Source organism: Streptomyces sp. NPDC052107, from assembly GCF_040680215.1.
Taxonomy (GTDB): domain Bacteria; phylum Actinomycetota; class Actinomycetes; order Streptomycetales; family Streptomycetaceae; genus Streptomyces.
In genome coordinates this window covers 173,015-219,963 of the sequence record NZ_JBFAWG010000013.1, presented here as the reverse complement: position 1 = coordinate 219,963, position 46,949 = coordinate 173,015, and the positions used below count along the sequence as shown (strand labels likewise).

The window sequence follows — 46,949 nt, the reverse complement described above, 5'->3', positions numbered from 1 at the left end:
CCGGTGCTGAAGGTCACGTACAAGGTCGAGGCCACGCGTGTCGAGCAGCGCACCGACTTCGACAAGCTGATCGTCGACGTCGAGACCAAGCAGGCCATGCGTCCGCGTGACGCCATGGCGTCGGCCGGCAAGACCCTGGTCGAGCTGTTCGGTCTGGCTCGTGAGCTCAACATCGACGCCGAGGGCATCGACATGGGCCCGTCCCCCACGGACGCCGCCCTGGCCGCCGACCTCGCGCTGCCGATCGAGGAGCTGGAGCTCACGGTCCGCTCCTACAACTGCCTCAAGCGTGAGGGCATCCACTCCGTGGGTGAGCTCGTCGCCCGCTCCGAGGCCGACCTGCTGGACATCCGCAACTTCGGTGCGAAGTCCATCGACGAGGTCAAGGCGAAGCTGGCCGGCATGGGCCTGGCCCTGAAGGACAGCCCGCCCGGATTCGACCCCACGGCCGCTGCCGACGCCTTCGGCGCCGACGACGACGCGGACGCGGGTTTCGTGGAGACCGAGCAGTACTGATCTCCACCACCTCCGGGGTTCGCGCAAGCGGACCCCGGATCTCCGACAGGTAAACCCGCCTGCTCGGATACTGACTCCGGTACCTGACACGGCCGGGGCAGACACACAGGAGAAGAACAATGCCGAAGCCCACCAAGGGTGCCCGTCTGGGCGGCAGCGCCGCGCACGAGAAGCTGCTCCTCGCGAACCTCGCGAAGTCGCTGTTCGAGCACGGCCGTATCACCACCACCGAAGCGAAGGCACGCCGCCTGCGGCCGTACGCCGAGCGTCTGATCACCAAGGCGAAGAAGGGCGACCTTCACAACCGCCGTCAGGTGCTTCAGGTCATCACGGACAAGAGCATCGTCCACACGCTCTTCACCGAGATCGGCCCGCGTTACGAGAACCGTCCGGGTGGCTACACCCGCATCACCAAGATCGGTAACCGCCGTGGCGACAACGCGCCCATGGCTGTCATCGAGCTGGTCGAGGCGCTGACGGTCGCGCAGCAGGCCACCGGCGAGGCCGAGGCCGCCACCAAGCGTGCGGTCAAGGAGGCCGAGGAGGCCAAGGTCGAGGAGACCAAGGCCGAGGACGCCACCGAGGCTCCCGCCGAGGAGTCGACGGAGGCCTGAGGCTCTGCCTTGAGCTGAGCGGGTCCGCCCTTCACCGGGCGGGCCCGTTTTTGCGTACCTGAGAGGATCTAAGGGTGAGTGAAGTACAGCCCGGTTACGTCCGTGTCCGTCTCGACCTCTCCTACGACGGCACCGGCTTCCACGGCTGGGCCAAGCAGGCCGGCGGCAGGCGGACCGTGCAGGGGGAGATCGAGGACGCGCTGCGGACCGTCACCCGGTCCCGGGAGACGTACGAGCTGACCGTCGCCGGACGCACCGACGCCGGGGTGCACGCGCGGGGGCAGGTGGCGCACGTCGATCTGCCCGAGGGGGTCTGGCGGGAGCACCACGAGAAGCTGCTCAAGCGGCTCGCCGGACGGCTGCCCAAGGATGTGCGGGTGTGGGCGCTCAGGGAGGCGCCGAGCGGCTTCAACGCCCGCTTCGCCGCGATCTGGCGGCGCTACGTGTATCGCGTCACCGACAACCCCGGGGGAGTCGACCCCCTGCTCCGCAACCACGTCCTCTGGCACGACTGGCCCCTGGACGTCGAGGCCATGGACGCCGCCGCCAAGTCCCTCGTCGGGGAGCACGACTTCGCGGCGTACGCGAAGAAACGCGAGGGGGCGACGACGATCCGCGAGGTCCTCGACTTCGGGGCGCGCCGGTGTGCGGACGGCATCGTGGAGATCGAGGTCCGCGCCGACGCCTTCTGCCACAACCAGGTGCGTTCCATGGTCGGCGCGCTGCTGTTCGTGGGCGACGGCCACCGCGATGTGGAGTGGCCGCGGCGGGTCCTCGACGCAGGCGTCAGGGACAGCGCCGTGCACGTCGTCCGCCCGAACGGGCTGACGCTGGAAGAGGTCGCCTATCCGGCGGACGACCGGCTTCTGGAGCGTCAGCGGCAGGCGCGCCGGCTGAGGGTCCGGGCCGACTGACGGATCAGCCGGCCAGGGCCTTCTTCAGGGTTGGCTGCAGATAGGGGGCCAAGGACCGCGCGTAGCTGCCCGTCATGTGGCTGTAGTCGAAGTACACCACCTTCCCGCCGATGACTGCGGGGCAGTATCCGTCCGAGCAGAAGGCGGGGATCGTGTCGATGACCTTGGCCCCGTTCTCCTCGGCCACATCGCGCTCCAGGGCACGGTTTTCCGGGTGGTCGACGACCTTGTCGGCTCTGGTGGTGCAGGAAGCGGGGTCCTTGCCGTTCTCGGCCAGGCAGTCCGGGACGCTGAAGCCCGGGTACGGGGTGTCGGTCATGTAGACGAGCCGGGCGCCCGTGGCCTTGAGCGCGTCGAACGTCTTCTCGGCACCCGAGCGGGTGGCGGTCGGCTGGACGCGGTTCGTGACGACGATGACGTCCGGCTTGAGCCCGCTGATGTACGCCAGGGCCGACTGCCGCCAGCTGGTGCACTCGGTGTACTCGCGCCCGAGGTCCTCCCGGGTGATCTCGTAGTCCTCGGGGCTGCAGCCGCCCTTCGCCACGGTCACCATCTTCGCGTGCAGCTTCTCGCCGAGTTCCTGGAAGGCGTTGCCCCACTGCCAGGAGTGCGAGTCGCCGAAGACGACGACCGTGCGCTTGCCCTCCCGGTCTCCGATGACGCAGTCGTCGCGCATGACGAACTTCGTGACGTCGATGTTGTCGATGCAGCCGTGCGCGGTCTGGTCTTTCGGTGATTTCAGCAGGTCGTTCTGGGTGATCTCGGGCTTGGCCCGCTTGGCGACGGCGGCCCTCACCGAGGCGGTGCCCTGGTAGCCCAGGGCCGCGGCACTGCCCTGTGCGGAGCCGACGGCCAGGTTGAGCGGGATCACGTGCAGGGCGACCACCATGGCGGCGACCGTGGAGGCGGTCAGCGCGCCACCGGTGACCACACCCCGCCAGGGGGTGGCGACGAGCTTCACGTTCTCCCTGAACCGCTTCTCGACCATGTAGTGCATGACGATGGCCAGCAGGAAGGACAGGACTGCCACCCGGAGACGGTCGGAGTAGCCGAACTCCCGGTCGATGATGCTGGGGAAGAGGATCAGCAGCGGCCAGTGCAGGAGATACCAGCCGTAGCTGACGTTCCCGACGAAGTTGAAGACGGGGTTGTCGAGGATCTTCTCCGCGCCGAAGCTCGGAGCGGCACAGCCGCCGGCGATGACCATGCCGGCGCCCAGCAGGGGACCGGCCACCGCGTAGCCCGGCAACGGGGTCTCCTTGGTGATGAGGAGGCCGGTGACGATGAGCGTGCCGAGACCCAACCAGGTGAGGACGCCCGCCACCCCGGTGTTCATGCGCGACAAGAGCTGTGCGCTCAGGGCGAGCAGGACACCGAAGGCCAGCTCCCAGATGCGGCTGGTGGTGCTGAAGTAGGCCATGGGCTGGTTCTTGGTCGTCAGCGTGTAGCCCAGGTAGAACGAGCCGCCCACCACGGCCATCAGGAACAGCGCCACCAGGACCCGGTTGCGGAAGATCAGCCGGCTGAGCCAGACCATGACGACGAGCGCGATGGGGGCGACCAGGTAGAACTGCTCCTCGATGCCCAGCGACCAGAAGTGCTGGTACGGGGACTGGCTGCCGTCGTTGGCGAAGTAGTCCGTGCCGTTCTCGGCGAGGCGCCAGTTGATCAGGCTCACCGAGGCGCTGAGTCCGTCGGTCATGTAGTCACGGAAGCGGAACGGACTGACGTAGATCCACGACACGATGGCCGTGGCGGTGATGGTGATCGCCATGCCCGGCGCGAGCCGTCTGAACCGGCGGGCCCAGAACTTGCTCAGGGACACCTTGCCGGTCTTGTCGATCTCGGCCAGGAGCTGGCTGCCGATGAGGAAGCCGCTGAGCACGAAGCTGACGTCCACGCCGCCGTGGATGTCGAGGATGCCGCAGTGCATGCTGACGACCATCATGATGGCCACGGCGCGCAGGCCCTGAATGTCCGGCCGGTACTTGCGAAGACGCTCTGTCTGCGCGGCCGTTGAGCGATGGCGGGTCACGGTTCTCCAGTAACTGTCCGGGCTGGCCGGCGACTTCAGTGGACCGTCGGGCAGGCGACAGCCGTACCGCTGACGCGCACCCCTTGGGCGGGAATGCGGATGCCGCACGACAGCCGCAGCTGGGCGGGCAGCTCGTTCTGCGCGCCGACGTGCGAGTGGCAGCCCACCACGACCTCGCGGAGGAACGATTCGCTGCCGATCGAGGAGTCGTGGTCGACCACCGACTCGTGGATCTGCGCGCCCTCGGCCACGGTGACGCGCGCGCCGATGATGGAACGGTCGACGACCACGTCCGGGCCGATGACGGCGTGCGGGCCGACCGTCGAGCCGCCCGTGACGCGGGCGGTGGGGTCGACCGTGGCCGTGGGGTGGATCAGGGCCTCGGCGGGCGCCGCCACCAGGGGCGAGGCCGCCGCGCCCGTGACCAGGTCGGCGGAGCCGTGGACGAAGGCCAGCGGCGTGCCGAGATCGCGCCAGTAGTCCTCCGTGGTGTGGCCGAACACGCGCCGCCCCGCGGCGACGAGCTGCGGGAAGGTCTCCTGCTCGACCGAGACCTCCCGGTCGGCCGGGATGGCGTCCAGGACGGACCGGCGGAAGACGTAGCAGCCGGCGTTGATCTGGTCGGTGACGCACTCCTCGGGCGTCTTCGGCTTCTCCAGGAAGGACAGCACCCGGCCGGTCTCGTCGGTGGGGACGAGACCGAAGGCGCGCGGGTCGGGGACCCGGGTGAGGTGCAAGGTCACGTCCGCGTCGCGTGCCTCGTGCCGCTCCAGGACGGCGCGCAGGTCCACACCGGACAGGATGTCGCCGTTGAGGATCAGGACGGGCGCGTCGGCCGTGGTGCCGCGCAGCAGACGTCCGGCGTTGCGGATCGCCCCGCCCGTGCCGAGCGGGACCTCCTCGACGGCGTAGGAGATCTCCAGGTTCTGGGAGAAGTCCTTGAACTCCTCCTCGAAGAGGCTGGCGAGGTACGAGGTGGCGAACACCACGTGCTCGACGCCCGCGTCCATCAGCTTGGCGATCTGGTGCCGGATGAAGGAGGAGCCCGCCACGTCGAGCAGCGGCTTGGGGGTGTGGTTGGTCAGCGGGCGCAGGCGCGTTCCCTTGCCGCCCACCAGGATGATGGCTTCTTGCATGACTGCCTCCGCTCGGTCAGCTTGTAGGGGCGGTGCCGGGTCCTGCGTAGTCAGAGGTGAAGCAGGACTTGATGGCCGCCTCGGAGAGGGGCCGTCCGGCGAAGTCGAGCCGGGAGGCAACCTTGTCGTCTGGCTTGGTGTTCGGGTCGTCGTCGAACCAGAGCGACCACCAGTAGATGCCCTGCATCTTGCGCTCCTGGACGACCTGGCAGACGGCCTTGTACCAGTTGGCCTGCACCTTGGGGTTGACGGCCCGCCTGGCGTAGAAGTCGCCGGGGGCGTGGTAGGCACCGTTCATGGCGCCGATGCCGGTCTCCGAGACCAGGATCTTGGACAGCGGGCCGGTGGCCTTCCTGTCCAGCCAGTTGTCCCAGCCCTTGACCAGGTCCGAGACGGGGGCGGTGTCCGGCACCTTCACGGGGAAGTAGGCGTCGACGCCCAGGTGGTTGACCGGCATGTTGATCCGGCCGGAGACGTAGTTGTCCCAGTTGGCGTCGTAGGAGACCTCACCGGAGAAGCTCTTCTCGGCGTAGGAGACCAGGGGCTCCCAGCCCGGGTCGCCCTCCAGGGAGTTCAGCTCCGTGCCGATCACGAAGGTGTTCGCCTTCGCGCCCTCGGCCGCCTGGAGGTACGGGGTGAGGAACTTCTTGTACGAGGCGAACCAGGCGGAGCGGGAGGCGGGCTCGATGTCGCCGCGCCAGCCGTTGGCCTGCTTCAAAGTGCCCTCGTCCAGGACCGGGCGGACCGTGGTGCGGAAACCGGCGTCCCGGAACACCTTCAACACCCGCTGGAGCCGCTCCGGCGAGGGCGTCTTGGCGCCGGCCGAGAGCGTGTTGGAGGTGGAGTTCTGGATGAAGAAGGGGAAGGAGACGGACACCGAGTTGGCGCCCAGGCCGATGAGGTACTTGGCGTGCTTGCGGGCCTGGTTCTCGATGAACGTGTCGGACCGTTGCTTCTTCTCCTCCTCCCAATACAGCTGTACGCCCCACTGCGCCATGCCCGCCTTCCAGGGCTTGGCGACCTTGAGGGCATCGGTGGCGGAGGAGGGGGAGCCGGACGAGGAGGACGCCGACGCCGTACCGCCGGAGTGGCCGGGGGATGTGGAGGAGTCCTTGTCGTCGCCGATCACGATCTTGGGCAGGGCCGAGCCCGAGTCCCAGCGCACCGGGTGGTTGCCGAGGACGAAGGGGGTGCCCAGCACGATGGTGAGGACCGTCACCGGGAAGATGGCGAGCAGGGGCAGTCGCGAACGCATGTCAGTGGTGTCTTCCGGAGGGTCAGGCGGGCTTGGCGATCACGACGAACTTGTTCTCCTCGCGCCGGACGAACCGGAGGAAGCCCTTGAAGCCGCCGAGCCCTTCCAGCACGGAGAAGACCGGGATGAGAGCGACCACGACGATCGGCTCCCACCACTTGCGCCGGCCGCTGACCGAGGAGAGGGCGTTCAGCCGCAGCCCCTCCCAGTACGTCCAGATGACATAGGCGAAGTTCAGGGCCCACAGGATGACCACGGACTGGGTCACGGGCGAGGTGTTCATGTCGTTGATGAGCCAGCCGAAGAGCAGCACGGCCGCGATGTGCTGGAGCGGGCCGAGTATCCATGTGGCCACGCAGATCGAGAGGAACCAGCGGTAGCGCCAGGGCACGGCCTTGTTGCAGCACAGCGCCACCAGGCCCCAGGCCCACCGGTCGCGCTGCTTGACGAAGTCCTCCGCAGTGGCGGGGGAGGCGCCGTAGCAGCGGCCGTTGAACCAGTCGCTGCGGCCCGGGTACATCCGGCAGAAGGTCAGCGCGAGACGGGCGTCCTCGACGATCTCCTTGGGGCCGAAGTCCCAGCCGATGGTGGCCTCGACGGAGGCGCGCAGCACCAGCAGCTCGCCGTGCACGCCGGCGGCCGGGGTGCCCATGCCGGTCAGTGCGCGGAAGCGGGCGATGTCGTCGGCGGGGCGCACCGCGTCCGCGAGCCAGGTGAACATGTTGACCGCGTTCTCGCGGGGGTAGGTGAGGATGCCCTGGGCCATGTGCTTGGCCTCGTCGGGGTGGGCACGGCGCTGCCGGTTGATGAACTGGGCGAGCGAGGAGGCGGTGTCGGGCCCCACACCTGTGTCGTCGTCCATGTGCAGCACCCATACGTGGTCGTGGGCCTCGCCCTCCTCGATGCGCAGCTCGTGGGCGTAGTGGTTGGCCCGGGCCTTGAAGCGGGTGCCGTTGGCGGGGACGTAGTCCTTGGGGACGGTGATCACCCGGATCAGCGGGTGGGAGTCGGCGAGCCGGTCGATGTCCGCGGCCGCCTCGCAGCCCTCCTCGGTGAGGATGTCGACGCGCATGTACGGGAACCACTCCGGCAGGTGCTCGACGTAGGACAGGATCGAGCGTTCGAGGGCCGGGTAGGTGTCGTGCCGTCCGATGGTGGGGCACAGCACGATCAGGAAGTCCTGTTCGGCCGGTACCGGGGGGACCATCCGGTCACTCTGCCGGATCCGGCGGCGGATCAGCAGGGCACCCTGGATGCCCACCATGACACCGACCACCGGCAGGGACCAGACGATGGTCAGGATCCAGCTCAGCGGCGATGAGCTGGGCTGGTAGGTCCACAGCCCGAAGGCGACCAACAGGATGAAAGGCAGCAGGAACGGGACGATGCCCGGCTTCCACGCCGCGGTGCGCTGGGCCAGCTTCTGATTGTGCCGCGAATGCGGCACGCCCCCCTCGACCAGTGTCGATGCCATGACGACTAGGGAACTCCCGTGAGATCGGTCGGCGCGTCGAGGCGGCAGCGATCTCGGTCGTGGCGCAACGGTGCGCACCACGACATGAACTTCGGGTTTTCTGCCCCCCGACGCCTTCTTCGGCGTCTCGGCCACGCGCCGCTCAGATGCCCCCCCAGGCGCCCAAACCACTGGCCGAACAGTTGACTGATCCTTACATGTATGTGCGAGGCAAGAAAACACTGTGAGGAAGGTGTGTTCAAAAATTAACCAAGTGACGCCTTGGGGTCATGTGCCGTCATGGGCAGTGACCGCCACTCTTCGGCCGTGATCACCTGGGAAGACGCGTACGTCCGTTTCACGTCGGCCGAGGTGTTTCTGTGCCGCGGCTCGGAGACGTTCTCATACGTCAGTGCCTGGCCCCACACCGTCCACAGCGCCCACGGCGTGCGGGACAGGGTGTGCGGCTGGTGCGTGTTGAGCGGGACATGGAAGGACTCGGCGATGATCCGGGGCCTGGCGTACTCCTCCAGGCCCCGGTACCAGACCTCGGTCCAGGCGCCGGGCCCGTACGGCCGGGCCGGGCTCCCGCTGTAGTCGTCGACGCCCACGATGTCCACGTACGCGCCGCCCGGGTAGTACGGCCGGGGTCCGGTGCCGTAGGAGCCGTCCCAGGAGTTCGGGGCCCAGACGAAGATCAGGTTGTGCAGGCCCCGGTGGTGCACCAGGTAGTCGTGCGTCAGCCGCCACAGCCTCCGGTACGCGGCCGGATCCTGCCCCGCCCACCAGAAGCCGTGGCCGGGCTTCGTGTTCATCTCGTGGTACGGCCGCAGCAGCACCGGTACGCCCCGGGCGGCCAGGTAGCCCAGGTGGTCCGCGAGGTAGTCCAGGTCGTGCAGCAGGGCCCCGTGCTCGGCGGTGCCCTCGGTGATCACCCGGCCGAACCAGCCGGGATCCTGCGCGGCGGGCGAGTTGCGGCACAGAGTCTGAGGGAAGCCCTTGACCGGACTGCCCGGATAGGGCTGGTGGAAGGAGAACCCGACGATGCCCGCCGGGGCTCCGCCGTTGTCGGGCAGGGCGACCTCCGTGCCGGAGGCGCATTCCGTGTGTGTGCCGGAGGGGCGGTACGAGCCGTCCGCCGGGCGGGGCAGCCCTGCCCACACGCCCACGGCGAGGTCGACGGCGTCCTCCGCGTAGCCCCACATGCGGCGGCAGCTCGGCCAGGCGCGCGAGTAGGACCGTGCCTCACCCACCGCCCAGCCCGGCTGCCCGTACCCCGGCCCCAGGTCGAGTTCCACGAAGGCGGGCAGCCGGCCGGTGATGTCCCGGGCCTTGCGGTAGTAGTAGCCCGGCTGCTTCGTCCCCCGGTAGTCGCCGTACTCCGCGTTGTACCGCTCGTTGTGCAGCTCCACGTGCTGCCCGATCACCGTCCGGCTCGGGCGTCCCCGGCGCGCGTCGTTCTCCAGCCCGGCCAGCAGCGCGTACACCCGGCGCGCGGCGGGGGTGGCACGCGGATCGCGATGCCGCAGATCACCGGGCACGAGCACCGGCGCCCGTCCGTCGCCCCCGGCCCACTCGGACCAGGCCCACACCGCCGCCGGACCACCCAACGCGGCTCCCGCTGCGGCCCCCAACAGCCCGACACGCCCTCGCATGCGCACGGGGTCACGCGGCTTTCAGGAGGAGCGGGACGGCGACGGCCGGGTTGCCTCGGGTGACGCCTTCGACGCCGAGGACGAGGCGACCGCCCGCCCGGTCGTCGCGGAGGGCGGCGACGGGGGCCGGGGTGCCGCCGGGGCTCAGGCCTGCGCCGACGACGGCCCCCGGAGCGGTGGCGGACCGGGCGAGCGTGCTGGTCCCGGTGCTCCGGCGGATGCCGAGACGGCCGTCGGCCGCGGTGTCGTCGTCGCCGTGGCGCGTCAGGGAAACGGCCGGGGCGCCCCTGGCGACGCCCTCGACGCCGAGGGCGCAGCAGGCGTCGGCCCGGTCGTCGCGGAAGGTGCCACGGGTGACGGGGACTGCGGCCTTGGCGTCCGGCCGGGCTGCGCCGGTGTCCCGGGCGGTGTGCGTGCGTATGGGCATGGGCCGGTTCCCCCGGGCGTTCGTGGTGGTGGCCGATGTGGGACGGCCGGTGTGCGGGGGGAGCGGCTGACCCGCCTGGGTCATCCGGTGGCGGCTGCCGACGCCTGGGCCTGGCCGCGGCGGTAGATCTGGTTGAAGGTGAACTGCTGCAGGTCGGTGCCGGCGCGGAAGACCTTCGTGTCCTTGTTGGTGACGTTCTTGCCGTCGAGGAAGCCGCCGGTGGTGAAGTAGGCGTAGCGGCCGACCGCGTTCGTGGTCGTCAGGCAGACCGCGGCGTTGCAGAAGTTCTTGACGCCCTTGCCGGGCAGGGAGCGCACCACGGCCTTCTTGGCGGCCTGCTTCCTGACCTTCGTGGCCTGCGCCTGGTCGTCGAAGACGGCGACGCCGACGGTGATCGCGATGCCGCCGTTGGTGTAGGTCGCGCGGATCAGGCGGGTGCAGCCGCCCGCGGTGAGGATCTTCGGCAGATTGCCGCTGGCGGCGGAGCCGCAGTTCGTGGTGTCGGCCGTGGCCCCCTTCTTGTACACGGTGTCGCCCATGGTGAGCTGGGTGCCCGGGAAGAGGGTGTCGGCGCTGAGCGGGGCGGTGTCCTTCTTGGCGCTGGCTATGAAGTCCCTCGGATCCAGCGGCGGCGGGGCGCTGGTGGGCGCGAAGGACGGCGTGGCCGAGCCGCTGGGCACGGAGGCGCTGGCGGGCAGGTTGGTGGGGCCGCCCGAGGCGTTGGTGTCGTTGTTCGCGGAGACGACGGCCATGGCCACGGCGGTGCCGACGGCTATCGTGGCGACGGCGCCGGCGCCTACGAACAGCAGTTTGCGGCGCTTGTGGCGGGTCTCCGATGCCTCGGCGAGCGCCGCCCAGTCCGGGGTCCCGTCGTCACCGCCACTGTTCCAGGTCTGCTGGGAATGCGGTTTCCAGGGATCCCACTGAGACTGGGGTCCCCCCTGCCCGTAACTCATGGGGCGCATCTTAGACGGGGGGCGGGGGTGAGCACGCCGATCGCTCGTTTTGACCCTCACCGACGACCCCGGTATTCTGCTTGTTCGTTGTGTATTGGCTTGCTCATTCTCACGGGACGGGCCCTTACACCGGTCCACCGGGCCGATGACCAGCGACCCCACGTACGCGGTATGCGTCGCCGCAGTGCGGTCCAGGCTGTCGTGATCGTTTCGGTGACCTGTTCAGGACCATTCACTCGAAGCGAAGGCTACGAACCGTGCGTACGTACAGCCCCAAGCCCGGCGATGTGACGCGCCAGTGGCACGTCATCGACGCTCAGGACGTTGTCCTGGGCCGTCTCGCCACCACCGCAGCGACCCTTCTGAGGGGCAAGCACAAGCCGATCTACGCGCCGCACGTCGATGCTGGTGACTTCGTCATCATCATCAACGCCGACAAGGTGCACCTGTCCGGCAACAAGCGGACCCAGAAGATGGCGTACCGCCACTCCGGCTACCCGGGTGGTCTGCGCTCCGTCCGTTACGACGAGCTGCTCGCGAAGAACCCTGAGAAGGCCATCGAGAAGGCCGTCAAGGGCATGCTCCCCAAGAACACCCTGGGCCGTCAGATGCTCACGAAGCTGAAGGTCTACTCGGGCGACCAGCACCCGCACGCTGCCCAGCAGCCGGTGCCGTTCGAGATCACCCAGGTCGCGCAGTAAGTCCGGCCACCCCCTAAGACTGAAGAGAATCTGAGGAGAATCGTGGCCGAGACCACTGCCGAGCAGCCGATCGAAGAGATCGACATCGAGAGCTACACCACCGAGTCCGAGGTCCCCGTCGAGGGCGAGTACACCTCGGAGTCCCTGGCCTCCCGCTTCGGCGAGCCCCAGCCGGCCGCCGGCCTGGGCCGCCGCAAGAACGCCATCGCCCGCGTCCGGATCGTCCCGGGCACCGGCAAGTGGAAGATCAACGGTCGCACCCTCGAGGACTACTTCCCGAACAAGGTGCACCAGCAGGAAGTCAACGAGCCCTTCAAGGTGCTCGAGCTCGAGGGCCGTTACGACGTCATCGCCCGCATCGCGGGTGGCGGTGTCTCCGGTCAGGCCGGTGCCCTCCGCCTCGGTGTCGCCCGTGCCCTGAACGAGGCCGACGTCGACAACAACCGCGGCCCGCTGAAGAAGGCCGGCTTCCTCAAGCGCGACGACCGTGCGGTCGAGCGCAAGAAGGCCGGTCTGAAGAAGGCCCGCAAGGCTCCGCAGTACAGCAAGCGCTAAGCGCCGCCTGCTCGTACTCCGAACGCCCCGGCGGCACGCCACATGTGCCGTCGGGGCGTTCGTTTATCCCAGGCAAGGGCGTATAACGACACGAGACGCTCAGCCGCTCAACGGCTTGTGTGATCGCAGTTTCCTCAGGAGGACAAGTGGGACGACTCTTCGGCACGGACGGCGTGCGCGGTATCGCCAACGCGGACCTGACGGCCGAGATGGCGCTCGGCCTGTCCGTTGCGGCGGCCCACGTGCTGGCCGAGGCGGGCACCTTCGAGGGTCACAAGCCGACGGCGGTGGTCGGTCGGGATCCGCGGGCGTCCGGGGAGTTCCTGGAGGCGGCCGTGGTCGCGGGCCTGGCCAGCGCAGGCGTGGACGTGCTGCGCGTCGGTGTGCTGCCGACGCCCGCGGTGGCGCATCTGACCGGTGCGCTCGGCGCCGACCTGGGCGTGATGCTCTCCGCCAGCCACAACGCCATGCCGGACAACGGCATCAAGTTCTTCGCCCGCGGCGGCCACAAACTCGCCGACGAGCTGGAGGACAGGATCGAGGCGGTGTACGACTCCCACCGGCACGGCGAGCCGTGGGAGCGGCCGACGGGTGCGGGCGTGGGCCGCGTGCGGTCGTACGACGAGGGCTTCGAGCAGTACGTCGGCCACCTGCTCTCCGTCCTCCCGAACCGGCTCGACGGACTGAAGATCGTCCTGGACGAAGCGCACGGCGCGGCCTCGGGGGTCTCGCCGGAGGCGTTCGCACGGGCCGGCGCTCAGGTGATCACGATCGGCGCCGAGCCGGACGGTCTGAACATCAACGACGGCTGCGGCTCGACCCACTTGGACCAGCTCAAGGCCGCGGTGGTCGAGCACGGCGCCGACCTCGGCATCGCGCACGACGGCGACGCCGACCGGTGCCTGGCCGTGGACCACACCGGCGAGGAGGTCGACGGCGACCAGATCCTCTCCGTGCTGGCCCTGTCCATGCGGGAGCGCTCCGCGCTGCGGGCCGACACGGTCGTCGCCACCGTGATGTCCAACCTGGGCTTCAAGCTGGCGATGGAACAGGCCGGGATCCGGCTGATCCAGACGGCCGTCGGCGACCGGTACGTCCTGGAGGAGATGAAGGAGCACGGGTACGCGCTCGGCGGCGAGCAGTCCGGGCACGTCATCATCCTCGACCACGCGACCACCGGTGACGGCACGCTGACCGGGCTGCTGCTGGCGGCGCGGGTCGCCGAGACCGGCCGTACGCTGCGGGAGCTGGCGTCCGTGATGGAGCGGCTGCCGCAGGTGCTGATCAATGTGCCGGACGTGGACAAGTCGCGGGTGAGGACGTCGGCGGAGCTCGCCGCCGCCGTGACCGAGGCCGAGCGTGAACTCGGGGAGACCGGGCGGGTGTTGCTGCGGCCTTCCGGGACCGAGCCGCTGGTGAGGGTGATGGTCGAGGCCGCGGACATCGATCAGGCGCGGTCCGTCGCCGGGCGGCTGGCCGATGCCGTGAAGTCGGCGCTGGGCTGACCCGGGGCTGCACGGAGTAACAAGGAGTGCATGCCTGGTCACTGATTGTTTGACTTGCCGTCGAGAGGCCGCAGCGCGCGGCTCTCGTCCCGACGGGAGAGGAAACAGTCATGAAGATCCTGAGCAGCACTGTGCGGCGGGTGGCCGGTCCGGCCCTGGCCGCGGGGCTGGCCGTCACCGCGTTCGCCACGCCGGCCTCCGCCGCCCCGGCACCCGGCTCCACGGTGACCCGCTTCGGGGGGAGCGTCGTGCTCAGCGCGGCTGCCGGAGTGAAGAATCAGGTCACGGCCAGTGTGTCCGGCGGTCTGCTGATCATGGAGGACCTGTCGGGCGTCACGGCCGGACCGGGCTGCACGCAGCTCACCGCCACCACCGCCCGGTGCGGGTCCGCCGGTTCTGTCGGTCAGCTGACCATATCGGTGGGGGACCAGGACGACACGGTCACGAACAGCACCGGGATCCGGTCCGTCATCGACGCGGGTCCGGGCAACGACATCGTCAACGGCGGCACCGGCAACGACACGATCAACGCCGGCACGGGCACGGACACCGTCAACGGCGGGGGCGGGAACGACACGATCAACGTGCACGACGGTACGGGCGGCGACACGGTGACCTGTGGCGACGGTTTCGACGTGGTGTCCGCCGACCCGGGTGACATCTTCCCCACCGGCAACGGCTGCGAGGTGGGGAGCGGCATCTTCTAGCCGCCCCGGCTCGGCAGGCCGCCCCGCTCGGCCGTACCCTCACACCGCCTGGCCCACAGCCACTCCTGGGCCGGCAGCGTGAGCGTGCCGGCGGTGCCGGCCGGGACCGCCACGCCTCCGTCAGCCGTACTACAGCTTGCGCAGCCTCAGCCGCTGCACCTTGTGGTCCGGGCCCTTGCGGAGCACGAGGGTGGCCCGGCCGCGGGTGGGGGCGATGTTCTCGACCAGGTTGGGCTTGTTGATGGTCCGCCAGAGGGTGCGGGCGTAGTCGAGGGCCTCCTCCTCCGAGACCTGGGTGTACTTGCGGAAGTACGAGTCGGGGTTCTGGAAGGCGGTCTGACGCAGCTTCCTGAAGCGGTTGAGGTACCAGCGTTCGATGTCCTCGGCGCTCGCGTCGACGTACACGCTGAAGTCGAAGTAGTCGGCGAGGCCCACCCGGGTGCGGCCGTCCTTGCCGGGCAGGGCGGGCTGCAGGACGTTCAGGCCCTCGACGATCAGGATGTCGGGGCGGCGGACCGTGAGCTTCCGGTCCGGGACGATGTCGTAGATGAGGTGGGAGTAGACGGGGGCCGTGACCTCGCCCTTGCCCGCCTTGATGTCGGCGACGAAACGGGTCAGGGCCCGGCGGTCGTAGGACTCGGGGAAACCTTTCCGCGACATCAGGCCGCGTGCCTCCAGCTCCCGGGTGGGCAGCAGGAAGCCGTCCGTCGTCACCAGCTCCACGCGCGGGTGTTCCGGCCAGCGGGAGAGCAGGGCCTGGAGGAGTCGGGCGACGGTGGACTTGCCCACGGCGACCGAGCCGGCGACGCCTATGACGAACGGGGTGCCGGACTGGGAGCCCTGCTCGCCGAGGAAGGTGTTCAGCGCGCCTCTGAGGCCGTCCGTGGCGCCGACGTAGAGGTTGAGGAGCCGGGAGAGCGGGAGGTAGACGTCCCGCACCTCGTCCAGGTCGATCACATCGCCCAGACCGCGCAGCTTCTCCACCTCCTCGGCGGTGAGCGGCAGCGGCGTCTTGTCGCGCAGCGCGCTCCACTCGGCGCGGGTGAGGTCGACGTAGGGAGTCGCCTCCGGCCTGTGCCGGTGGGCGCTCCGGGGCATCGAGGAGACCGGTGAGATCACAGTCCATTGTTAACGGAGTTTGAACAAGGCGGCGGGTGGGGTCCGTCACGCCCGCGCGACCAGTTGCCCCGCCCGGTCGGTGACGTACTCCGGGTGGTAGCCGAGGCGGGCGCAGAGATGCCGGTGGCGGGCGTACTGAGCCCGCGTCACCGGTATGTCGTACGCGGCCAGGATCTGGAGGAGGAAGCGCAGCCCCAGGTCGGGGTCGACGGACGTCACGGTCTCCCGGAGCACGCCCACGACGCCGGCGGCCTTCCCGGTGACGTCCCCGACGGCGAGCAGCACCTGGTCCCTGAGGTCGGTCCGGGGCGGCGACACGGCCGGGGTGTGGTCGGGGGCGACCTCCGCCAGGCGTTCGGTGCACGCCCCGGCGATCTCCCGCAGCCACGTCCGGCCGTCGGCGTCGAAGGTCTCGGTGGCGTACCGGCGTGCCGAGGCCGTGCGCCACAGGGCGGTGACCGCCGCGTCGGACAGCGGCGAATCCAGCAGGCGCCGGACGTCCTGGAGAAGGACGGCGGCCTGGGTACCGGGGGCGATACCGGCGTCCGCGCGGACCAGCCGGACGATGTGTTCCCGGGGCGTGCCCGTCCCGTACCAGCGCCAGTCGTCGTACTCCCCGTGGAACATCGCGGCGAGGAACGGCAGCCCGAAGCGGGACGCGAAGTCCCGCTTGCCCGCGTCGAGCGGCGGGCAGTGCACCGTCAGGCCCTCGAACACGGCGGCGCCGGGGTAGGCCAGCCGGTCGCCGAGGCCCACCAGCCGGTCGTACTGTTCCTTCCCCACCGGCACGGCGTACGCCTTGAGGACGCGCAGCAGCAGCCGAAGGCCGAGGCCGGCGTCGACGTCGTCGACGATCCGGCGGAGCGTGCGGACGATGTCCGGTGGCACGGGGGCGGAGGCGGCCGACGGCAGCTCGGCGCGTACGGCCGCGCGCAGTTCCTCCTCCGTGATCACCGGGCGGCTCTCGTTAAGGACCTTCAGCGTCACCGGGGACCGGACCGGCGTGCAGGCCGGGCACGTCTCGGCCAGCCGGCGCAACCAGGCGCGCGGGGCGATGCCGTGGCCGGAGGGGTCGAAGCCGCCAGCGGTGAGCGCGGCCCAGAGGGCGCCGAGCGCGTCGTCCGGCAGCGGGGAGTCGAGCAGGAGGCGTACGTCGGTGCCGAGGCGGTAGTCCTCGTCCTCCGCGGCGGCCCGCCCCGCGTGCGCCAGTACGGACCGCGGGTCGGCGCCGGAACGCACGGTCCCCGTAAGCCCGCTGAGCCCGAAGTCCTCCTCGAAGTCGTAGTAGTACACCTCGCGGTACGGCTCGCTCACCGAGGCTCCCCTGTCGGTCGTCACTGACGGCCATTCGATCACAGTCCGGCCTTCGTACGACGGTGGGAATTTCCGATTTCGGGCAGGCGGAGGCCAGTTCGGGCCGTTCCCGGGTCGTAGGCTGCGGCCCATGTGCGGAATCGTTGGATATGTAGGGTCGCAGTCGGCGCTCGATGTCGTGATGGCCGGGCTGAAGCGGCTGGAGTACCGGGGTTACGACTCGGCGGGTGTCGCCGTGCTGGCCGACGGCGGGCTTGCCGCGGCGAAGAGGGCCGGGAAACTGGTCAACCTGGAGAAGGAACTGGTCGAACGGCCGCTGCCGACGGGCTCGACGGGCATCGGCCACACCCGCTGGGCCACACACGGCGGGCCGACCGACGCCAATGCCCATCCGCATCTCGACAACGCGGGGCGTGTCGCCGTCGTCCACAACGGCATCATCGAGAACTTCGCGGTCCTGCGGGCCGAACTCGCCGAGCGTGGCCATGAACTGACGTCCGAGACGGACACCGAGGTCGTCGCCCACCTGCTGGCCGAGGAGTTCTCCTCCTGTGGGAACCTCGCGGAGGCCATGCGGCTGGTGTGCCGGCGGCTGGAGGGCGCGTTCACGCTGGTCGCGGTGCACGCCGACGAGCCGGACGTGGTCGTCGGGGCGCGGCGGAACTCGCCGCTGGTGGTGGGCGTTGGAGAGGGTGAGGCGTTCCTGGCCTCGGACGTCGCCGCGTTCATCGCCCACACGCGCTCCGCGATCGAGCTGGGCCAGGACCAGGTGGTGGAGCTGCGCCGCGACGGCGTGACGGTGACGGGCTTCGACGGCCGCCCGGCCGAGGTCCGCAGCTATCACGTGGACTGGGACGCCTCCGCCGCGGAAAAGGGGGGTTATGACTACTTCATGCTCAAGGAGATCGCCGAGCAGCCCAAGGCGGTCGCCGATACGCTGCTGGGCCGTATCGACCCGTCGGGTTCGCTGACGCTGGACGAGGTCCGTATCTCGCCCTCCGAGCTGCGGGAGATCGACAAGGTCGTCATCGTCGCGTGCGGTACGGCCTTCCACGCCGGCCTGATCGCCAAGTACGCCATCGAGCACTGGACGCGTATCCCGTGCGAGGTGGAGCTGGCCAGCGAGTTCCGGTACCGGGACCCGATCCTGGACGGCCGCTCCCTGGTCATCGCCATCTCCCAGTCCGGCGAGACCATGGACACCCTGATGGCGCTGCGGCACGCCCGCGAGCAGGGCTCCAAGGTACTGGCGATCTGCAACACCAACGGCTCGACGATCCCGCGCGAGTCGGACGCGGTGCTGTACACGCACGCCGGGCCGGAGGTCGCCGTCGCCTCCACGAAGGCGTTCCTGACCCAGCTGGTGGCCTGCTACCTGGTGGCGCTGTATCTGGGGCAGGTGCGGGGCACCAAGTGGGGCGACGAGATCCAGGTGGTGATCAAGGACCTGTCCCGGATCTCGGTGGAGGTCGAGCGGGTCCTGGAGACGATGAAGCCGGTGCGCGAGCTGGCCCGGAGCCTGGCGTCGAAGAACACGGTCCTCTTCCTCGGCCGGCACGTGGGCTACCCGGTCGCGCTGGAAGGCGCGCTGAAGCTCAAGGAGCTCGCCTACATGCACGCCGAGGGCTTCGCGGCGGGCGAGCTGAAGCACGGTCCGATCGCGCTGATCGAGGAGGACGTGCCGGTCGTGGTCGTCGTCCCCTCGCCGCGCGGTCGCTCGGTGCTGCACGACAAGATCGTCTCCAACATCCAGGAGATCCGGGCCCGCGGGGCGCGCACGATCGTGATCGCGGAGGAGGGCGACGAGGCGGTGGTCCCGTACGCCGACCACCTGATCCGCATCCCGGCCACCCCCACCCTGCTCCAGCCGCTGGTGGCCACCGTGCCCCTCCAGGTCTTCGCCTGCGAGCTGGCCACCGCCCGCGGCAACGAGGTCGACCAGCCGCGCAACCTGGCGAAGTCGGTCACGGTGGAGTAGCACCGCCCGCAGGGCAGGAGCGGTGCGGGCCGCAGGTCAGGAGAGGTGTCGGCCGCCCCAACCGGTGGCGGCCAGCACCTCTTCGGCGATGTCCGCGACGGTCCTGCCGTCCGTCGGCACCCGCACGACGTGCGCAGGCGCGTCCCGGTCCAGCAGCCGGGCCTTGCGCGCACTGCCGGCCAGCTCCTCCTCCAGTTCCGAGCCGATCTCGCGCCGGACGAGACGCTCCCGGGCGGTGGCGTCGGTGGCCGTGAGCAGTACCCGTACGATCCGCACGCGGTCGCCCATCGCCCGCTCGAACATCCCGGTCGCCGCGGGCAGCACGCTGACGGTGTTCGTGTAGACCAGACGCCGGTAGCCGCGGGCGACGAAGTTCGCCCACACCGCGGTCAGATTGGCCTCGGTGATCCCGCTCCGGAGCGGGTCGTCCTCCGGGGCGGGGTGCACCTGGCCCAGGAAGTCCCCGTCCACCACGGCATGCGCGACGGCCGAGCGGCGCAGCACCGCGGAGACCTCCCAGGCGACGGTCGTCTTGCCGACCCCCGCACGGCCGCCGATGAGCAGTGCCTCGGGGCGGTCCGCGGGCATCGGGTGGCGGCTCAATGGACCGACAGGCCGCCGTCGATGAAGATCGACTGGCCTGTGACGTAGGCGGAGGCAGGGCTTGCGAGGAAGACGGCCGCGCCCTCGAAGTCCTCGGCGAGGCCGTTGCGTCCGGTCATCGTGCGGGCGGCCAGGGCGGCCACCTTCTCCGGGTCGGACGACAGCCGCTGGTTGAGCGGCGTCATCACGAACCCCGGCACCAGCGTGTTGACCGTGACGCCGTACGGCGACCAGGCCTCGGCCTGCGAGCGGGCCAGCGACTCCAGCGCGCCCTTCGACACGCCGTACGCGCCGCTCTGCACGAAGGCGCGGTGGGCCTGCTGGGAGGTGATGTGGATGATGCGGCCGAAGCCGCGCTCCGCCATGCCGGGCCCGAACCGCTGCCCCAGCAGGAACGGCGCCTCCAGGTTCACGGCCATGGTGGTGTTCCACACGTCCTCACCCAGCTCGCCCATCGGCGGCCGCAGGTTGATCCCGGCGGAGTTGACGAGGATGTCCGGCTCACCGAAGACACCGGCCGCCTCCTCGGCCGCCGCGCGCACGCCGTGACGGGTGCTCAGGTCTGCCGCGATCCAGGCGGCCCGGCAACCGTCCGCCGTCAACTCGCCGACGGTTTCCTCCAGTTGCTCCTTGGTGCGGGCGACCACGACCACGCTCGCGCCCGCTCGCGCGAGCGCCCCGGCGATGGCCCGGCCGATGCCGGAACTGCCTCCGGTCACCACGGCGACACGGCCGTGAAGCGAGAAGAGCGCGGAGAGATAGGCCTGCGACGACGTCATGGACGGAGCGTAGAGGGCACGCGTCCGGCGCGGCAGTTGGATTTCGGCAGGTGGGCGGTCCGCCGGGCGCGCGATCGTAGGCTGCCCGGCATGAGCATCATCGGAGTGGGGATCGACGTCGCCGAGATCGACCGGTTCCGTGCGTCGCTGGAGCGGACGCCCGGGTTGGCCGATCGGCTGTTCGTGGAGCGGGAGCTGCTGCTGCCCAGCGGGGAGCGGCGCGGGATCGCCTCGCTCGCGGCCCGGTTCGCCGCCAAGGAGGCCCTGGCGAAGGCGCTGGGGGCGCCGCCCGGGCTGCACTGGACCGACGTCGAGGTGTACGTCGAGGACAGCGGGCAGCCCCGGCTGCGGGTGGCGGGCAGCGTGGCCGCGCGGGCCGCGGAGCTGGGCGTGCGGTCCTGGCATGTGTCGCTCAGCCATGACGCGGGCGTCGCCTCGGCCGTGGTGGTCGCCGAGGGCTGAGCGTCCGGGTGTGGGTGACGGCCGTTCCGGGGCAGACTCGGTGCCATGCGGAGTGCGTACAGCGTGGAGACGGTAAGGGCGGCCGAGCGGGCGCTGATGGCGCGGCTGCCGGAGGGTGCGCTGATGCAGCGGGCCGCCGCGGGACTGGCCGCCGCCTGCGCCGAGTTGCTCGGACGGGTGTACGGCAGTCGGGTGGTGCTGCTCGTCGGCAGTGGCGACAACGGCGGGGACGCGCTGTACGCGGGGGCGCGGCTGGCCCGGCGCGGGGCCGGGGTCACGGCCGTACTCCTGACACCCGAGCGGGCGCACACGGGCGGGTTGGCCGCGCTGCGGCGGGCAGGGGGCACGGTCGCCCCGGCCGGTTCCGCCGACGGGCTGATCGAGCGGGCCGACCTCGTCGTGGACGGGATCGTCGGGATCGGCGGCAAGGGCGGGCTGCGGCCCGAGGCCGAGGCTCTGGCCGGGATCGCCGCGCGGTCCCGGGCCGCCGTGGTGGCCGTGGACCTGCCGAGTGGGATCGAGGCGGACACCGGGGAGGTGCGGGGCGCCGCGATCCGGGCCGATCTGACGGTGACCTTCGGGACGTACAAGCCAGGGCTGCTGATCGATCCGGGGCGGGAGTACGCCGGAGTGGTGCGGTTGGTCGGCATCGGTCTCGAACTGCCCGCCGAGCCCGAGCTGCAGGCCCTGCAACACGCCGAAGTGGCACGGCTGTTGCCGGTGCCGGCCGCGGAGAGCGACAAGTACCGGCGGGGCGTCGTCGGCATCGCCGCCGGTTCCGCGCGCTATCCGGGCGCCGCCGTGCTCGCCGTCTCCGGCGCACTGCGGGGCGGAGCGGGGGCCGTACGGTACGTCGGGCCGGCCGGGGAGGCGGTCATCGCCCGATACCCGGAGACGCTGGTGTCCGACCGGGGGCCGGCGAAGGCGGGGCGGGTACAGGCCTGGGTGGTCGGGCCGGGGGCCGGGGAAGACGCGGTGACCGTGGCCGAGGTGCTCGGGGCGGACGTGCCGGTGCTGATCGACGCGGACGGGCTGCGGCTGGCCGAGCGGGACGCGGTGCGCGGGCGTACGGCGCCGACGCTCATGACACCCCATGCCGGGGAGGCGGCCGCGCTGCTGGGCGTGCGCCGGGAGGAGGTCGAGGGAGCCCGGCTGGCCGCGGTGCGGGAGCTGGCGGCGGTGTACCGGGCGACGGTGCTGCTGAAGGGGTCCACGACCCTGGTCGCCGAGGCCGGGGGCGGGGCCGTACGGATGAATGCCACGGGGACGTCCTGGCTGGCCACGGCCGGGAGCGGTGACGTGCTGTCGGGACTCGCCGGGTCGCTGCTGGCATCGGGGCTCTCGGCCCTGGACGCGGGCAGCGCGGCGGCGTATCTGCACGGCCTGGCCGGGCGGTTCGCATCGGACGGGGCACCGGCGGGGGCGCATGACGTGGCCGACCGGATTCCGCAGGCGTGGAGGGACGTGCACGCGCTGTAGAGGGGGCGCCCCAGCGCCCACCCGTGCCGCCCAGCGGCACGACTGCCCCGCCGCTGCGGCGGGGCAGCGCCCCGAAGGGCGCGGGGAACTGCGCGACCAGCCCCCGCGCACCCGTACCCGGACGACAGCCGTCCCCGCCCCGCACGGAACCCGCCCCACCACGTACCCGCACTTGGACGACAGCCGTCCTCGCGCTGCACGGAACCCGCCCCACCACGTACCCGCACTTGGACGACAGCCGTCCCCGCCCCGCACGGAACCCGCCCCACCACGTACTCGCACTTGGACGACAGCCGTCCCCGCCCCGCACGGAACCCGCCCCACCACGTACCCGCACCTGGGCGACAGCCGTCACCCCACGGAACCCGGCTCCCACGCACCGGCACCCGCACCCGGCCGACGACCGACGCATCCAGGTCCGTCCCCCGGGTGACCCTCCCGCGCGGCACCCCGGATCCGGCGGAGCCCCGCGCTTGGCTGATCGAATGATCAGCAGACGAATCGCGTCCAGGGGTGTCGCGGTGCTGCTCGCCACCGCGACGGCCCTGACTGCGGCCGGCACCGCCGTGGCATACCCAGAGGCCGGCGCCCGCACGGCCAGCGCACCCACGGTCAGCCCCGCGGTCGGCGCCCCCGTGCCCCCCGCCCCGGCCCCCGCCCCCGAACTCGTCCCCGGTCTCGCGCCCGGGCCCGGGCAGCCGTGGCAGATCGACACGCCCGACCAGGCGCTGCCGCCGAAGGTGTACACGCCCAGCGCCCAAGAGGACGCCGTGGAACCCGAGGCCGCGGCGCCGGGGGCGTACGACCTCATCGAGTACGTGCCGCTGTCCGACGCCGTCGTCAAGGTGGCGTGCAGCAAGCAGGTGGGGCCCTATCAGCGGCAGGTCGAGCGGTGGCTGCAGCTGAAGGTCGACGGGAAGCAGTCCGCCGCCGACTGCAAGGCCATCCGGGCGTTCCAGGTCAAGTACAAGATCAAGCCCGCCATCGGGTTCGCCGGCCCCGTCACCTGGTCGACCATGATGCTCGTCGCGGCGAGGAAGAACCCGAACGCCGCCAAGAAGTGCCCCGTCCGGTCGTACAAGGTCGCCTGCGTCGATCTCGACCGTCAGCTCACCTGGGTGCAGAAGGGCTCCAAGGTGGTGTTCGGGCCGGTGCCCATGCGGAGCGGGCGCACGGGGCACGTCACCCGCAAGGGCTGGCACGCCGTCTACTGGCGGCACAAGAACCACTGGTCGACCCTCTACGACCAGCCCATGCCGTACGCCCAGTTCTTCGACGGCGGCGAGGCGTTCCACGCCGTCTACGGCAGCATCTACACCACCGTCGGCTCCTACGGCTGCGTGAATCTGAAGCTCGGCGACGCCCGCACCCTGTGGGACGTGCTGAAGAACGGCGACCACGTCTACGTGTGGGGGCGGCGGCCGGGTACCTGAGACCCGGGGACCCGAGACTGCGACCGGGGCTCGAACGGCCCTCTGAGACACTGGGGGCGCGATGAGTGAGACTGCGACTGTGCCGACCGCCCCCCTGCGCGCCCGCGCCGAGATCGACCTGGGCGCCCTGCGGGCCAACGTGCGTGCCCTGCGCGCCCGGACGCCGAACGCGGCCATGATGGCCGTAGTGAAGTCCGACGGCTACGGCCACGGGGCGCTGCCGTGCGCCCGCGAGGCCCTCGCGGCGGGCGCCACCTGGCTCGGCACGGCCACGCCCGAGGAGGCCCTCGCGCTGCGCGCGGCCGGGCTGGAGGGCCGCATCCTGTGCTGGCTGTGGGTGCCGGGCGGCCCCTGGCGGCAGGCGATCGAGGCCGGCATCGACGTCTCGGTGAGCGGCATGTGGGCCCTGCGGGAGGCCGTCGCGGCCGCGAAGGAGGCCGGACGGCACGCGCGCGTGCAGCTCAAGGCCGACACCGGACTCGGCCGCAACGGCTGCCAGCCGGGGGAGGACTGGGCCGAGCTGGTCCGTGCGGCTCTGCGCGCCGAGGCCGACGGACTGGTCCGCGTCACCGGGCTGTGGTCCCACTTCGCCTGCGCCGACGAACCCGGCCATCCCTCCATCACCGCCCAGCTCGCCCGCTTCCGGGAGATGCTGGCGTACGCCGAGGAGCAGGGCGTGCGCCCCGAGGTGCGGCACATCGCCAACTCGCCCGCCACGCTCACCCTGCCCGAGACCCAGTTCGACCTGGTCCGCCCCGGCATCGCCATGTACGGCATCTCGCCCAGCCCGGAACTGGGCACCCCGGCCGACTTCGGGCTGCGCCCGGTGATGACGCTCAGCGCCTCGCTGGCGCTGGTCAAGCACGTGCCGGGCGGGCACGGGGTCAGCTACGGCCACCATTACGTCACCCCCGGCGAGACCACCCTCGGCCTCATCCCCATGGGCTACGGCGACGGCATCCCCCGGCACGCCTCCGGCACCGGTCCGGTGCTGGTCGACGGCAAGTGGCGCACGGTCGCCGGCCGGGTGGCCATGGACCAGTTCGTGGTGGACCTCGGCGGCGACGAGCCCGAGGTGGGCACCGAGGCCCTGCTGTTCGGGCCCGGCGACCGCGGTGAGCCCACCGCCGAGGACTGGGCGCAGGCCTGCGGCACGATCGCGTACGAAATCGTCACGCGGATCGGAACCCGGGTTCCGCGCGTCTATGTAAACGCGTCCATCTGAATGCGCCCAGGCAACGCGTCCATGTGACCGCGTTCATGTGAATGGGAAAGGGCTCCGGTAACCGGTTCGACAGACGCGACCCAGGTCACGTGTAACACCGGTCATACCTGTTCCAGGGGCAGCACAGGCACCATCGGTCGCACCCACGAAGCGAACTGCAGTACGGCGAAGAGGAGCGGTACGTGAGCGAGAGCAGTGCGGAGGCCATGGCGGACGTCGTCGCCTCGGCGGCCGCCGCCTCCGCCGCGGGGGCGGCCGGGAACTGGCGCAGGGCGACCGGCATCGCCGGTGCCGCGATAGGCGTGCTCGCCGCGGGCGCGGCGGCCGGCGTCGCCGTCGAGCGGATGACGGTGGGCCGCGGGATGCGCAGGAAGGCCCGGCTGGCGCTGGACTCCGCGGGCCCCTACGGCACCCTGCGCGGCACCCCCGGCAAGGCGACCGCCGACGACGGCACCGAGCTGTACTACGAGGTCGACGAGGTCGAGCCCGACCCGGGTCCGAACGTCTCGCCACGCCGGCGCCGGCTCTTCGGCCGTAAGGCCCCCGCCCCCGTCACCGTCGTCTTCTGCCACGGCTACTGCCTCAGCCAGGACTCCTGGCACTTCCAGCGCGCGGCCCTGCGCGGCGTCGTACGGACCGTGCACTGGGACCAGCGCAGCCACGGCCGCTCCGGGCGGGGCATGGCCCAGGTCCGGGACCGGGTGCCGCTCACCATCGACCAGCTCGGCCGCGATCTGAAGGCCGTCCTGGACGCCGCCGTGCCGGAGGGCCCTATCGTGCTGGTCGGCCATTCGATGGGCGGGATGACGATCATGGCGCTCGCCGCCCACTTCCCCGGGCTGATCCGGGACCGGGTCGTCGCCACCGCCTTCGTCGGCACCTCGTCCGGGCGGCTCGGCGAGGTCAACTTCGGGCTGCCGGTGGCCGGCGTCAACGCGGTGCGCCGGATCCTGCCCGGGGTGCTGAAGGCGCTCGGGCAGCAGGCGGAGCTGGTGGAGAAGGGGCGCCGGGCCACCGCCGAGCTGTTCGCCGGGATCATCAAGCGGTACTCGTTCGCGGGGCGGGACCTCGACCCGGCCGTCGAGCGGTTCGCGGAGCGGATGATCGAGTCCACGCCGATCGACGTGGTCGCCGAGTTCTACCCGGCCTTCACCGACCACGACAAGACCGAGGCGCTCGCCTGCTTCCGGGACATGCCGGTGCTGGTCCTGGCCGGCGTCCAGGACCTGGTCACGCCGAGCGGGCACAGCGAGGCCATAGCCGACCTGCTGCCCGAGGCAGAGCTGGTCCTCGTCCCGGACGCCGGGCACCTGGTGATGCTGGAACACCCGGAAGTGGTCACCGACCGCCTCGCCGACCTGCTCACCCGCGCGGGTGCGGTGCCCGCAGGGGCTACGGTTATGGGCTATGGAAGCACCAGCAGCAGCGCAGGACCCCACTGAGACCCGGCTGACGATCACCTCGCCCGAGCAGATGCGGGAGCTGGGCCGCAGGCTGGCCAAGCTGCTGCGCGCGGGCGACCTGGTGATGCTCAGCGGTGAGCTCGGCGCGGGCAAGACCACGCTGACCCGCGGGCTCGGCGAGGGGCTCGGCGTGCGCGGCGCGGTCACCTCACCGACCTTCGTGATCGCCCGGGTGCACCCCTCCCTGGGCGACGGCCCGCCCCTCGTCCACGTGGACGCCTACCGGCTCGGCGGCGGACTGGACGAGATGGAGGACCTGGACCTCGACGTCAACCTGCCCGACTCGGTGATCGTCGTGGAATGGGGCGAGGGCAAGGTCGAGGAGCTGACCGAGGACCGGCTCCAGGTCGTCATCCACCGCGCCGTCGGCGACACCACGGACGAGGTACGGCACGTCACCCTCACGGGGCTGGGGGAGCGCTGGGCAGACGCGGGCCTGGAGGCACTCACGGCCTGAGCTCCCATCAGGATTCCGACAAGCCGTCGGCAACATGTTGCGCAGGACGTCCCGGGCATGGTCACATGGTATCGAGCCCGTAGTTAGGCGTACCTAACTACGCCGCCCCCGCACCAAGGAGGCGTCCATGACCGAGCCCGGTCCCACCGTCGTATCCATGCGCGACCTCCTGGCGTCATGCGAGGCGGCGAAGGCGGTTTCCCGTCCACCCCGGGCCCCTGAGGATCGCCCCGAAGGGGTGCGGGGCCCGGTCGGCCATGCGGCTACCGCCGCGGGGGCGCGACCGGCCACAGCGAACCCGCGGCCGCCCGACGACACGTCGCGGCACTCACAGGCGGCGGCCTAGTGCATCACGCGAGCGGCGGCCTAGCGAATCACGACGATCTTCACCCCGATCGTCGCGAAAACCCACATCGCACTCCCATCGGCCCGCGTCTCCCGAATCCCGCCCGTCCGCATGCCCGGATCGGCGGCAGCCGCCCGTGGGGCCACCGCCGCGCTGAACCCGATCGCCAGCCCGTTCACGCTGGTGAACCGGACCACATGCTCGATGGGAACACCATCCGTTCCGGTGGTCGCACTCGACCGGGACGTGACCCAGTAGGCGCCCGGCGGAGGGTCGACCGTGCCGGGGCTGACCTTGAAGCTGCGCTCCACCCGGTTCCCGCCGGTGACCAGCCAGACCCGGTCGTCGTGCACCGAGTACACGACCCGTTCACCCGTACCGGACCCGCCCGGCGCCGCGGCCGGGCCGTGTCGGGGGGCCTTGCCGGCGCTCACCGAGGAGGAGGCGATGGGTCCGGGTCTGCCGCTCAGGCTCGCCGGCGCGTTGGCCTGGGCCTGGTGGGCGAGGAATCCGACGGCGCCGATGGCCGCTGCGGTGAGGCCGGCCACGATCGCCGAGCTGGTCCCTGCCACGTGCGCTCACCTTTGCCTCGTGCGATATGTCGTACTTCGTACAGACCGTAGCAGTCGGTGACCGTCCGCCCCGGACGGCCATGTACGCGGCGCGGGCGCCGTAGGCTGTTCGCGTGCTCTTGCTCGCTCTGGATACCGCAACACCCGCCGTCACCGTCGCGCTGCACGACGGCACGGACGTCATCGCCTCGTCGAGTCAGGTGGACGCGCGCCGGCACGGAGAGCTGCTGCTGCCGGCCGTGGACCGTGTGCTCGCCGAGGCCGGACTCAGGCTGGACGCCGTCACCGGCATCGTCGTCGGCATCGGCCCCGGCCCCTACACCGGCCTGCGCGTCGGTCTCATGACCGCCGACACCTTCGGTCTGGCGCTCGGCGTCCCCGTCCACGGCCTGTGCACGCTGGACGGTCTCGCCTTCGCCGCCGACATGGAGAAGGGCCCCTTCGTCGTGGCGACCGACGCCCGGCGCAAGGAGGTCTACTGGGCGAAGTACGCCGACTCGCGGACCCGGCTGACCGAACCGGCCGTGGACCGCCCCGGCGACATCGCCGAGCAGGTCGCCGGGCTCCCGTCGGTCGGCGCGGGCGCACTGCTCTACCCGGGCACGTTCCCGAGCGCCCACGAGCCCGAGCACGTCTCGGCCGCCGCCCTCGCCTCGCTCGCCGTGGAGAAGCTGGCCGCCGGCGAGGAGCTGCCGGCACCCCGGCCGCTGTATCTGCGCCGCCCGGACGCCCAGGTTCCCAAGAACTACAAGGTGGTCACCCCGAAGTGACCGTACGACTGCGCGAGATGCGCTGGTGGGACATCGACCCGGTCCTGGAGCTGGAGAAGGACCTGTTCCCCGAGGACGCCTGGTCCCGGGGCATGTTCTGGTCCGAGCTGGCCCACTCCCGGGGCGCCGAGGCGAACCGGCGCTATCTCGTGGCCGAGACCGGCGGCCGTATCGTCGGCTACGCCGGACTGGTCGCCGCCGGTGAGCAGGGCGACATCCAGACCATCGCCGTGGCCCGCGAGCAGCAGGGCACCGGCCTCGGCGCCCTGCTGCTGACCGAGTTGCTGCGTGCGGCGACCGCGTTCGAGTGTCACGAGGTGATGCTGGAATGCCGGGTCGACAACGTCCGTGCGCAGAAGCTCTACGAGCGCTTCGGCTTCGAGCCGATCGGCTTCCGGCGTGGTTACTACCAGCCGGGCAACGTGGACGCCCTGGTGATGCGCCTGAGCGACCCTTCCTCATCAGTACAGGAAACCGAGAGCAATGACTGACTCACGCGACGAGCCTCTCGTACTCGGCATCGAGACCTCCTGCGACGAGACCGGCGTCGGCATCGTCCGCGGCAGCACCCTGCTGGCGGACGCCGTCGCCTCCAGCGTGGACGAGCACGCCCGCTTCGGCGGTGTCGTCCCCGAGGTGGCGTCCCGCGCGCACCTGGAGGCGATGGTCCCGACGATCGACCGGGCACTGAAGGAAGCGGGGGTGAGTGCCAGGGACCTGGACGGCATCGCCGTGACCGCGGGGCCAGGTCTGGCGGGCGCCCTGCTCGTCGGCGTCTCGGCGGCCAAGGCGTACGCCTACGCCCTCGGCAAGCCCCTGTACGGCGTCAACCACCTGGCCTCGCACATCTGCGTCGACCAGCTGGAGCACGGCCCGCTGCCCGAGCCGACCATGGCCCTGCTGGTCTCCGGCGGCCACTCCTCGCTGCTGCTGTCCGAGGACATCACCTCCGACGTCCGCCCCATGGGCTCGACCATCGACGACGCGGCCGGCGAGGCCTTCGACAAGATCGCCCGGGTGCTGAACCTGGGCTTCCCCGGCGGCCCGGTCATCGACCGGTACGCGCGCGAGGGCGACCCGGAGGCGATCGCCTTCCCGCGCGGCCTGACCGGCCCCCGTGACCCGGCGTACGACTTCTCCTTCTCCGGCCTGAAGACGGCCGTGGCCCGCTGGATCGAGGCCAGGCGCGCGGCCGGCGAGGAGGTCCCGGTCCGCGATGTGGCCGCCTCCTTCCAGGAGGCCGTCGTCGACGTCCTGACCCGCAAGGCCGTCCGCGCCTGCAAGGACGAGGGCGTCGACCACCTGATGATCGGCGGCGGTGTGGCCGCCAACTCCCGGCTGCGCGCGCTCGCCCAGGAGCGCTGCGAGAAGGCCGGCATCCGCCTCCGCGTGCCGCGCCCCAAGCTGTGCACGGACAACGGCGCGATGGTGGCCGCGCTCGGCGCCGAGATGGTCGCCCGGAACCGGGCCGCCTCCAGCCTGGACCTGTCGGCCGACTCCTCGCTGCCGGTCACGGAGTCGCACGTCCCGGGCAACCACGACCAGGTGCACGAGGTCGGCAAGGAGAACCTGTACTCGTGACCGTCGCGCTGATGTGGGAGGCCCGGGCCGCCATGGGCCGGGGCGAGGAACTGCTGGCCTGGGTACGGGATCAGCCGCTGGTCCCCGAGCCGTTGCGCCGGGAGACCTTCCGCGCGCCCGAGGACCGGGTGCTGGTCATCACCTGGTGGGACGCGCCGTACGACGCCGGGATCCCCGAACTGCCGGAGCCTGCATCCGAGTTGGTGACCCGGCCGGTGCACCGGTGGCGGTTCGAGTCGGTGGCCGAAGTCTGAGTTGGCGGGATCCCCCCGACCTGCGCTATGATCATCACACAGCGAACGGCCGGGAGAACGGCTCGGACGCAGTGCGTTGGTGGTCCAAGGAAAGACGCCCCGCTTCCTGCGGGGAGATGCAGGTGCAAGGCCTGCCCGGCGCTCCACAGGAAGCCCGCCCCCGGATCTCCGGGGGCGGGCTTTCGCGTTACCGGCGTCCGGCCTCCTCCCGCTGGGTCTCCTCCGCCCCGCCGCCCGCGAACTCCGGGGCCGCGACCCGCCGTTCCTTCAGGTGCGCGTACGCCATCAGGCCGAACAGCACCGCGAGCAGTACGGCCGAGGAACCGGCCGTACCCAGGTCCAGGCCGCCCTTGGCCACCGGCTTGGTCAGGAGGTCGCCGGCCGTGGCGCCGAGCGGACGGGTCAGCACGAAGGCGATCCAGAAGAGCAGGACGTTCGGCACCGCCGGGACCTTCATCAGGGCGAGCAGGACGAGCAGGGTGCCGGTCACCAGGGCCGCGCCGCCCAGATAGCCCAGGCCCGAGCTGTCGGACAGGAAGTCGCCCATCGAGGTGCCGAGGGTGTTGGAGACCAGGATCGCCGACCAGAACAGGGCCTCACCCCGGAAGGTGACGATCTCGGTGATCTGGAAGGTCATCCCGCTCAGCTTCCAGCCGAGGAAGATCAGCAGCAGGATCGAGATCAGGATCGCGGCGCCCTCCGGGTAGCCGAGGCCCAGTCCCTGCGGGCCCCAGCCCAGCCTGGTCGCGCCGTTCGAGAGGTACTTGGCGCTGGCGTCCCGGTTCATGAAGTCGGACATGGTGGTGCCGGCCATGGAGGTCGACAGGATCACCGTCCAGTAGAAGAACGGGTTGTAGCGCGCGGAGCGCAGCTGGATCACCAGCGTCACCACGAAGACCAGGAACAGGGCGACGGTGGTGAGGAAGTAGCCGAGCTTGAGGGTCTGGGCGAACAGGTCGCCCGCGGTCTCGCCCAGGGTCGTCGCCGCGATCTTCATGATCCAGAACGCGAGGGTGACCTCGGGCAGCTTCTTCATGACGGATTTCGTCGTGGGAGTCGTCAAGGGTGCTCCTGTGGGGGTCGACTGGCCGCCGACCCTCCCAGGGGCAACCTGAACGCATCCTGAACGCGCGCCGCACAGGGCTTGCTTTTTGCCAGGGTTCGCGCTGGGGGCTCAATCCGCCTGTTCGACGACCCCGCAGCGCATCCGCCGCTCCCCGCCCACCACCCGCACCGGCCCGGTCAGCCGGATCCGGGCCGCGTGCCGTACGTCCGTGCTCGACGCGGCCAGCCGCAGCTCCAGCGCGCCCGGCTCCACCACCCGTGCCCCCGTGCGGTCCGTGAACGAGGACAGGTCGGCGTGGAAGCGGAAGGTCAGCCGGCGGGACACGCCCGGCGGAAGCTCCACCCGCTGATACCCGATCAGCCGTACGTCGGGCCGGGTCACGCTCGCCACGGGGTCGTGCAGATACAGCTGGACCACCTCGGCGCCGGCCCGGTCGCCGGTGTTGCGGACGGTGACGGAGAGCTCGTATGCGCCGTCCGTCGGGATCTCGGCCTCGGGGGCGTGGGCGTCCTCCCAGGCGAACGTCGTGTACGAGTGGCCGTGGCCGAACGGGTACAGCGGGGTCGGGTCCAGGCTGCTGACCTCGCCGGCCAGGCCCAGCGGGGGCTGGAGATAGGTCCAGGGCTGGCCGCCGGGCAGGCGCGGCACGCTCACCGGGAGACGCCCGGAGGGGTTCACCCGGCCGGACAGCACCCCGGCCACCGCGGGACCCCCCTCCTCGCCCGGGAAGAAGGCCTGCACGACCGCGCCGAGCCGGCCGTGCCAGCGGCCCAGGGCGTACGGCCGCCCGGTCAGCAGGACCAGCACCACCGGGACGCCCGTCGCCACCAGCCGGTCCAACAACTCGGCCTGGACACCGGGCAGTTGGAGGTCGGTCACATCACAGCCCTCGCCGGAGGTGCCCAGGCCGAACAGGCCGGCCCGGTCGCCGAGCACCGCCACGCACACGTCCGCCTCCGCCGCCCGGGCCACCGCCTCCTCGAAGCCGGCCGTGTCCGGGTCGGAGACCTCGCAGCCTTCGGCGAAGGTGACCTTGGCGTCGGGCAGTTCGGCGCGCAGGGCGTCCAGGACCGGGGGGATCTCGATGCCCAGCGGGACGTCGGGGTGGCGGGTGAGGACGTGGGAGGGGAAGGAGTAGCAGCCGAGCATGGCGAGCGCGTCCGCCGCGCGCGGGCCGACCACGGCGATCCGGGTGTCGGGGGCCAGCGGCAGCAGTCCGTCGGGGTTGTCCAGCAGGACCACCGACTCCTCGGCCAGCCGCCGGGCCACGGCCCGGTTCTCCGCCGAGTCCAGGTCCACCGGGCCCTCCGGCTCCGGCCGCCAGTCCGCGTCCAGCAGGCCCAGCTCGCACTTCTGCAGCAGCACGCGCCGGGCCGCCCGGTCCACCAGCGACTCCGGGACACGGCCCTCGCGTACGGCGGTGACGAGCGGGGTGCCGTAGCACTTCAGGGTCGGCAGCTCGACGTCGATGCCCGCGGCCAGCGCCCGGTGCGCTGCCTCCGCCTCGTCCGCCGCGACCCGGTGCAGGGTCTGCAGGAACCCGATGCCGAAGTAGTCGGCGACCACTGTGCCGGTGAATCCCCACTCCTTGCGCAGCAGCTCGGTCAGCAGGCGCGGGTCGGCGGAGGCGGGTACGCCGTCGGTCTCGGTGTAGGCCGCCATCACCGAGCGGGCCCCGCCCTCGCGCAGCGCCATCTCGAAGGGAGGAAGGGTGATGTCCGCGAACTCCCGTACGCCCGCCCGGACCGGCGCCAGATTGCGGGCGCCGGCCGAGGACGCGTACCCGGCGAAGTGCTTGAGCGTGGCGACGACCCCGGCCGACTCCAGACCGCGTACATAGGCCGTGCCGAGGGTGCCGACCAGGTACGGGTCCTCGCCGATCGTCTCCTCGACCCGTCCCCAGCGCGGGTCGCGGACCACGTCCAGGACGGGGGCGAGGCCCTGGTGGACGCCGCACGCGCGCAGGTCGTGGCCGATGCGCCGGCCCATCTCCTCCACCAGCGCGGGGTCGAAGGCCGCGCCCCAGGCGAGCGGCACCGGGTACGCCGTCGCGCGCCAGGCGGTGAAGCCGGCCAGGCACTCCTCGTGGGCGACGGCCGGGATGCCGAAGCGGCCGGCGGCGGCGATCCGGCGCTGGGCGCGGGCCAGGGCCCGGGCACCGAGCACCGGGTCCACGGGGGCGGTGCCGAAGGAGCGGGTCAGCTGGCCGAGACCGTGGGCGATCAGCTCGTCCCAGTCGAAGTCGGCGGTCATCTCGCGCTGCAGGGGGGCGACCCCGTCGCCGTCCGTGGCGGCGCCCACCCACACGCCGTACAGCTGGGCGGCCTTCTCCTCCAGGGTCATCCGGGAGAGCAGGTCGCTCACGCGGGCGTCGGCGGGCAGGGCGGGGTCGCGCCAAGGAGCGGTGGTCATGGAACTCCCGTCACTCTGACTGTCGCTCACGTATGTTCCCGAATGTTTCGAAGAATATGCCGAATGTTCCGGGAACCTATGCCGCGAGCAGGCCTTCGTCAAGGGGGTCGACGGGGATACGATCGCGGGCATGAATCCTTCGAAGCCCGCAGAAACGCAGACGGCGACCCTCGCCGAGATCGCCCGTGAGGCCGGGGTGTCGGCTCCGACTGTTTCGAAGGTGCTCAACGGTCGCGCCGATGTCGCCCCCGCGACCCGCACCCGGGTCGAGGAACTGCTGCGCGCCTACGGCTACCGGCGCCGCCGCGCCGAGGCGTCCCGCTCCCCGCTGATCGACCTGGTCTTCCACGAGCTGGAGAGCGCCTGGGCGCTGGAGGTCATCCGGGGCGTGGAGAACGTGGCCCGGGACGCCGGGCTGAGCGTGGTGCTGTCCGAGTCGGCCGGCCGGCTCACTCCGGGCCGGACCTGGGCCGACCAGGTGGCCGCGCGTCGCCCGCACGGTGTGGTGCTGGTGCTGTCGGAGCTGGACGAGTCCCAGCGGGCGCTGCTGACCAGCCGTTCCATCCCGTTCGTGGTGATGGACCCGGCCGGCGACCCGGGCCCGGACGTGCCGTCCATCGGCGCCACCAACTGGCAGGGCGGGCTCGCCGCCACCCGCCAACTGGTCGAGCTCGGCCACACCCGGATCGGCGCGATCAGCGGCCCGTCGAGGATGATGTGCAGCCGGGCCCGGGTCGACGGCTACCGTGCCGCCCTGGAGACGGCCGGCCTGCCCGTCGACCCCTCGCTGATCGTGGCCGGCGACTTCCACCACGACGCGGGCTACCGTCTGGGCCTGGAGCTGCTGCGCCGCCCCGACCGGCCGACGGCCGTGTTCGCGGGCAACGACCTGCAGGCGCTCGGTCTGTACGAGGCGGCCCGTGAGCTGGGCCTGCGCATCCCGGAGGACCTCAGCGTGGTCGGCTTCGACGATCTGCCGGTGGCCCGCTGGGTCGGCCCGCCGCTGACGACCGTACGGCAGCCGCTGACCGAGATGGCCGAGGCGGCGGCCCGCCTGGTGCTGGAGCTGGGGCGCGCGCCGGAGGAGCGGGTGGCGACCCGGGTGGAGCTGGCGACCAGCCTGGTCGTGCGCAGCAGCACGGCGGCGCCCGCGGCCGTGTGACGCCGTTGGCCGGAAGCTGACGTAATGTCGGGTGAAGTGGGCGCCACACTCCTCCGAAGTCAATCGGTTCTTCGACCGAAACTTTCGGAGACATCCGCGATGAGAACTCTGAGACTCGGCTTATCCCTCGCATCCCGCTGACCGGCGTCGCGCTGCCGTTCACCGCGCCCGCCGCGGCCGCCACCGGCACCCCCTTGCGCGACCTCGCCGCCACCGAGGGCAAGGTCATCGGCACCGCCGTCACCGCCTCCAGGCTCACCGGCACCTACGGCGACGGCACCGGCGCCCAGTTCGGCTCGCTGACCCCCGGCGGGAGTGAGTCCTGCTGCCAGGACCCGTGCCCAGCCGCGTGCCCCGAACGGTGTTGGGCACACCGGTCCCCCGCTTTCGCTCCGTATCCGGCGCCGACGGATCGTGTCCGTGGTCCGGGGATACGGGGGCGGGCTCCCTCACGCCCCGGGATGTCCGGTCGGGCCTTGGACGGTCCGATGCCCGTACCCATCGCTCTGGTGGGTGCGGGGCGGTGCCGTCCGTCGCCGGATCGGGTGCCCCAGGGCGCGCCTTCGATCGCCACGGCGGCCGCGTCGTGGCGAGTGGTCTTCCTGGTTCTCATGGTGAGACGCGTACAGCTGCCCACCGACAGCGCGAAACTCGCCCAGCAGAAGGCCGACTTCACATCGGTGGTGGCAGCTGGGCGGCCGTGAGCCGCTGTGTGAACGTCACCGTGTGGGGTTTCACCGACGCCGACTCCTGGGTGCCGAACACCTTCCCCGGCTACGGGGCGGCGACCCCGTACGACGAGAACTACCAGCCGAAACCGGCTACTACGGCGTCGCGGAGGCGCTCGGCGGCAGCGGCGGCGGCACCACTCCGCCGCCGGCTCACGGCGCCGGGCCGGCAGATCACCCTGGCCTGGAACGCCACCTGCACCCAGTCGGGCGCGGCGGTGTCCTCTACCAACGCCTCCTACAACGGGACGGTATCGGACGGGGGTTCGGTGACGTCCGGCTTCAACGCGTCCTGGAGCGGCAGTAATCCGGTACCCATGGTGAGCCTGGGATGAGAATTTCCGAAGAAAACCGATTCTCACGGCTTCCGCTAACAGTCCCCTAATAATTCGGACTTACGTTCCTGCCGTGACCGGACATGACGAGAACGGCGACGAGGGTAGACGTCGAGGCCGGAGGCCGGGTGCGCTGAAGGCCACCGGTCTCCTCCTCGCGGGCGTCCTGGTGCTGAGCGCGGCCACCACGGCCTGGGCGTACTGGCACCTCAACCACAACATCAGAAGCGTCGACATCAACAGCGCGCTCGGCGACGACCGGCCCGCCCGGGCGGTGGTCGCCCCCTCCGCGAGCGCCTCGGCCGCCGCCGACCCGCTGCCGAGCGGCTCCCTGAACATCCTGGTCCTCGGCTCGGACTCGCGCAGCGGCAAGGCCAACGAGGAGCTCGGCGGCGGCGACAGCTCCGGCGCCCGCTCGGACACGGCGATGGTCGTGCACATCGACGCGGGCCGCACGAAGGCCACCGTGGTCAGCATCCCGCGCGACACCCTCGTCACCCGCCCGTCCTGCCCGCTCGCCTCCGGCGGCTCGACGGCGATGGCCTACGGCGCGATGTTCAACACCGCCTACGCGGTGGGCGGGCCGGTGTGCGCGGTGAAGACCGTCGAGTCGATCACGAACGTCCGCATGGACCACTACATCGAGATCGACTTCTCCGGCTTCGCCAAGCTGGTCGACGCTCTCGGCGGGGTCGACGTGACCACCACGCAGGACATCGACGACGACCAGAGCCATCTGCACCTGACGGCCGGCCCCCACCACCTCGACGGCAAGCAGGCCCTCGCGCTCGCCCGCACCCGGCACGGCATAGGCGACGGCAGCGACCTCGGCCGCATAGGGCTGCAACAGATGCTGGTCAAGGCCCTGTTGGAGCAGATGGCCGCCACGGACCTGCTCACCGACCCGGCCAGGCTGTACCGGGTCGCCGACGCGGTCACCGCGAGCCTCACCACGGACACCGGCCTGGACTCTCTGGGCGAGCTGATGCGGCTCGGCCAGAGCCTGAAGGGCCTGACCGCCGACCGCGTGAAGACGGTGATGATGCCGGTCGTCACCGCCCCCTCCGACCACAACCGGGTGATCGCGAAGGAGCCGGCGGCGAGCGACCTGTGGGCGTCCCTGCGCTGACCCGTACAACCCTGCCCGCGGCCCACGGGTCTGGTGCGGTGAATCAAGTCGCCGTACACCAGGGGGTATTCCGGTGTTCTCGTTGCGTTGGCACGCCCGTTGGGCGCTGCCGCTGACCCTGGGGCTGGCGGCCCTGGGGCTCGCCGTCCCGACCGCGTCCGCGACGGACAGCGCCGCTCCCGTCCGCGACGACTTCAACGGCGACGGATACGCCGACCTCGCCGTGGGCGCCCCGAACGCCACGGTCGGCGGACAGGCCGGGGCGGGCTATGTCACCGTGATGTACGGCGGCCCGCACGGCCTGTCCACGACGCACCGCACCCTCATCAGCCGGGCGACCACCGGCATCCCGGGCAGCCCGGCCAAGGGGCAGGCCTTCGGCCTCCAGCTGTCCAAGGGTGATCTCGACGGCGACGGGTACGCGGACCTGGTCGTCGGCTCCCCGGCCTCCGACGCCGTCGTGGTCTGGGGCGGGCCGCACGGCCTGTCCGGCGGCACGTCCGTGCCCGCCGGCAACACCCAGACCGGCGACTTCGATGGCGACGGGCACCTGGACCTGGCCCTGTTCCGGTCGGGCGCCGACGCCGGCGACGACCCGGGCGGCACCACGGCGGCCCTGTGGACGGGCCCGCTGAAGCGCACCGGCACCCCGGCCGCCAAGGCAGCCTTCGACCCCGATCATCTCCAGTACGTCAACGTCCACGACGGCACCACCGGCGACCTCAACGGCGACGGCCGTACCGATCTGGCCCTGTACATCTACGGCGGCGACGGCAACCGCGGCACCCGTCTGTACCTGAGCGGCCCCTCCGGGCTCACCCCGGTCGGCGGCTTCCCGAGCGGCGACGGCGCGGCCGCGATCGGGGACGTCAACGGCGACGGCTACGACGACCTGGTCACCGGGTACGCGAACGACGAGCGGATCTGGGTGACCTACGGCTCGCGCTCCGGCCTCGGCGGCGAGGACACCTGGAAGTCGTTCTCGCAGAACACTCCCGGGGTTCCCGGCGCGGCGGAGACGGACGACCTGTTCGGCGCCTCGGTCGCCGTCGGGGACATCACCGGGGACGGGATCGACGACGTGGTGGTCGGCGCGCCCGGCGAGAACCAGGCCGAGGGCGTGGTCGACGTCCTGCCCGGCGGCCGCCACGGGCTGACCGGCACCGGCGCCCAGGCCTTCACCCAGAACACCGCGGGCGTACCCGGCACCGCCGAGCCGGGCGACGCCTTCGGCGCCGGCGTCCGGCTGCTGGACATCAACGGCAACGGACACGCCGACCTGGCGGCCTCCGCCACCGGCGAGGACGGTGGCAACGGTGCCGTCTGGAGCCTGCGCGGACGCCCGAGCGGCCTGGTCACGGACGCGGCCCTGGTCTTCGGCGGAAAGGCGGTCGGGGCGCCGTACACGAAGGCGGGATTCGGGTTCGAGCTGAAGTGATCACGGACGCCGGAAAGAATTTCCGGTGCGTGTGTCGATCCGGGTGTCTGCCGTTCGACGCATGGGTGAGCGGCGGGGAGAGGCCCCACCGCCCGACCGAAGGAGCCACCATGCCCCGCTACCTGTCGCTCGTGCGAATCGACGAGTCCTCCGCCCCTGCCGAGGGCCCCAGCCCCGAGCTGATGCAGCGGATGGGCGAGCTGATCGAGGAGGTCACCAAGGCCGGCGTCATGCTCGACACCGCCGGGCTCACCCCGTCCGCCCAGGGCACCCGGGTGCGCTGGGAGGGCGGCAGGATCTCCGTCACCGACGGGCCGTTCACCGAGACCAAGGAGGCCATCGGCGGCTACGCCATCATGCAGTGCAAGGACAAGGCCGAGGCCCTGGAGTGGACCAAGCGGTTCCTGCAGGTCCACGAGGACCACTGGACCGTGACCTGCGAGGTGCGGGAGATCGCCGAGGGCTGAGTGCCTGGCGCGGCGCCGTACGGCGGTGTTGCATGGTGGGCTGTGGAACCACAGCCCACCCCGGCGCCCACCGCGGCGCACGCGATCGAGACCGTCTTCCGCCTGGAGTCGCCCCGGGTCATCGCCGGTGTCGCCCGGATCGTCCGGGACGTCGGCATCGCCGAGGAACTGGCGCAGGACGCGCTCGTCGCCGCCCTGGAGCAATGGCCCCGCGACGGCGTGCCCGACAACCCCGGCGCCTGGCTCATGGCGACCGCCCGGCACCGCGCCGTCGATCTGATCCGGCGCCGCGAGACCTACGCCCGCAAACTCGCCGGGATCGGCCGGGACCTGGAGGCTGCCCCGCCCTCGTACGACGAGCACGCCGATCCCGACGACATCGACGACGACCTGCTCCGGCTCGTCTTCACCGCCTGTCACCCGGTGCTGTCGCCCGAGGCCCGCACCGCGCTCACCCTGCGCCTGCTCGGTGGCCTGAGCACGGCCGAGATCGCCCGCGCCTACCTCGTCCCGGAGCCGACGATCGCCCAGCGCATCGTCCGCGCCAAGCGCACCCTGGCGAAGCAGAACGTCGCCTTCGAGGTGCCCTACGGCCCCGACCGCGAGGCCCGCCTCGGCTCCGTCCTGGACGTCATCTACCTGATCTTCAACGAGGGGTACGCGGCGACCGCCGGCGACGACCTGCTCCGCCCCGGCCTGTGCGAGGACGCGCTGCGCCTGGCCCGCGTCCTGTCCTCGCTGATGCCCAAGGAGCCGGAGGTGCACGGCCTGACCGCGCTGCTGGAGTTCCAGGCGTCCCGCACGGCCGCCCGCACCGGTCCGGACGGCGAGCCGGTGCTGCTGAAGGACCAGAACCGCCGCCGCTGGAACCGCATGCTCATCGCCCGCGGCATCCGCGCCCTCGACCGGGCCGGCGCCACGGCGAGCGGCGCCCCGGGCCCGTACGCCCTCCAGGCGGCCATCGCGGCGTGCCACGCGCACGCCTACCACTACGAGGAGACCGACTGGCGTGCCATCGCCACCCTGTACGGCCTGCTGGCCGCCCGCGCCCCGTCGCCCGTGGTCGAGCTGAACCGCGCGGTCGCCGTGTCGATGGCCGACGGCCCGGCCGAGGGCCTGGAGCTGGTGGATAACCTGACCGCGGAACCCGCCCTGCGTGACTACCACCTGCTGCCCAGCGTCCGCGGCGACCTGCTGGCCCGCCTCGGCCGTACGGCGGAAGCACGGGCGGAGTTCGAGCGGGCGGTGGCGCTCACGCGCAATGAACGCGAGCGGCAGCTGTTGCTCTCGAAACTGCATTCCCTTCCTGTTCACTGAGGGTTTTCAGGGGCGCGCCCTTGCCGTGTCGCAGACCCTCCGCGCGCCGAAGACCCGTCGCGCTCTGCACCGCGGGCACCGCGATCAGCGCGAGCAGCAGCCAGTGGACGTACACGCCGTACTGCAACAGCCTTGCCCCGGCGGCGAGTTCGCCGGCCATCCCGCAGGGGGCGGCCGCGGTCGCGCCCGGCCTCGGCGCGCTGCGCACTACGGCAGCGCAGTGGCCGCGGGCGGTGTCGCTGGGGCCCCGATCAGCATGGTCGGCGCCCCCGCGACCCGGGTGAGGAACACCGTCGCCGAATTCGGCCCCTGCGGCTTGACCTTCCTGCGCAGTTCCTCCGGCTCGACGGCCGACCCGCGTTTCTTCACGGTCAGCGTGCCGACCTCGCGCTCCCGCAGCATGGCCTTCAACTTCTTGACGCTGAAGGGGAGCCGGTCGGTGATCTCGTAGGAGGAGGCGTACGGGGTGGGGCGCAGTTCGTCGGCGCTGACATAGGCGATGGTGGCGTCGATCAGGCCGCCGTCCAGGCGTTCGGCCACCTCGGCGACCAGATGGGCGCGGATGACGGCGCCGTCGGGCTCGTACAGATAGCGTCCCACCGGCCGGACCTCCGGGTCGGGCAGTCCCTTGCCCAGGAGGGTGCGCGGGCCGGGCAGCAGGGTGGCGCGCACCAGGCCCGGCTCGGTGCCGAACCACACCACCGCCTCCTTCACGTCTCCGCCGTCCGAGATCCATTCGGCCTCGGCGTCGGCGGGCACGGCCTCGTGCGGAATGCCGGGCGCCACCTTCAGTGCCGCGCGGGGTGCCGTACGGGCGGCCCCGATCGCCCAGGACAGGGGCGGGGAGTAGGCCTCGGGATCGAAGATCCTCCCGCGCCCGCCCCGCCGTGCGGGGTCCACGAACACGGCGTCATAACCACCCGTGTCCACCTCGGTGACGTCCGCCTCGCGCACCTCGATCAGCTCGCCCAGCCCCAGCGCCTCGGCGTTCGCCCGCGCCACGGCGGCGGTCACCGGATCCCGGTCCACGGCGAGCACCCGGATCCCCGCCCGGGCGAACGCGATGGCGTCCCCGCCGATCCCGCAGCACAGATCGGCGACCGAGGTCACGCCGAGGTGCTTGAACCGCTCGGCCCGGTAGGCGGCGACGCCGGCCCGCGTCGACTGCTCGACCCCGTTCGGCGTGAAGAACATCCGTCCCGCGTCCGCCGCCCCGAACTTCGCCGCCGCCCGCTGCCGCAGCCGGGCCTGGCCGAGCGCGGCCGACACCAGCTCGGCGGGATGGTCGCGGCGCAGCCGGGTGGCGACGGCGAGTTCGTCGGCCGGGGCGGTGTCGCGGACCTCGTCGAGGAGGGCACGGCCTTCGGGGGTGAGGAGCAGAGCGAGGTCGTTCACCGGGTCATTGTGGGCCAGCCGGTGGATCGTGTGCCTTCCGGCGGCGGTGTCGGCCCGGGCTCAGGGCTCTGGCCTGCGAAGATCCGGCATTATGCGAGCGGTCGTACAAAACGATAAAAATCGGTCCCGTCGTCGGCGTCTGGTTCTCGGTTGCGGAGCCGCCGCGCTGGCCTGTTCCGCCGTTCTGTCCGGCTGCGCCGGGTCGGACACGACCCGCACCCCGTCCAGCGAGGCCGGTCCCGATGTGGCCCGCTCCCCGTCCAGCCACGCCGGCCCCGACGCGACCCGCCCCGTGTCCGGCCAGGGCGGCCCCGCACAGGCCTTGAGCCCCCGGGCCCGCCAGGCCGCCGAACACGCCCGCCTGGCGGCCGCGGCCAGACGCTGGGGGCTGGTGCAGGTCCCGCTGACGCCGCCCCCGCCCCCCGAGCGGAAACCGGAGATCACCGCGCGGGCCGGCTTCGAGGTGAGCCACCAGCAGGACTGGGACCTGCCACCGGTCTTCACCACGATCCCCACCCGGCAGAAGATCGTCTTCCTCACCATCGACGACGGCTCGGAGAAGGACCCGAAGTTCCTGCGGATGATGCGGGACCTGAAGATCCCGTACACCGCGTTCCTCAGCAACTACCTGGTCAAGGACGACTACGGCTACTTCCGCACGATGCAGTCCTACGGCCACACCCTCGGCAACCACACCCTGCACCACCCCTACCTGCCGGGCCTGTCCTACGAGGAGCAGAAGACCGAGATCTGCGAGATGCAGGACATCATGGAGAAGCAGTTCGGCAAGCGCCCGACGGTCTTCCGCCCGCCTTACGGCAACTACAACCAGGACACCCTGCGCGCCGCCAAGTCCTGCGGCATCAAGTACGCGCCGATCTGGAACGAGGAGGTCTACGTCGACCACTGGGAGTACCGCGAGGACGACCAGAGGATGCGCCGCGGCGACATCGTCCTCACCCACTTCCGCGGCCGCTCCGACTGGAACGGCACGATGGTCGACGACATGCGCCGCTTCCTGGACAAGGTCACGCGCGAGGGCTACGCCGTGGCCCGCCTGGAGGACTACCTGTGAGGGCGGGGGCGGGGTACCCGAGAGCGGGTTCCGGGCGGCGCCGCCCGGGCCGGTACTCCGTCGCGCTCCTCGCCTCGGCCCTCCTTCTCGCCGGCTGCGCCCAGTCCGTCGACCCCCTCGAACGCCTCGGCAGGAAGGCCGCCGAGGGAGTACGCCCGCACGGACCCGGTTCCGACCAGACCTACCGCCGCTGGGGCCTGACCGAGCCCCTCGCCCGCCCGCCCCTGCACCCCGCCGACACCCTCGCCCTCTCCCCGCAGGGGGGCCGCGCCCTGCCCCGCATCGTGGACCACGTCCCCACCCGCGACCGGGTCGTCTTCCTCACCTACGACGACGGCGCCGAGAAGGACCCCCGCTTCGTGGACATGGTCCGCGAACTCCGGCTGCCGGTCAGCATGTTCCTCACCGACAGCATCGCCGGCCCCGGCTACGGCCACTTCGCCCGCCTGCACCGGCTCGGCGCCGGCATCCAGAACCACACCCTCGACCACCGCGCGCTCGCCGGGCTGCCGTACGCCGGGCAGCGCGCCGAGATCTGCGGCCAGCAGGACCGGCTCCGCTCCCGCCTGGGCGCCCACCCCCGCCTCTTCCGCCCGCCGTACGCCTCGTACGACACCACCACGCTGCACGCGGCGGCCCACTGCGGCATCTCCACGGTCGTCCTCTGGCGCGCCGCGATGACCCCGGCCGACCTCGTCTACACCCACGGCGAACACCACCTCCGCCCCGGCGACATCATCCTCGTCGGCCCGGACGAGACGACGGGCCCGAGCCTGCGGGAGCGCACGACGCGGGTGCTGCGCAGGGTGCAGCAGCGGGGGCTGACGGTCGGGCGCCTGGAGGACTACCTGCAGTAAACGCGGCCGGTCTGGGGGCGCCCCCTCTGGGGGAATCCGAGGACGAGGGCCGAAGGCCCGACAGCGGGGGCCTGGGGGCGGCAGCCCCCGGAACGGCCGGGCAACACCGGCCCACCAGGAACCCGGCGCGGACAGGATTCGGCCGACGCGCCGCACGGCATTGGCACTCCGCTTGACCGAGTGCTAATCGCGGTCATAGTCTCGGCTCTGGCACTCACCCCTGGAGAGTGCCAACAAAGCGACGGGCAGGTCCGGCACCCGCGACGACGGATCGACCTGGTCGCCACCTCAGACAGTTAACCCCGTGAGATCTCCGAAGGGGGAGGTCGGATCGTGACGACCGCCAGCTCCAAGGTTGCCATCAAGCCGCTCGAGGACCGCATCGTGGTCCAGCCGCTGGACGCCGAGCAGACCACGGCCTCTGGCCTGGTCATCCCGGACACCGCGAAGGAGAAGCCCCAGGAGGGCGCCGTCCTCGCCGTGGGCCCGGGCCGGTTCGAGAACGGCGAGCGCCTTCCGCTCGACGTCAAGGTCGGCGACGTCGTCCTCTACAGCAAGTACGGCGGCACCGAGGTGAAGTACAACGGCGAGGAGTACCTCGTCCTCTCGGCTCGCGACGTGCTCGCGATCATCGAGAAGTAATCACCTCGAGCATTCTTTTGCTCCTCAGCTGCGCCCCTGGCCCCCGCGACCGATAACGAAGCCGGGCGCCCGGGGCGCAGTTGTCTTACCACCCACAGATTTCCGAGAGGGCTCCCGCTGTCATGGCGAAGATCCTGAAGTTCGACGAGGACGCCCGTCGCGCCCTCGAGCGCGGCGTCAACAAGCTGGCCGACACGGTGAAGGTGACGATCGGCCCCAAGGGCCGCAACGTCGTCATCGACAAGAAGTTCGGCGCCCCCACCATCACCAACGACGGTGTCACGATCGCCCGCGAGGTCGAGATCGAGGACCCGTACGAGAACCTCGGCGCGCAGCTGGTGAAGGAGGTGGCGACCAAGACCAACGACATCGCTGGTGACGGCACCACCACCGCCACCGTGCTGGCCCAGGCGCTGGTGCGCGAGGGCCTGAAGAACGTCGCCGCCGGCGCCTCCCCGGCCGCCCTGAAGAAGGGCATCGACGCGGCCGTCGCCGCCGTCTCCGAGGAACTCCTCGCTTCGGCCCGCCCGATCGACGAGAAGTCCGACATCGCCGCCGTGGCCGCGCTGTCCGCCCAGGACCAGCAGGTCGGCGAGCTCATCGCCGAGGCGATGGACAAGGTCGGCAAGGACGGTGTCATCACCGTCGAGGAGTCCAACACCTTCGGTCTGGAGCTGGACTTCACCGAGGGCATGGCCTTCGACAAGGGCTACCTGTCGCCGTACTTCGTGACGGACCAGGAGCGCATGGAGGCCGTCCTCGACGACCCGTACATCCTCATCAACCAGGGCAAGATCAGCTCCATCCAGGACCTGCTGCCGCTGCTGGAGAAGGTCATCCAGGCCGGCGCCTCCAAGCCGCTGCTGATCATCGCCGAGGACGTCGAGGGCGAGGCCCTGTCGACCCTGGTCGTCAACAAGATCCGCGGCACCTTCAACGCCGTCGCGGTGAAGGCCCCCGGCTTCGGCGACCGCCGCAAGGCGATGCTGCAGGACATGGCGATCCTCACCGGCGCCACCGTCATCTCCGAGGAGGTCGGCCTCAAGCTCGACCAGGTCGGCATCGACGTGCTCGGCTCCGCCCGCCGCGTCACCGTCACCAAGGACGACACCACGATCGTCGAGGGTGCCGGCAAACAGGAGGACCTGACCGGCCGCGTCGCGCAGATCAAGGCCGAGATCGAGAACACCGACTCCGACTGGGACCGCGAGAAGCTCCAGGAGCGCCTCGCGAAGCTGGCCGGCGGCGTGTGCGTGATCAAGGTCGGCGCCGCCACCGAGGTGGAGCTGAAGGAGAAGAAGCACCGTCTGGAGGACGCCATCTCCGCGACCCGCGCCGCGGTCGAGGAGGGCATCGTCTCCGGTGGTGGCTCCGCGCTGGTCCACGCCTCCAAGGTCCTCGAGGGCAACCTCGACAAGACCGGCGACGAGGCCACCGGTGTCGCGGTCGTCCGCAACGCCGTGGTCGAGCCGCTGCGCTGGATCGGCGAGAACGCCGGCCAGGAGGGCTACGTCATCGTCTCCAAGGTCAAGGACCTGGAGAAGGGTCAGGGCTACAACGCCGCCACCGGCGAGTACGGCGACCTGGTCAAGGCCGGCGTCATCGACCCCGTCAAGGTCACCCGCTCCGCCCTGGAGAACGCCGCCTCCATCGCCTCCCTGCTGCTCACGACCGAGACCCTGGTCGTCGAGAAGAAGGAAGAGGAAGAGCCGGCCGCCGCGGGCCACGGCCACGGCCACGCCCACTGAGCCCGACACGCTCGCACGAAGGCCCGGTTCCCCGTGGGGGGAGCCGGGCCTTCGCCCTGTGCGGGACACAGTCCCTCTACTGCTCCAACTCGTCGAGCGCACCCAGCTGTTGCATCAGCCCCAACTGGTCGTGCTGCCACCACATCTCGGCGATCTTGCCGTCGTCCGTGAGGCGGAACAGCGTCATCCCGGACATGGTGACCTGCTTGCCGGTGGGCGGGATGCCGAGGAAGTCGCCGTTGTGCGTGGCGTTCCAGGTCCAGCGTGCGCAGGCCCGGTCGCCCTGGGTGAGCACGTCCACGATCGTGAACGTGAAGTCGAAGCCCCCGCGCCACATCCGGTACTCGCTGCGGGCGTTGTCCAGCCCGATGGTGTCCTGGGGATTCACCGGATCGTGGCTGTGGATGTCCTCGTCCAGCAGGTCGTTGAGCGGCGGCAGTTCACCGGAGGTCTGCAACGCGGCGTAGAACCGCCGTACGGTGTCCTCGGCCAGCCGCTCGTCCCGCACGACGTCCAGATCGGTGAACGTAGGGCTCTCGTCGCACAGCGCGACCATCTCCTGGAAGATCCGGTCGGTCTCCGGGAGCTTCGAGTTCCGCATCGCCTCCTCGTACGACGGGAACTCCACCACTTCGACGATGTGCGACGCGTCCGAACGGTCCTTCCCGACCAACGCGTGCGTCGCCGTCCGCTTCCCCTTGGTCTGCGCGACCCAGTCGTCCATGAGCCGGTTCATCTCGTCCAGCCGGCTGGTCCTGCACTCGATGAGCTGTACGAAGGTCATGCCGCCGCCTCCCGGCCCCCCTGACCCGGTTGTGTCACGCTCATTTTCGCACCGGGACGGCAGCGCCACCCGTTCGCTACTGCGGCCCGTACTTCCGCCCCGTCTTCGACGTGATCCCGCCCAGCAGCCC

The 46,949-nt window shown here is 71.2% G+C and carries 45 protein-coding genes, 1 tRNA gene and 2 pseudogenes (1 of these 48 cut by a window edge); 30 read left to right on the top strand and 18 right to left on the bottom strand.

Annotation, left to right across the window (positions count from 1 at the left end):
- The 3 genes from AB0M27_RS17835 to truA form a co-directional block, all read left to right on the top strand.
- A partial coding sequence (locus tag AB0M27_RS17835; RefSeq protein ID WP_365722694.1) for a DNA-directed RNA polymerase subunit alpha C-terminal domain-containing protein occupies positions 1–516 on the top strand: 516 nt, incomplete at its 5' end.
- Between the two features lie 119 nt (positions 517–635).
- Positions 636–1,130 (top strand): 50S ribosomal protein L17, encoded by a 495-nt coding sequence (gene rplQ / locus AB0M27_RS17830; protein WP_365722692.1) that lies wholly within the window; start codon positions 636–638, stop codon positions 1,128–1,130.
- A gap of 74 nt (positions 1,131–1,204) precedes the next feature.
- Positions 1,205–2,044, top strand: a complete 840-nt coding sequence (gene truA / locus AB0M27_RS17825; protein ID WP_365722690.1) for a tRNA pseudouridine(38-40) synthase TruA — start codon at positions 1,205–1,207, stop codon at positions 2,042–2,044.
- Positions 2,045–2,048: 4 nt separating this feature from the next.
- Here truA and AB0M27_RS17820 read toward each other — a convergent pair whose 3' ends face one another.
- The 7 genes from AB0M27_RS17820 to AB0M27_RS17790 all read right to left on the bottom strand — a co-directional run bounded on the left by AB0M27_RS17820 (position 2,049) and on the right by AB0M27_RS17790 (position 10,961).
- Complete coding sequence (locus AB0M27_RS17820; RefSeq protein ID WP_365722688.1) at positions 2,049–4,079, bottom strand: acyltransferase family protein; 2,031 nt, start codon at positions 4,077–4,079, stop codon at positions 2,049–2,051.
- A gap of 35 nt (positions 4,080–4,114) precedes the next feature.
- Positions 4,115–5,215: an NDP-sugar synthase gene (locus AB0M27_RS17815; protein WP_365722686.1), complete on the bottom strand. Its 1,101-nt coding sequence runs from the start codon at positions 5,213–5,215 to the stop codon at positions 4,115–4,117.
- A gap of 16 nt (positions 5,216–5,231) precedes the next feature.
- Positions 5,232–6,470: a hypothetical protein gene (locus AB0M27_RS17810; protein ID WP_365722684.1), complete on the bottom strand. Its 1,239-nt coding sequence runs from the start codon at positions 6,468–6,470 to the stop codon at positions 5,232–5,234.
- A 22-nt stretch (positions 6,471–6,492) separates the two neighbouring features.
- Positions 6,493–7,944 (bottom strand): glycosyltransferase family 2 protein, encoded by a 1,452-nt coding sequence (locus tag AB0M27_RS17805; RefSeq protein WP_365722682.1) that lies wholly within the window; start codon positions 7,942–7,944, stop codon positions 6,493–6,495.
- A gap of 245 nt (positions 7,945–8,189) precedes the next feature.
- The gene (locus AB0M27_RS17800) at positions 8,190–9,578 is read right to left on the bottom strand and encodes a glycosyl hydrolase (protein ID WP_365722680.1); all 1,389 of its coding nucleotides are present in this window, start codon (positions 9,576–9,578) and stop codon (positions 8,190–8,192) included.
- A gap of 10 nt (positions 9,579–9,588) precedes the next feature.
- Positions 9,589–10,005 (bottom strand): hypothetical protein, encoded by a 417-nt coding sequence (locus tag AB0M27_RS17795; RefSeq protein WP_365722678.1) that lies wholly within the window; start codon positions 10,003–10,005, stop codon positions 9,589–9,591.
- Positions 10,006–10,085: 80 nt separating this feature from the next.
- A complete protein-coding gene (locus AB0M27_RS17790; protein ID WP_365722676.1) occupies positions 10,086–10,961 on the bottom strand; it encodes a hypothetical protein in 876 nt (291 codons plus the stop codon).
- A 257-nt stretch (positions 10,962–11,218) separates the two neighbouring features.
- Here AB0M27_RS17790 and rplM point away from each other — a divergent pair, with 257 nt between their 5' ends.
- The 4 genes from rplM (at position 11,219) to AB0M27_RS17770 (ending at position 14,429) form a co-directional block, all read left to right on the top strand.
- Complete coding sequence (gene rplM / locus AB0M27_RS17785; RefSeq protein ID WP_189978663.1) at positions 11,219–11,662, top strand: 50S ribosomal protein L13; 444 nt, start codon at positions 11,219–11,221, stop codon at positions 11,660–11,662.
- A gap of 42 nt (positions 11,663–11,704) precedes the next feature.
- Positions 11,705–12,217: a 30S ribosomal protein S9 gene (gene rpsI, locus AB0M27_RS17780; RefSeq protein WP_100827765.1), complete on the top strand. Its 513-nt coding sequence runs from the start codon at positions 11,705–11,707 to the stop codon at positions 12,215–12,217.
- A 146-nt stretch (positions 12,218–12,363) separates the two neighbouring features.
- Positions 12,364–13,722, top strand: coding sequence for a phosphoglucosamine mutase (glmM, locus tag AB0M27_RS17775; RefSeq protein WP_365722674.1), 1,359 nt, complete (start codon positions 12,364–12,366; stop codon positions 13,720–13,722).
- A 110-nt stretch (positions 13,723–13,832) separates the two neighbouring features.
- On the top strand, positions 13,833–14,429 hold the full coding sequence (locus AB0M27_RS17770; protein ID WP_365722672.1) for a hypothetical protein: 597 nt from the start codon (positions 13,833–13,835) through the stop codon (positions 14,427–14,429).
- Between the two features lie 129 nt (positions 14,430–14,558).
- Here the strand turns inward: AB0M27_RS17770 and coaA are convergent, their stop codons facing one another.
- Together coaA and AB0M27_RS17760 are read right to left on the bottom strand one after the other, a co-directional pair.
- On the bottom strand, positions 14,559–15,548 hold the full coding sequence (coaA, locus tag AB0M27_RS17765) for a type I pantothenate kinase (protein ID WP_365722670.1): 990 nt from the start codon (positions 15,546–15,548) through the stop codon (positions 14,559–14,561).
- A gap of 45 nt (positions 15,549–15,593) precedes the next feature.
- Entirely contained in the window at positions 15,594–16,862 is a 1,269-nt protein-coding gene (locus AB0M27_RS17760; protein ID WP_365722668.1) for a hypothetical protein, read from the bottom strand.
- 130 nt (positions 16,863–16,992) lie between these two features.
- On the opposite strand from AB0M27_RS17760, the gene glmS reads away from it, so the two are divergent.
- Positions 16,993–18,840, top strand: coding sequence for a glutamine--fructose-6-phosphate transaminase (isomerizing) (glmS, locus tag AB0M27_RS17755; RefSeq protein WP_365722664.1), 1,848 nt, complete (start codon positions 16,993–16,995; stop codon positions 18,838–18,840).
- Positions 18,841–18,876: 36 nt separating this feature from the next.
- On the opposite strand, the gene AB0M27_RS17750 is transcribed toward glmS, so the two are convergent.
- Together AB0M27_RS17750 and AB0M27_RS17745 are read right to left on the bottom strand one after the other, a co-directional pair.
- Positions 18,877–19,428 carry a hypothetical protein gene (locus AB0M27_RS17750; protein WP_365722662.1) on the bottom strand — a complete coding sequence of 184 codons (552 nt, stop codon included), beginning with the start codon at positions 19,426–19,428 and terminating at the stop codon, positions 18,877–18,879.
- 11 nt (positions 19,429–19,439) lie between these two features.
- Positions 19,440–20,222 carry an SDR family oxidoreductase gene (locus AB0M27_RS17745; RefSeq protein WP_365722660.1) on the bottom strand — a complete coding sequence of 261 codons (783 nt, stop codon included), beginning with the start codon at positions 20,220–20,222 and terminating at the stop codon, positions 19,440–19,442.
- 90 nt (positions 20,223–20,312) lie between these two features.
- Between AB0M27_RS17745 and AB0M27_RS17740 the strand changes: the two genes are divergently transcribed.
- The 6 genes from AB0M27_RS17740 (at position 20,313) to tsaE (ending at position 26,741) form a co-directional block, all read left to right on the top strand.
- Positions 20,313–20,684, top strand: a complete 372-nt coding sequence (locus tag AB0M27_RS17740; RefSeq protein WP_365722658.1) for a holo-ACP synthase — start codon at positions 20,313–20,315, stop codon at positions 20,682–20,684.
- Positions 20,685–20,729: 45 nt separating this feature from the next.
- Positions 20,730–22,163, top strand: coding sequence for an NAD(P)H-hydrate dehydratase (locus AB0M27_RS17735; RefSeq protein WP_365722656.1), 1,434 nt, complete (start codon positions 20,730–20,732; stop codon positions 22,161–22,163).
- Between the two features lie 485 nt (positions 22,164–22,648).
- Positions 22,649–23,596 carry a L,D-transpeptidase family protein gene (locus tag AB0M27_RS17730; protein WP_365722654.1) on the top strand — a complete coding sequence of 316 codons (948 nt, stop codon included), beginning with the start codon at positions 22,649–22,651 and terminating at the stop codon, positions 23,594–23,596.
- Between the two features lie 61 nt (positions 23,597–23,657).
- Positions 23,658–24,821, top strand: a complete 1,164-nt coding sequence (gene alr, locus AB0M27_RS17725) for an alanine racemase (RefSeq protein WP_365722652.1) — start codon at positions 23,658–23,660, stop codon at positions 24,819–24,821.
- Between the two features lie 182 nt (positions 24,822–25,003).
- Positions 25,004–26,263 carry an alpha/beta hydrolase gene (locus AB0M27_RS17720; protein ID WP_365722650.1) on the top strand — a complete coding sequence of 420 codons (1,260 nt, stop codon included), beginning with the start codon at positions 25,004–25,006 and terminating at the stop codon, positions 26,261–26,263.
- On the top strand, positions 26,229–26,741 hold the full coding sequence (tsaE, locus tag AB0M27_RS17715; protein ID WP_365722648.1) for a tRNA (adenosine(37)-N6)-threonylcarbamoyltransferase complex ATPase subunit type 1 TsaE: 513 nt from the start codon (positions 26,229–26,231) through the stop codon (positions 26,739–26,741). Before AB0M27_RS17720 ends, tsaE begins: the two co-directional genes overlap by 35 nt.
- Before the next feature lie 366 nt (positions 26,742–27,107).
- On the opposite strand, the gene AB0M27_RS17710 is transcribed toward tsaE, so the two are convergent.
- A complete protein-coding gene (locus AB0M27_RS17710) occupies positions 27,108–27,659 on the bottom strand; it encodes a hypothetical protein (RefSeq protein ID WP_365722646.1) in 552 nt (183 codons plus the stop codon).
- Positions 27,660–27,772: 113 nt separating this feature from the next.
- Here AB0M27_RS17710 and tsaB point away from each other — a divergent pair, with 113 nt between their 5' ends.
- The 5 genes from tsaB (at position 27,773) to AB0M27_RS17685 (ending at position 30,410) form a co-directional block, all read left to right on the top strand.
- Complete coding sequence (gene tsaB / locus AB0M27_RS17705; RefSeq protein ID WP_365722644.1) at positions 27,773–28,429, top strand: tRNA (adenosine(37)-N6)-threonylcarbamoyltransferase complex dimerization subunit type 1 TsaB; 657 nt, start codon at positions 27,773–27,775, stop codon at positions 28,427–28,429.
- Between the two features lie 17 nt (positions 28,430–28,446).
- The gene (gene rimI / locus AB0M27_RS17700; protein ID WP_365722714.1) at positions 28,447–28,920 is read left to right on the top strand and encodes a ribosomal protein S18-alanine N-acetyltransferase; all 474 of its coding nucleotides are present in this window, start codon (positions 28,447–28,449) and stop codon (positions 28,918–28,920) included.
- Positions 28,913–30,010: a tRNA (adenosine(37)-N6)-threonylcarbamoyltransferase complex transferase subunit TsaD gene (tsaD, locus tag AB0M27_RS17695; protein WP_365722642.1), complete on the top strand. Its 1,098-nt coding sequence runs from the start codon at positions 28,913–28,915 to the stop codon at positions 30,008–30,010. Before rimI ends, tsaD begins: the two co-directional genes overlap by 8 nt.
- On the top strand, positions 30,007–30,264 hold the full coding sequence (locus AB0M27_RS17690) for a hypothetical protein (RefSeq protein ID WP_365722640.1): 258 nt from the start codon (positions 30,007–30,009) through the stop codon (positions 30,262–30,264). The genes tsaD and AB0M27_RS17690 overlap by 4 nt, the downstream gene beginning before the upstream one ends.
- 73 nt (positions 30,265–30,337) lie before the next feature.
- Positions 30,338–30,410: transfer RNA gene (locus tag AB0M27_RS17685), tRNA-Gly, on the top strand.
- 41 nt (positions 30,411–30,451) lie between these two features.
- On the opposite strand, the gene AB0M27_RS17680 is transcribed toward AB0M27_RS17685, so the two are convergent.
- Together AB0M27_RS17680 and AB0M27_RS17675 are read right to left on the bottom strand one after the other, a co-directional pair.
- Positions 30,452–31,327 carry a hypothetical protein gene (locus AB0M27_RS17680; protein ID WP_365722638.1) on the bottom strand — a complete coding sequence of 292 codons (876 nt, stop codon included), beginning with the start codon at positions 31,325–31,327 and terminating at the stop codon, positions 30,452–30,454.
- 111 nt (positions 31,328–31,438) lie between these two features.
- The gene (locus tag AB0M27_RS17675; protein WP_365722636.1) at positions 31,439–33,742 is read right to left on the bottom strand and encodes a glycoside hydrolase family 3 N-terminal domain-containing protein; all 2,304 of its coding nucleotides are present in this window, start codon (positions 33,740–33,742) and stop codon (positions 31,439–31,441) included.
- Positions 33,743–33,872: 130 nt separating this feature from the next.
- Between AB0M27_RS17675 and AB0M27_RS17670 the strand changes: the two genes are divergently transcribed.
- Both AB0M27_RS17670 and AB0M27_RS17665 read left to right on the top strand, forming a co-directional pair.
- On the top strand, positions 33,873–34,904 hold the full coding sequence (locus tag AB0M27_RS17670; protein WP_365722634.1) for a LacI family DNA-binding transcriptional regulator: 1,032 nt from the start codon (positions 33,873–33,875) through the stop codon (positions 34,902–34,904).
- 99 nt (positions 34,905–35,003) lie between these two features.
- Positions 35,004–35,221 (top strand): annotated as a pseudogene (locus AB0M27_RS17665) (endo-1,4-beta-xylanase); the annotation flags it as partial.
- Here AB0M27_RS17665 and AB0M27_RS17660 read toward each other — a convergent pair.
- Positions 35,170–35,523 (bottom strand): annotated as a pseudogene (locus AB0M27_RS17660) (IS200/IS605 family accessory protein TnpB-related protein); the annotation flags it as partial. The pseudogenes AB0M27_RS17665 and AB0M27_RS17660 overlap by 52 nt on opposite strands.
- Before the next feature lie 81 nt (positions 35,524–35,604).
- Between AB0M27_RS17660 and AB0M27_RS17655 the strand changes: the two are divergent.
- The 5 genes from AB0M27_RS17655 (at position 35,605) to AB0M27_RS17635 (ending at position 40,318) form a co-directional block, all read left to right on the top strand.
- A complete protein-coding gene (locus AB0M27_RS17655) occupies positions 35,605–35,967 on the top strand; it encodes a cellulose binding domain-containing protein (protein WP_365722632.1) in 363 nt (120 codons plus the stop codon).
- Positions 35,968–36,040: 73 nt separating this feature from the next.
- Positions 36,041–37,096 carry an LCP family protein gene (locus AB0M27_RS17650; RefSeq protein WP_365722630.1) on the top strand — a complete coding sequence of 352 codons (1,056 nt, stop codon included), beginning with the start codon at positions 36,041–36,043 and terminating at the stop codon, positions 37,094–37,096.
- A 73-nt stretch (positions 37,097–37,169) separates the two neighbouring features.
- Complete coding sequence (locus tag AB0M27_RS17645) at positions 37,170–38,534, top strand: FG-GAP-like repeat-containing protein (RefSeq protein ID WP_365722628.1); 1,365 nt, start codon at positions 37,170–37,172, stop codon at positions 38,532–38,534.
- Between the two features lie 110 nt (positions 38,535–38,644).
- Positions 38,645–39,001: a YciI family protein gene (locus tag AB0M27_RS17640; RefSeq protein WP_365722626.1), complete on the top strand. Its 357-nt coding sequence runs from the start codon at positions 38,645–38,647 to the stop codon at positions 38,999–39,001.
- 42 nt (positions 39,002–39,043) lie between these two features.
- A complete protein-coding gene (locus AB0M27_RS17635) occupies positions 39,044–40,318 on the top strand; it encodes an RNA polymerase sigma factor (protein ID WP_365722624.1) in 1,275 nt (424 codons plus the stop codon).
- A 207-nt stretch (positions 40,319–40,525) separates the two neighbouring features.
- Here the strand turns inward: AB0M27_RS17635 and AB0M27_RS17630 are convergent, their stop codons facing one another.
- Positions 40,526–41,713 carry a class I SAM-dependent methyltransferase gene (locus AB0M27_RS17630; RefSeq protein WP_365722622.1) on the bottom strand — a complete coding sequence of 396 codons (1,188 nt, stop codon included), beginning with the start codon at positions 41,711–41,713 and terminating at the stop codon, positions 40,526–40,528.
- A gap of 91 nt (positions 41,714–41,804) precedes the next feature.
- Between AB0M27_RS17630 and AB0M27_RS17625 the strand changes: the two genes are divergently transcribed.
- From AB0M27_RS17625 to groL, 4 genes are all read left to right on the top strand, one after another.
- A complete protein-coding gene (locus AB0M27_RS17625) occupies positions 41,805–42,788 on the top strand; it encodes a polysaccharide deacetylase family protein (protein ID WP_365722620.1) in 984 nt (327 codons plus the stop codon).
- On the top strand, positions 42,785–43,645 hold the full coding sequence (locus AB0M27_RS17620) for a polysaccharide deacetylase family protein (protein WP_365722618.1): 861 nt from the start codon (positions 42,785–42,787) through the stop codon (positions 43,643–43,645). Before AB0M27_RS17625 ends, AB0M27_RS17620 begins: the two co-directional genes overlap by 4 nt.
- A 333-nt stretch (positions 43,646–43,978) precedes the next feature.
- On the top strand, positions 43,979–44,287 hold the full coding sequence (groES, locus tag AB0M27_RS17615; protein ID WP_039652762.1) for a co-chaperone GroES: 309 nt from the start codon (positions 43,979–43,981) through the stop codon (positions 44,285–44,287).
- Between the two features lie 122 nt (positions 44,288–44,409).
- A complete protein-coding gene (gene groL / locus AB0M27_RS17610; protein WP_365722616.1) occupies positions 44,410–46,035 on the top strand; it encodes a chaperonin GroEL in 1,626 nt (541 codons plus the stop codon).
- A gap of 76 nt (positions 46,036–46,111) precedes the next feature.
- On the opposite strand, the gene AB0M27_RS17605 is transcribed toward groL, so the two are convergent.
- Both AB0M27_RS17605 and AB0M27_RS17600 read right to left on the bottom strand, forming a co-directional pair.
- Positions 46,112–46,819, bottom strand: a complete 708-nt coding sequence (locus AB0M27_RS17605) for an ester cyclase (protein WP_365722613.1) — start codon at positions 46,817–46,819, stop codon at positions 46,112–46,114.
- Between the two features lie 76 nt (positions 46,820–46,895).
- A protein-coding gene (locus AB0M27_RS17600) for an SDR family oxidoreductase (RefSeq protein WP_365722611.1) crosses the window boundary here: on the bottom strand, positions 46,896–46,949 show its 3' portion. Its footprint extends 720 nt past the window's final position; the window shows 54 of its 774 coding nt (coding positions 721–774); the start codon falls outside the window, past its right edge — the gene reads right to left on this strand; it ends in the stop codon at positions 46,896–46,898.

Excerpts from the sequence above, each read along its gene's own strand:
- AB0M27_RS17605 (WP_365722613.1), bottom strand. The coding sequence starts at position 46,819 with ATGACCTTCGTACAGCTCATCGAGTGCAGGACCAGCCGGCTGGACGAG.
- AB0M27_RS17805 (WP_365722682.1), bottom strand. The coding sequence starts at position 7,944 with ATGGCATCGACACTGGTCGAGGGGGGCGTGCCGCATTCGCGGCACAAT.
- AB0M27_RS17730 (WP_365722654.1), top strand. The coding sequence starts at position 22,649 with ATGATCAGCAGACGAATCGCGTCCAGGGGTGTCGCGGTGCTGCTCGCC.
- AB0M27_RS17815 (WP_365722686.1), bottom strand. The coding sequence starts at position 5,215 with ATGCAAGAAGCCATCATCCTGGTGGGCGGCAAGGGAACGCGCCTGCGC.
- AB0M27_RS17790 (WP_365722676.1), bottom strand. The coding sequence starts at position 10,961 with ATGAGTTACGGGCAGGGGGGACCCCAGTCTCAGTGGGATCCCTGGAAA.
- AB0M27_RS17740 (WP_365722658.1), top strand. The coding sequence starts at position 20,313 with ATGAGCATCATCGGAGTGGGGATCGACGTCGCCGAGATCGACCGGTTC.
- AB0M27_RS17640 (WP_365722626.1), top strand. The coding sequence starts at position 38,645 with ATGCCCCGCTACCTGTCGCTCGTGCGAATCGACGAGTCCTCCGCCCCT.
- glmS (WP_365722664.1), top strand. The coding sequence starts at position 16,993 with ATGTGCGGAATCGTTGGATATGTAGGGTCGCAGTCGGCGCTCGATGTC.
- AB0M27_RS17795 (WP_365722678.1), bottom strand. The coding sequence starts at position 10,005 with ATGCCCATACGCACGCACACCGCCCGGGACACCGGCGCAGCCCGGCCG.
- AB0M27_RS17745 (WP_365722660.1), bottom strand. The coding sequence starts at position 20,222 with ATGACGTCGTCGCAGGCCTATCTCTCCGCGCTCTTCTCGCTTCACGGC.
- AB0M27_RS17810 (WP_365722684.1), bottom strand. The coding sequence starts at position 6,470 with ATGCGTTCGCGACTGCCCCTGCTCGCCATCTTCCCGGTGACGGTCCTC.
- tsaE (WP_365722648.1), top strand. The coding sequence starts at position 26,229 with ATGGAAGCACCAGCAGCAGCGCAGGACCCCACTGAGACCCGGCTGACG.
- AB0M27_RS17800 (WP_365722680.1), bottom strand. The coding sequence starts at position 9,578 with ATGCGAGGGCGTGTCGGGCTGTTGGGGGCCGCAGCGGGAGCCGCGTTG.
- alr (WP_365722652.1), top strand. The coding sequence starts at position 23,658 with ATGAGTGAGACTGCGACTGTGCCGACCGCCCCCCTGCGCGCCCGCGCC.
- AB0M27_RS17735 (WP_365722656.1), top strand. The coding sequence starts at position 20,730 with ATGCGGAGTGCGTACAGCGTGGAGACGGTAAGGGCGGCCGAGCGGGCG.
- rimI (WP_365722714.1), top strand. The coding sequence starts at position 28,447 with ATGCGCTGGTGGGACATCGACCCGGTCCTGGAGCTGGAGAAGGACCTG.
- AB0M27_RS17770 (WP_365722672.1), top strand. The coding sequence starts at position 13,833 with ATGAAGATCCTGAGCAGCACTGTGCGGCGGGTGGCCGGTCCGGCCCTG.
- groL (WP_365722616.1), top strand. The coding sequence starts at position 44,410 with ATGGCGAAGATCCTGAAGTTCGACGAGGACGCCCGTCGCGCCCTCGAG.
- AB0M27_RS17670 (WP_365722634.1), top strand. The coding sequence starts at position 33,873 with ATGAATCCTTCGAAGCCCGCAGAAACGCAGACGGCGACCCTCGCCGAG.
- AB0M27_RS17675 (WP_365722636.1), bottom strand. The coding sequence starts at position 33,742 with ATGACCACCGCTCCTTGGCGCGACCCCGCCCTGCCCGCCGACGCCCGC.
- rplQ (WP_365722692.1), top strand. The coding sequence starts at position 636 with ATGCCGAAGCCCACCAAGGGTGCCCGTCTGGGCGGCAGCGCCGCGCAC.
- AB0M27_RS17750 (WP_365722662.1), bottom strand. The coding sequence starts at position 19,428 with ATGCCCGCGGACCGCCCCGAGGCACTGCTCATCGGCGGCCGTGCGGGG.
- tsaD (WP_365722642.1), top strand. The coding sequence starts at position 28,913 with ATGACTGACTCACGCGACGAGCCTCTCGTACTCGGCATCGAGACCTCC.
- AB0M27_RS17625 (WP_365722620.1), top strand. The coding sequence starts at position 41,805 with ATGCGAGCGGTCGTACAAAACGATAAAAATCGGTCCCGTCGTCGGCGT.